Annotated in this window: 48 protein-coding genes, 1 tRNA gene and 4 pseudogenes (2 of these 53 only partly in view); 33 read left to right on the top strand and 20 right to left on the bottom strand. The window is 69.1% G+C overall.

Translation table 11 applies throughout. The annotated features are described in order from the left end of the window. From JCM7685_RS10935 to JCM7685_RS10915, 6 genes and pseudogenes are all read left to right on the top strand, one after another. A protein-coding gene (locus tag JCM7685_RS10935; protein WP_074969785.1) for an acetyl-CoA carboxylase biotin carboxylase subunit crosses the window boundary here: on the top strand, window positions 1-1,705 show its 3' portion. It extends 227 nt beyond the left edge of the window; only the last 1,705 of its 1,932 coding nucleotides appear in the window; the start codon falls outside the window, past its left edge; its stop codon occupies window positions 1,703-1,705. Next, a complete protein-coding gene (locus JCM7685_RS10930; protein ID WP_074969787.1) occupies window positions 1,698-2,363 on the top strand; it encodes a glutathione S-transferase family protein in 666 nt (221 codons plus the stop codon). Before JCM7685_RS10935 ends, JCM7685_RS10930 begins: the two co-directional genes overlap by 8 nt. Further along, window positions 2,350-3,204 (top strand): hydroxymethylglutaryl-CoA lyase, encoded by an 855-nt coding sequence (locus JCM7685_RS10925; RefSeq protein ID WP_074969789.1) that lies wholly within the window; start codon window positions 2,350-2,352, stop codon window positions 3,202-3,204. Before JCM7685_RS10930 ends, JCM7685_RS10925 begins: the two co-directional genes overlap by 14 nt. Next, window positions 3,201-3,986: a crotonase/enoyl-CoA hydratase family protein gene (locus JCM7685_RS10920; RefSeq protein ID WP_074969791.1), complete on the top strand. Its 786-nt coding sequence runs from the start codon at window positions 3,201-3,203 to the stop codon at window positions 3,984-3,986. The genes JCM7685_RS10925 and JCM7685_RS10920 overlap by 4 nt, the downstream gene beginning before the upstream one ends. 110 nt (window positions 3,987-4,096) lie before the next feature. Next, window positions 4,097-4,399: pseudogene (locus tag JCM7685_RS20275) on the top strand (IS5/IS1182 family transposase); the annotation flags it as partial. 51 nt (window positions 4,400-4,450) lie between these two features. Next, window positions 4,451-4,960: pseudogene (locus JCM7685_RS10915) on the top strand (IS3 family transposase); the annotation flags it as partial. A 95-nt stretch (window positions 4,961-5,055) separates the two neighbouring features. Here JCM7685_RS10915 and JCM7685_RS10910 read toward each other — a convergent pair. The 10 genes and pseudogenes from JCM7685_RS10910 to JCM7685_RS10865 form a co-directional block, all read right to left on the bottom strand. Next, window positions 5,056-5,980: pseudogene (locus tag JCM7685_RS10910) on the bottom strand (IS5 family transposase). Window positions 5,981-6,234: 254 nt separating this feature from the next. Continuing rightward, window positions 6,235-7,443 carry a FliM/FliN family flagellar motor switch protein gene (locus JCM7685_RS10905; RefSeq protein ID WP_083412570.1) on the bottom strand — a complete coding sequence of 403 codons (1,209 nt, stop codon included), beginning with the start codon at window positions 7,441-7,443 and terminating at the stop codon, window positions 6,235-6,237. 60 nt (window positions 7,444-7,503) lie between these two features. Next, a complete protein-coding gene (locus tag JCM7685_RS10900; RefSeq protein ID WP_074966387.1) occupies window positions 7,504-10,161 on the bottom strand; it encodes an ATP-binding protein in 2,658 nt (885 codons plus the stop codon). Next, window positions 10,151-10,405, bottom strand: coding sequence for a hypothetical protein (locus JCM7685_RS10895; protein WP_074966386.1), 255 nt, complete (start codon window positions 10,403-10,405; stop codon window positions 10,151-10,153). Before JCM7685_RS10895 ends, JCM7685_RS10900 begins: the two co-directional genes overlap by 11 nt. After that, window positions 10,402-10,761, bottom strand: coding sequence for a response regulator transcription factor (locus JCM7685_RS10890; RefSeq protein WP_074966385.1), 360 nt, complete (start codon window positions 10,759-10,761; stop codon window positions 10,402-10,404). The genes JCM7685_RS10895 and JCM7685_RS10890 overlap by 4 nt, the downstream gene beginning before the upstream one ends. 58 nt (window positions 10,762-10,819) lie before the next feature. Beyond that, complete coding sequence (locus tag JCM7685_RS10885) at window positions 10,820-12,112, bottom strand: helix-turn-helix transcriptional regulator (RefSeq protein WP_074966384.1); 1,293 nt, start codon at window positions 12,110-12,112, stop codon at window positions 10,820-10,822. A 3-nt stretch (window positions 12,113-12,115) separates the two neighbouring features. Continuing rightward, window positions 12,116-12,817 (bottom strand): response regulator transcription factor, encoded by a 702-nt coding sequence (locus tag JCM7685_RS10880; protein ID WP_074966383.1) that lies wholly within the window; start codon window positions 12,815-12,817, stop codon window positions 12,116-12,118. Then, the gene (locus JCM7685_RS10875; protein ID WP_074966382.1) at window positions 12,814-14,238 is read right to left on the bottom strand and encodes a LapD/MoxY N-terminal periplasmic domain-containing protein; all 1,425 of its coding nucleotides are present in this window, start codon (window positions 14,236-14,238) and stop codon (window positions 12,814-12,816) included. Before JCM7685_RS10875 ends, JCM7685_RS10880 begins: the two co-directional genes overlap by 4 nt. Before the next feature lie 133 nt (window positions 14,239-14,371). Then, window positions 14,372-17,497 (bottom strand): efflux RND transporter permease subunit, encoded by a 3,126-nt coding sequence (locus JCM7685_RS10870; RefSeq protein ID WP_074966381.1) that lies wholly within the window; start codon window positions 17,495-17,497, stop codon window positions 14,372-14,374. 36 nt (window positions 17,498-17,533) lie between these two features. Then, window positions 17,534-18,889: an efflux RND transporter periplasmic adaptor subunit gene (locus JCM7685_RS10865; RefSeq protein WP_074966380.1), complete on the bottom strand. Its 1,356-nt coding sequence runs from the start codon at window positions 18,887-18,889 to the stop codon at window positions 17,534-17,536. A gap of 177 nt (window positions 18,890-19,066) precedes the next feature. Here JCM7685_RS10865 and JCM7685_RS10860 point away from each other — a divergent pair, with 177 nt between their 5' ends. The 4 genes from JCM7685_RS10860 to JCM7685_RS10845 all read left to right on the top strand — a co-directional run bounded on the left by JCM7685_RS10860 (window position 19,067) and on the right by JCM7685_RS10845 (window position 24,324). Further along, a complete protein-coding gene (locus JCM7685_RS10860) occupies window positions 19,067-20,698 on the top strand; it encodes an acyl-CoA synthetase (protein WP_074966379.1) in 1,632 nt (543 codons plus the stop codon). A 150-nt stretch (window positions 20,699-20,848) separates the two neighbouring features. Continuing rightward, window positions 20,849-20,922 (top strand) — tRNA-Gly (locus tag JCM7685_RS10855). A 687-nt stretch (window positions 20,923-21,609) separates the two neighbouring features. Continuing rightward, complete coding sequence (locus JCM7685_RS20645) at window positions 21,610-21,756, top strand: HNH endonuclease (protein WP_331716667.1); 147 nt, start codon at window positions 21,610-21,612, stop codon at window positions 21,754-21,756. Window positions 21,757-22,365: 609 nt separating this feature from the next. Further along, the gene (locus JCM7685_RS10845) at window positions 22,366-24,324 is read left to right on the top strand and encodes a protein meaA (protein WP_074966378.1); all 1,959 of its coding nucleotides are present in this window, start codon (window positions 22,366-22,368) and stop codon (window positions 24,322-24,324) included. Window positions 24,325-24,441: 117 nt separating this feature from the next. On the opposite strand, the pseudogene JCM7685_RS10840 reads toward JCM7685_RS10845, so the two are convergent. Then, window positions 24,442-25,010 (bottom strand): annotated as a pseudogene (locus JCM7685_RS10840) (peroxidase-related enzyme). 225 nt (window positions 25,011-25,235) lie between these two features. Between JCM7685_RS10840 and ffh the strand changes: the two are divergent. The 8 genes from ffh to rpmE all read left to right on the top strand — a co-directional run bounded on the left by ffh (window position 25,236) and on the right by rpmE (window position 30,095). After that, entirely contained in the window at window positions 25,236-26,732 is a 1,497-nt protein-coding gene (ffh, locus tag JCM7685_RS10835) for a signal recognition particle protein (protein WP_074966377.1), read from the top strand. 4 nt (window positions 26,733-26,736) lie between these two features. Further along, window positions 26,737-27,309 (top strand): GNAT family N-acetyltransferase, encoded by a 573-nt coding sequence (locus JCM7685_RS10830; RefSeq protein ID WP_074966376.1) that lies wholly within the window; start codon window positions 26,737-26,739, stop codon window positions 27,307-27,309. 76 nt (window positions 27,310-27,385) lie between these two features. Next, window positions 27,386-27,682 (top strand): chorismate mutase, encoded by a 297-nt coding sequence (locus JCM7685_RS10825; protein WP_074966375.1) that lies wholly within the window; start codon window positions 27,386-27,388, stop codon window positions 27,680-27,682. Window positions 27,683-27,728: 46 nt separating this feature from the next. Further along, window positions 27,729-28,103: a 30S ribosomal protein S16 gene (gene rpsP / locus JCM7685_RS10820; protein WP_074966374.1), complete on the top strand. Its 375-nt coding sequence runs from the start codon at window positions 27,729-27,731 to the stop codon at window positions 28,101-28,103. A 3-nt stretch (window positions 28,104-28,106) separates the two neighbouring features. Beyond that, window positions 28,107-28,613, top strand: coding sequence for a ribosome maturation factor RimM (rimM, locus tag JCM7685_RS10815; RefSeq protein WP_074966373.1), 507 nt, complete (start codon window positions 28,107-28,109; stop codon window positions 28,611-28,613). Continuing rightward, entirely contained in the window at window positions 28,610-29,485 is an 876-nt protein-coding gene (gene trmD / locus JCM7685_RS10810; RefSeq protein ID WP_074966372.1) for a tRNA (guanosine(37)-N1)-methyltransferase TrmD, read from the top strand. The genes rimM and trmD overlap by 4 nt, the downstream gene beginning before the upstream one ends. Next, window positions 29,482-29,862 carry a 50S ribosomal protein L19 gene (rplS, locus tag JCM7685_RS10805; RefSeq protein WP_074966371.1) on the top strand — a complete coding sequence of 127 codons (381 nt, stop codon included), beginning with the start codon at window positions 29,482-29,484 and terminating at the stop codon, window positions 29,860-29,862. Before trmD ends, rplS begins: the two co-directional genes overlap by 4 nt. Before the next feature lie 11 nt (window positions 29,863-29,873). After that, window positions 29,874-30,095: a 50S ribosomal protein L31 gene (rpmE, locus tag JCM7685_RS10800; protein ID WP_074966370.1), complete on the top strand. Its 222-nt coding sequence runs from the start codon at window positions 29,874-29,876 to the stop codon at window positions 30,093-30,095. Between the two features lie 114 nt (window positions 30,096-30,209). Here the strand turns inward: rpmE and JCM7685_RS10795 are convergent, their stop codons facing one another. Next, window positions 30,210-30,416 (bottom strand): hypothetical protein, encoded by a 207-nt coding sequence (locus JCM7685_RS10795; protein WP_074966369.1) that lies wholly within the window; start codon window positions 30,414-30,416, stop codon window positions 30,210-30,212. Further along, a complete protein-coding gene (locus JCM7685_RS10790; protein WP_074966368.1) occupies window positions 30,413-30,637 on the bottom strand; it encodes a hypothetical protein in 225 nt (74 codons plus the stop codon). The genes JCM7685_RS10795 and JCM7685_RS10790 overlap by 4 nt, the downstream gene beginning before the upstream one ends. A gap of 260 nt (window positions 30,638-30,897) precedes the next feature. On the opposite strand from JCM7685_RS10790, the gene JCM7685_RS10785 reads away from it, so the two are divergent. The 3 genes from JCM7685_RS10785 (at window position 30,898) to JCM7685_RS10775 (ending at window position 35,988) form a co-directional block, all read left to right on the top strand. Continuing rightward, a complete protein-coding gene (locus tag JCM7685_RS10785) occupies window positions 30,898-31,680 on the top strand; it encodes a division plane positioning ATPase MipZ (RefSeq protein WP_074966367.1) in 783 nt (260 codons plus the stop codon). 70 nt (window positions 31,681-31,750) lie between these two features. Then, the gene (locus tag JCM7685_RS10780) at window positions 31,751-32,923 is read left to right on the top strand and encodes an efflux RND transporter periplasmic adaptor subunit (protein WP_074966366.1); all 1,173 of its coding nucleotides are present in this window, start codon (window positions 31,751-31,753) and stop codon (window positions 32,921-32,923) included. Then, window positions 32,920-35,988: an efflux RND transporter permease subunit gene (locus JCM7685_RS10775; RefSeq protein WP_074966365.1), complete on the top strand. Its 3,069-nt coding sequence runs from the start codon at window positions 32,920-32,922 to the stop codon at window positions 35,986-35,988. Before JCM7685_RS10780 ends, JCM7685_RS10775 begins: the two co-directional genes overlap by 4 nt. A gap of 165 nt (window positions 35,989-36,153) precedes the next feature. On the opposite strand, the gene JCM7685_RS10770 is transcribed toward JCM7685_RS10775, so the two are convergent. The 5 genes from JCM7685_RS10770 to JCM7685_RS10750 form a co-directional block, all read right to left on the bottom strand. Continuing rightward, window positions 36,154-37,461, bottom strand: coding sequence for a pyruvate dehydrogenase complex dihydrolipoamide acetyltransferase (locus tag JCM7685_RS10770; RefSeq protein WP_074966364.1), 1,308 nt, complete (start codon window positions 37,459-37,461; stop codon window positions 36,154-36,156). Window positions 37,462-37,473: 12 nt separating this feature from the next. Then, entirely contained in the window at window positions 37,474-38,844 is a 1,371-nt protein-coding gene (locus JCM7685_RS10765; RefSeq protein ID WP_074966363.1) for a pyruvate dehydrogenase complex E1 component subunit beta, read from the bottom strand. 12 nt (window positions 38,845-38,856) lie between these two features. After that, window positions 38,857-39,867, bottom strand: coding sequence for a pyruvate dehydrogenase (acetyl-transferring) E1 component subunit alpha (pdhA, locus tag JCM7685_RS10760; RefSeq protein ID WP_074966362.1), 1,011 nt, complete (start codon window positions 39,865-39,867; stop codon window positions 38,857-38,859). Between the two features lie 190 nt (window positions 39,868-40,057). After that, window positions 40,058-40,351, bottom strand: a complete 294-nt coding sequence (locus JCM7685_RS10755) for an FtsB family cell division protein (RefSeq protein ID WP_074966361.1) — start codon at window positions 40,349-40,351, stop codon at window positions 40,058-40,060. A 22-nt stretch (window positions 40,352-40,373) separates the two neighbouring features. Then, window positions 40,374-41,666: an acetylornithine deacetylase/succinyl-diaminopimelate desuccinylase family protein gene (locus JCM7685_RS10750; RefSeq protein ID WP_074966360.1), complete on the bottom strand. Its 1,293-nt coding sequence runs from the start codon at window positions 41,664-41,666 to the stop codon at window positions 40,374-40,376. 106 nt (window positions 41,667-41,772) lie between these two features. Here JCM7685_RS10750 and JCM7685_RS10745 point away from each other — a divergent pair, with 106 nt between their 5' ends. From JCM7685_RS10745 to JCM7685_RS10730, 4 genes are read left to right on the top strand one after another with little or no spacing between them, the layout of a single operon-like run. Beyond that, entirely contained in the window at window positions 41,773-42,054 is a 282-nt protein-coding gene (locus JCM7685_RS10745) for a hypothetical protein (protein WP_074966394.1), read from the top strand. Between the two features lie 10 nt (window positions 42,055-42,064). After that, window positions 42,065-42,724 carry a DUF1523 family protein gene (locus tag JCM7685_RS10740; RefSeq protein ID WP_074966359.1) on the top strand — a complete coding sequence of 220 codons (660 nt, stop codon included), beginning with the start codon at window positions 42,065-42,067 and terminating at the stop codon, window positions 42,722-42,724. 1 nt (window position 42,725) lies between these two features. Further along, on the top strand, window positions 42,726-43,670 hold the full coding sequence (gene deoC / locus JCM7685_RS10735; RefSeq protein ID WP_074966358.1) for a deoxyribose-phosphate aldolase: 945 nt from the start codon (window positions 42,726-42,728) through the stop codon (window positions 43,668-43,670). A 2-nt stretch (window positions 43,671-43,672) separates the two neighbouring features. Then, window positions 43,673-45,991 (top strand): aldehyde dehydrogenase family protein, encoded by a 2,319-nt coding sequence (locus tag JCM7685_RS10730; RefSeq protein ID WP_074966357.1) that lies wholly within the window; start codon window positions 43,673-43,675, stop codon window positions 45,989-45,991. Window positions 45,992-46,513: 522 nt separating this feature from the next. Here JCM7685_RS10730 and JCM7685_RS10720 read toward each other — a convergent pair. Together JCM7685_RS10720 and JCM7685_RS10715 are read right to left on the bottom strand one after the other, a co-directional pair. Further along, window positions 46,514-47,269, bottom strand: a complete 756-nt coding sequence (locus tag JCM7685_RS10720; protein WP_074966356.1) for a hydroxypyruvate isomerase family protein — start codon at window positions 47,267-47,269, stop codon at window positions 46,514-46,516. 2 nt (window positions 47,270-47,271) lie between these two features. After that, window positions 47,272-47,817, bottom strand: a complete 546-nt coding sequence (locus JCM7685_RS10715; protein ID WP_074966355.1) for a DUF1285 domain-containing protein — start codon at window positions 47,815-47,817, stop codon at window positions 47,272-47,274. Window positions 47,818-47,878: 61 nt separating this feature from the next. Between JCM7685_RS10715 and JCM7685_RS10710 the strand changes: the two genes are divergently transcribed. The 8 genes in view from JCM7685_RS10710 to JCM7685_RS10680 are tightly spaced (at most 57 nt apart) and all read left to right on the top strand, a layout consistent with a single transcriptional unit that may run on beyond the window. Further along, window positions 47,879-48,880, top strand: coding sequence for an AAA family ATPase (locus JCM7685_RS10710; RefSeq protein WP_074966354.1), 1,002 nt, complete (start codon window positions 47,879-47,881; stop codon window positions 48,878-48,880). Beyond that, window positions 48,877-49,758 (top strand): DUF58 domain-containing protein, encoded by an 882-nt coding sequence (locus JCM7685_RS10705; RefSeq protein ID WP_074966353.1) that lies wholly within the window; start codon window positions 48,877-48,879, stop codon window positions 49,756-49,758. Before JCM7685_RS10710 ends, JCM7685_RS10705 begins: the two co-directional genes overlap by 4 nt. Beyond that, window positions 49,758-51,680 carry a BatA domain-containing protein gene (locus tag JCM7685_RS10700; RefSeq protein WP_331716666.1) on the top strand — a complete coding sequence of 641 codons (1,923 nt, stop codon included), beginning with the start codon at window positions 49,758-49,760 and terminating at the stop codon, window positions 51,678-51,680. Before JCM7685_RS10705 ends, JCM7685_RS10700 begins: the two co-directional genes overlap by 1 nt. After that, window positions 51,677-52,510, top strand: coding sequence for a DUF4159 domain-containing protein (locus JCM7685_RS20640; protein WP_331716665.1), 834 nt, complete (start codon window positions 51,677-51,679; stop codon window positions 52,508-52,510). Before JCM7685_RS10700 ends, JCM7685_RS20640 begins: the two co-directional genes overlap by 4 nt. Further along, entirely contained in the window at window positions 52,507-54,624 is a 2,118-nt protein-coding gene (locus JCM7685_RS10695) for a hypothetical protein (RefSeq protein WP_074966352.1), read from the top strand. Before JCM7685_RS20640 ends, JCM7685_RS10695 begins: the two co-directional genes overlap by 4 nt. Window positions 54,625-54,681: 57 nt before the next feature. Next, window positions 54,682-55,161 (top strand): 3-hydroxyacyl-ACP dehydratase FabZ, encoded by a 480-nt coding sequence (fabZ, locus tag JCM7685_RS10690; RefSeq protein WP_074966351.1) that lies wholly within the window; start codon window positions 54,682-54,684, stop codon window positions 55,159-55,161. After that, window positions 55,154-55,939 (top strand): acyl-ACP--UDP-N-acetylglucosamine O-acyltransferase, encoded by a 786-nt coding sequence (gene lpxA, locus JCM7685_RS10685; RefSeq protein WP_074966350.1) that lies wholly within the window; start codon window positions 55,154-55,156, stop codon window positions 55,937-55,939. The genes fabZ and lpxA overlap by 8 nt, the downstream gene beginning before the upstream one ends. Before the next feature lie 10 nt (window positions 55,940-55,949). Further along, on the top strand, window positions 55,950-56,568 hold the 5' portion of the coding sequence (locus JCM7685_RS10680) for an LpxI family protein (protein WP_074966349.1). It continues 179 nt past the right edge of the window; 619 of the gene's 798 nt are visible here — the first part of the coding sequence; it begins with the start codon at window positions 55,950-55,952; the stop codon falls past the right edge of the window.

Below are 56,568 nucleotides of genomic sequence, written 5' to 3'. Positions count from 1 at the left end.
GGCCATTCATCCCGGCTACGGCTTTCTCAGCGAGAACCCCGATTTCGCCCAGGCGGTGACCGCGGCGGGCCTTGTTTTCATCGGCCCCTCGGCGCAGGCGATCCGCCGGATGGGGCTCAAGGACGCCGCCAAGGCACTGATGGCCGAAGCGGGGGTGCCGGTCGTTCCCGGCTATCACGGCACCGACCAGGATCCCGCCCATCTTGCGGCGCAGGCCGAGAGGATCGGCTATCCGGTGCTCATCAAGGCGGTGGCGGGCGGCGGCGGCAAGGGCATGCGGCTGGCGCTGGGCCCGCAGGATTTCTCTGCCGCCCTGCAATCGGCGCAGGGCGAGGCCGCCACCGCCTTCGGCAACCCGGCGGTGCTGGTCGAGAGATACATCCAGCGGCCGCGCCATATCGAGATGCAGGTCTTCGGCGACGGTCGCCGCGCCCTGCACCTGTTCGAACGCGACTGCTCGCTGCAACGCCGCCACCAAAAGGTGATCGAGGAAGCCCCGGCCCCCGGCATGACGCCCCAGATGCGCGCCGCCATGGGCGAGGCCGCCGTGCGCGCCGCCGAGGCCATCGGCTATGCCGGCGCCGGCACCGTCGAATTCATCGTCGATGCCAGCCAGGGCCTGCGCCACGACGGCTTCTGGTTCATGGAGATGAACACCCGCCTGCAGGTCGAACACCCCGTCACCGAGGCGATCACCGGCATCGACCTGGTGGAGTGGCAGCTGCGCATCGCCGCGGGCGAGCCGCTGCCGGCCCGGCAACAGGACCTGACCATCACCGGCCACGCCTTCGAGGCCCGGCTCTATGCCGAGGACGTGCCCGCGGGCTTTCTGCCCGCCACCGGCACCCTGGCGCATCTGCGCTTTCCCGACCATGCCCGGATCGAGACCGGGGTGCGGCCGGGCGACACCATCTCGCCCTGGTACGACCCGATGATCGCCAAGGTCGTCACCCATGGCGCCACCCGCGCCATCGCGTTGCGGGCGCTGGAAACGGCGCTGACCGGGACCGAGGTGGCGGGCACGCGCACCAATCTCGACTTCCTGATCGCGCTCACCCGGCACGAGGGTTTCGGCCGCGGCGACATCGACACCGGCCTGATCGAACGCGACCTGCCGGCGCTGGTCCGCGCGGCCCGGCCCGACCCGCGGGACCGGGCGCTGGCGGTGCTGGGCCTGGCCGGGCTGGACGATCCGCGGATCCGCGGCGGCATCACCCTGTGGCAGCCGCTGCGCCGCACCATCGCCTGGGCGGGGGGCGCGGCGGTGCTGGAGGTCCTGGGTCCCGGCGCCGCCCGCGTGACGCTGGACGGCAACACGCATGAGATCGGCCACGAGGGCGGACGCTGGTGGGTGGACGGCGCCCCGCGCCCGTCGCGCATCGTCAACCATGCGGCGGGAACCAGCGTCTTCGGCGATTGCGCAGTGACGCTGACCCCGCTCGACCCGCTGGCGCGCGGCGGGCAGGAGACGGGCGGCGGCCTGACGCTGTCGCCGATGCCGGGCGTGGTCAAGGCGATCTTCGTCGCGGCGGGCCAGCCGGTGGCGGCGGGCGCGCCGCTGGCGGTGCTGGAAGCGATGAAGATGGAGCACACGCTGACCGCCGCCCGCGACGGCGGCGTGGCCGAGGTCCTGGCCCGCCCCGGCGACCAGGTCGAGGCCGGCGCGCCGCTGATCCGGCTGGAGGAGGAAGAGGGCGATGGCTGACCTCACCCTCTGGCATGTGCCGCTGTCGCGGTCGATGCGCGTGCTGTGGCTGCTCGAAGAGATCGGCTGCGACTACGATCTGCGGCTGCTGGACCCGGCGGCGGACTCGGACCGTCCGCTGCCCTATGACGCGCTGCATCCCGCCGGGCGCGTGCCGGCGCTGCGCGACGGCAAGACCACCATCCACGAATCCGGCGCCATGACCGAATGGCTGTGCGAGACCCGTGCCCCAGAGCTGTGGCGCGCCCCGGGCACGCCCGGTCGGCTGGGCTGGCTGGACTGGCTGCATTTCGGCGAGACCCTGGGCCAGCATATCGCCAATCTGACGCTGCAGCATGTCCTGCTGCGCGAGGATGGCGAACGCTCGCCAGTGATCATGCGCCTGGAAGCGGCGCGGCTGTCGCGGGCGCTGGGCTTGGTCGAGCGCTGCGTCGAGGATTCCGACTGGCTGCTCAGCGAATTCTCGGGCGTGGATTGCCAGGTCGGCTATGCGGTCTGGATCGCCGCCCGCTTCCTGCGCTACGATGACCGCCCGGCCCTGGCCGCCTACAGCGACCGCTGCGCCGCCCGCCCGGCCTTCCGGCGCAGCCTGCCCGGTCCGGGGGTGCCGATGCTCTATGCCCGCGACTTTTACGAGGCGCCCGATGAGCGGGGTTGAGATCTTCGAGGTCGGCCCGCGTGACGGGCTGCAGAACGAAAGCCGCCCGATCCCGACGGCCGAAAAGATCGCGCTGGTCGACCTGCTGTCGCAGGCGGGGTTCCGGCGCATCGAGGTGACCAGCTTCGTGCCGCCGAAATGGGTGCCGCAGATGGCCGATGCCGCCGAGGTCATGGCCGGCATCGCCCGCCGCCCCGGCATCCGCTACGCGGCGCTGACCCCGAACCTGAAGGGCTACCGGGCCGCGAAAGCCGCCGGCGCCGGCGAGGTCGCGATCTTCGCGGCGGCCTCCGAGGGATTCTCGCGCGCCAATCTGAACGCGACCATCGCCGAAAGCCTCGCCCGCTTTGCCGCGGTGGCCCAGGCGGCACAGGCGGACGTCATCCCGCTGCGCGGCTACGTCTCGGTGGTGACGGATTGCCCGTTCGAGGGCAGGGTGCCGCCCGCAAGCGTCGCCCGCGTCGCCGCCGCCCTGCGCGACATGGGCTGCTACGAGATCAGTCTGGGCGACACCCTGGGCCAGGGCCGGCCCGAGACCATCGACGCCATGCTGGCGGCCGTCCTGGACGAACTGCCGCCCGGCAGGCTGGCCGGCCATTACCACGACACCGCCGGCCGGGCGCTGCAGAACATCGACGCAAGCCTGGACCGCGGGTTGCGGGTCTTTGACGCCGCCGTCGGCGGCCTAGGCGGCTGTCCCTATGCGCCGGGCGCCGCGGGCAATGTCGCGACCGAAAGGGTCGCCGCCCATCTGGCGGCGCGGGGCCATGACACCGGGCTCGACATGGCGGTGATCGAACGGGCCGCCGCCATGGCGCGGGCGATGAGACGAGGCGCATGATGGAAACGATCCGCATCGACACCGACGCCCGCGGCGTGGCGCATCTGCGGCTGGCGCGCGCCGACCGGCACAATGCGCTCTCCGGTCAGATGATCCGCGACCTCGCCGCCGCGGCGGCGCAACTGGGCAACGATCCGGCGGTGCGCGTCGTGGTGCTGGCCGCCGAGGGTCGCAGCTTCTGCGCCGGCGCCGATCTCGGCTGGATGCAAGAGCAGATGCGCGCCGATGCCGACAGCCGCCGCGCCGGGGCGGGCGAACTCGCCGCGATGCTGAACGCGCTGAACACCCTGCCGAAGCCGCTGATCGGCCGCATTCAGGGCGATGCCTTCGGCGGCGGCATCGGCCTGATCTCGGTCTGCGACCTCGCCATCGCCGTGCCGGGGGTGCGCTTCGGCCTGACCGAGACCCGGCTGGGCCTGATCCCCGCGACCATCGGCCCCTATGTGCTGGCCCGGATGGGTGAGGCACGGGCGCGCCGCGTCTTCATGTCCGGCCGCCCTTTCGGTGCCGATGAGGCGATGCGCCTGGACCTGATCGCCGCCGTCGCCCCGCCCGAGAGGCTCGATGCTGCCATCGAGGCCGAGGTGGCGCCCTATCTCGCCTGTGCTCCGGGTGCGGTGGCGGCGGCCAAGCGCCTGGCCCGGCGCCTCGGCCCCCCGATCGGCCCCGCCGAGATCGAGGCCAGCATCGCGGCCCTGGTCGAGGCCTGGGAAGGCGACGAGGCGGCCGAGGGCATCGCCGCCTTCTTCGACCGCCGCAAACCGCGCTGGCAGTCCGGCTGAAGCGCTGCCTTTGCTTAGGGGCACGACCCATTGATTGAGTTTCTTGATGTACTTCATAAGGGCAGAAGACTTTTCTGACGAGCAATCTTTTCAGACTGACGGATGCGCAGATGACGCGGCTCCAGCCCTGCTTTCCCAAGAGCCAGGGCACGCCGCGTGTCGATGACAGTGCGTACTGAGCAGCGGTCTTCATCAATCGCAATGGGTTGCGTCGGTGCGATGCACCTCGGGAATACGCACCCCCAAAACCCTCTGCAAACGCTGAAAGCGGTGGGGTGAGCGGCGGCACGCCACTGTTTCGAGTGATGCCGCGAACGGGCGTCTTCACCCGGATCACCACCATCATGATTGATGCGCCTTGCCTGAAAGCCCGTCGCACGGCCTCGATCCTGCGGGTGAAAAAGGGGGCGAGGGCAGCCTGCGCCTTGGCAGCCACCGTCATCTATTGGTTGTGAGTCCTGACTGTAGACCGCGACTTCCGTGCGGCCGGGCCGAACCAGAAATGGGCAGGTGACATTAGCTACATCTGGACCCGCGAGGGGTGGCTGTATCTGGCAGTCATCCTGGACCTGCATTCCCGCCGCGTGATCGGCTGGGCCGTCAGCAACCGCATGAAGCGCGATCTGGCGATCCGGGCCTTGAAGATGGCGATTGCCTTCAGGTCGCCACCCAAAGGCTGCATCTTCCACAGCGACAGGGGCAGCCAATACTGTTCGCATGACTATCAGAAGATCCTGCGCCAGCATGGCTTCAAAGTCTCGATGAGCGGCAAAGGTAATTGTTATGATAATGCGGCCGTCGAGACGTTCTTCAAAACCATCAAGGCCGAGTTGATCTGGCGGTGGTCATGGGTAACCCGGCGGCACGATGAGATGGCGATCTTCGAATACATCAACGGCTTTTACAATCCGCGTCGACGGCACTCAGCATTGGGCTGGAAAAGCCCGGTCGCTTTTGAACGGAAGGTGGCTTAAACGAGCAATCGGAGCGGCACAAATACGTGACAGGTCCACTTGACTCTGTTGCACCAAAGAGTTGATGGCCGGATTTCCCCTTTCCCCGGACAGATCTATCCCACGGCCTCTGTGACGGGGGTGCCAAGCGCGGTGTAACGGTTCAGAATAGCGATACGGACCTGAAGCTCGGCGACCTGTCGGTCAAAGTCCCGTGCCATGAGGCGCTGACCCAGCAGTTTCACACAGTGCATCTTCGTCTCGACGCGGCTTCGGGGGTGGTATCCACTCCATCGTCGCCAGAGGGCACGACCGAGGTATTTCGATGCCCGCAGAGCCTCGTTTCGTGCGCCCGCGCCGGCGGCGACTGTCTTCCAGGGTTTGGCGTTCTTACGGGGCGGAATGACAGCGTCGGCGCCGCGGTCAGCGATGGCATCGTGGCATTTGCGGGTGTCGTAGGCGCCGTCTGCTGTGACGCGGCCGATCTGCTCGTGCGCCGGGATCTGTTTGAGCAGGTCGGGTAACACCGGCGCATCGCCGATGTGGCTCCCTGTGATCTCCACCGCCCGAACCTCCAGCGTTTCCTCATCAATCCCCAGATGGATCTTGCGCCAGACGCGCCGTTTCGGGCCGCCATGCTTGCGGGCGTGCCACTCGCCTTCGCCCTCGACCTTGATGCCAGTGCTGTCGATCAGCAGGTGCAGCGGCCCCGCGATACGGTATGTTCACAGCCAGGGTCTTCTGGCGACGGGACAGGGTGCTGAAGTCAGGCACCGTCCAGTCGAGACCAACCAACTGCAGCAGGCTCTCGACGAAACCAGTCGTCTGCCTGAGCGCCATGCCGAAGAGCACCTTCATCGAAAGACACGTCTGAATGGCGGCATCGCTGTAGGTCTGCTGGCGGCCACGCCTGCCTGTCGGCGCGGCATCCCAGCTCATCTCGGGGTCGAACCAGATCGTCAGCGAACCCCGGCGCTTGAGCGCTTCATTGTAGGCTGGCCAGTTCCGGGTTCTGTATGTCGGGGATGCGGGTCGGCTCATGCAGACCAGCTACCGTACGGGTTTCATCAGATGAATCCATGACAGGATTTGTGCAACAGTGCCGGTCCACTTCCTCAACCATACACCTCGATGGCCACCCAGGATTACACCAGCGACGGCGCAGAAATTACACCACTTCCTCGGACGCTAACTCAGTGACCCGCTCAACACAGCTTTCACACAGCCTCGCCCCGCGGGCGGAGCGCGCGGAAGCCGGGCCCGTCTGCGACAGCTTCAGCCGGCGAGCAGGCCGGCTAACTTGCGAAGCGTAACGTGTCGTCAGGGTCCGTGGGTTTCGTGCCACGGAACGGATCGGCCTCCAGGTAGTCTTGCAAGGGCGGTTCGGCCGGGTCGCCGGGCAGGGGCGGTGCCGGACTCGCCGGCGGCGCGGATTGTTGAACCGGCGGAAAAGCTGCGCCGTCCCAGGCGGCGGTGGGCTTGGCCGCATCCGCCTCATGGGCGAGGTCGCGCAGGCGGATGGCGTGGAACCCTTCCGCCTCGCCCAGACGGCCGCGGGCCAGCAATTGGCCCTGCGGGGTCTCGATCCGGGCTTCGTCCAGCACGTTGTGCGGCAGGGGAATCAGCGCCCCCGGGGTCAGGTTGCGCAGCATCTGCAGGCTGAGCTTGCGCCGACACAGGATCCCGACCAGCGCGACCGGCGCCTGCTGCACCGCATCCGCAAGCGAGGTCGCCGGCGCGGCCGGTTGGCGGTGGGTGTCTTGGGGCACCGGCAGCGCGCGTCCGTCCGTCGCCGTGCCCGCCGGAACGGCGGCGCGATCACCGCGTTCGGCAGGCAGGGCGATCATCAGCGTGCCGTCGCGCTGACCGCCGGGACCGATGCGGAAGCGCAGGGTCAGCCGCACCATGTCGCCGTCCTCGAGCATCAGCGACAGCGGCCGCGGGTCGTCCATATAGGTGGCATAACGAAAGGCGCCGAAGTTGGGGCAGGCGTCATGCCCCAGGCATTCGCGCGCCAGTTCGCCCAGCAGGGCATTGACGAAATCGGCCGAAATCGACGCATCGGTGCGGGTGGGCTTGCGCGCGGGGGTCGGGCGCGAGGTGACGCGGCCGATCGCCTGCATCTCGATCAGCGAGGCCAGCAGGGCGGGGCAGACAGCCACCACGCCGATGGCGTCTCGCCGACCTTCGACCACCACCAGAAGCGCGCGTTCGGGCAGCAGTTCCGGCAGTTCCGGCAGGGTCATGCGCGCCAGTTCGACCTTTTCGACGAAGACCGGCAGCCGCGCCTGCTGTTCCGCAGCCCGGCCGAGCGCCGTCGCCGCGGCGCGTTCCAGGCGGAACTCTGCGGCCGGAGGTCGGGCGGCATCCGCCGGCGCACGCGCATTGCCCCGCGCCGCGATCCAGCGGTGCAGGACCGGGGCGCGGGCCGCGGCATCCTGCCCCGCGCCCGTCGCCGCCCCGATGTCCCGGCCGGCCGCCTGTTCCTGTGCTGCACTGTCCATAACCAAAGCGAATCCATAACGACTTTGGCGCACCATGGCACGGACTGGTTGCCAAAAGGTTTAACGCTCCGCATTTTCATCATTTTCCGCCCTGCGGCTGGGACGCGGCGGCAGCGAGATGCGAAAGCAGGCGCCGCCCTGGCCGGGCAGATAGGCGATCGAACCGCCCAGGAACTCCATGATTTCCCGGCAGATCGCCAGGCCCAGTCCGGCCCCCCCTGCGCGTGCGGGGTCGTTCAGCCGGGCGAATTTCTCGAAGATCAGCGCCCGGTTCTCGGGACGGATGCCGGGGCCGTTGTCGGCGATGTCGATCTCGGTGCCGCCGTCGGGGTTGCGGCGGGTGTCGATGCGGATGGTCGGGGCCTCGGCGTCGCAATACTTGCGCGCGTTCGAGATCACGTTGATCAGCACCTGCAGCAGCCGGTCCTGGTCGGTGATCACCGGCAGGTGCTCGGCCACCGGGTTGCGGCGCAGGGCGACGTCGCGGCCTGCGGCGGCCGAGCCGGCCGAGGCCAGCGCCCGCTCGATCAGGTCGTGCAGGTTGAAGACCTCGGGCTTCAACTGGGCCTTGCCGGCCTCAAGCACGGAAATGTCCAGCAATTCGTCCAGCAGCCGGGTCATGCGCGCGGCCTCGTCGTGGATGATGCCGGCGAAGCGGGCGCGGTCCTGGGCGGGCAGGTCGGGTTCCATCAGGAACTCCGAAAAGGCGCGGATAGAGGTCATGGGCGTGCGCAGCTCATGGCTGATCTGGCCCAGGAACGCGTCTTTCTGGGCCGAGAGCGCGGTGAGTTTCTCGTTGCTTTCCCGCAGCATGGCGGCCGTCCTTGCCAATTCGGCCGAGGTATGCTCCAGGCGCCGGTTGTCCTCGCGCGCGCGGCTGGCCTCGCCCGCGACCTCCATCAGGTCCGAGACCGTTACCCCGCCGCGGCCGCCGACCCGCATCATCAGCGCCGAGGCGGTGGCGGCGCCGACCGTGCCGGCCAGCTGACGCTCGAAATCGGCCAGGAAACGCGGGGTCAGGTCGGGGAGGTATCCGGTTTTCCCCTGAGTTTCCGAAGTCTTGCGGAACATTTCCAAGGCGGTTTCATTGCCCCAGATGCGCCCGGCCAGCGTCAGCAGCGCCTCGGCCTGCACCGCGGGCACGGCCTCGGCGGGCGAGGCGTCGGGCGCGACCGCATGAACGAAGGACAGCGCCTGCAGGCGCTCGGCCGGTTCGGGAAAATCCAGCAGCGAGACCAGGACCAGCAGCACCAGATTGACCGCCAGCGCCAGCAGCACCGAACCGGCGAAAGGATCGATTCCGGCCGGCATGGGCGGCAGGGGCATCAGCCCCAGCGACGGCAGGAACACCAGGCGGGTCCAGATCAGCGCCCCCGCCAGGATGCCGGCGATGGCGCCGCGCCGGGTCGCCCCGCGCCAGAGCAACCCCGCGACCATGGCCGGCAGCACCTGCGCCATGCCCGAGAATGCCACCGTACCCATGGCCGCCAGCGCCGTGGTCCCGCCCGACATGCGATGGTAAAGCCAGCCCGAGCCGATGACGGCCAGGATCGCCAGCCGCCGGGCGTTCAGCATCAGCGCGCCCAGATCCTCGGTCGCCTGCGCCGGTTCGGAGAGCGCCCTTTGCCGCAGCCACAGCCACAGCGGCACCAGCCAGTGGTTCGCCATCATGGTCGACAGCGCGATGGCGCTGACCACCACCATGGACATGGCCGAGGAAAACCCGCCCAGGAAGACCAGCGTGGCCAGCCCCTCGCGCCCCTGCGACAGCGGCAGAGCCAGCACGTAGAGGTCGGGGTTCGCGCTTCTGGGCAGCATGTCGGCGCCGACCACGGCGATGGGCAGGACCAGGAAGGACATGGCGGCCAGATAGGCCGGAAAGGCCCAGCCGGCCTGGCGCAGCCGGTCCTCGTCATGGGCCTCGACCACCAGGACGTGGAACATGCGCGGCAGCATCATCACCGCGGCGCCCGAAAGCAGGATCAGCGTGAACCAGCGCTCAGGGTTGATCGGCCAGCCCTCGCCCCCGGCCGAGACCGCCATGCGGTCGATCCGCGCCAGCACGTCGGCGGGCCCGTCGGCAAGGCCCCAGATCACGAAGACCCCGACCGCGACGAAGGCGGCGAGCTTGACCACCGCCTCCAGCGCGATGGCGATGACCACGCCGTGGTGGCGTTCGTCGGCCGCCAGGTTGCGGGTGCCGAACAGGATGGCGAAGGCGGCGAGCCCCAGCGCCACCCAGGCGGAAACGTTGTGCGGCAGGGCGTGGCCCGCGCTGGCGAAGGCGGACAGCGCCATGGACACCGATTGCAGCTGCAGCGCGATATAGGGCGTCGAGGCCATGACCCCGATCAGCGTGACCAGCGCCGCCAGCCCCGCCGACTTGCCGAAGCGGCTGGAGATCAGGTCGGCGATCGAGGTCACGCGATGCAGATGCGCCACCCGCACCAGCCGGCGCAGCCCCCACCAGGCGCCGGCGAAGACGATGCCGGGACCAAGATAGATCGTCAGGAACTCCAGCCCCGAGCGGCTGGCATAGCCGACCGCGCCGTAGAAGGTCCAGGCCGAGCAATAGACCGACAGCGACAGCGTATAGATCACCGGCCGGTCCATCCAGCGCCAGCGCCCGGCCGCCGCCGCGCGGTCGGCGGCATGGGCCAAGAGGAACATCAGCGCGACATAGACGACCGAGGCGGCGACCAGGGTTTCAGGCGTCATCCTCGTCCTCCGCCGAGGGCGGCCCCAGCGCGCGATGCAGCGCCGCGGTGGCGACGATGGCCAGCGCCCAGCTGAGCGCCAGCCAGACCGCGCCGCGCGCATGGCTGAAATATTGCGGCAGCCAGATCGGCGGCACCAGCGCCATGACGGCGAACAGCACCGGCACCACCCGCGTGGCCTCGGCCAGCCGGCGTCGGCGATAGGCGGTGCGACCCAGGAACAGGCGCGGCGGGCGCAGCCTCATGCGCCGCCGTCCAGCAGCTCGCGCACCACGGCGCGCAGATCGGCATTGGCGAAGGGCTTGGACAGCACCCGGTCGGCGCCCTGCGGCAGGTTGGCGACGCCGCGTGCCGACAGCAGCAGCACCGGCAGCGGCGCCAGCGCGGGATCGGCGCGCAGCTCGGCCAGGATCTCGGCCCCCGAGCGGCCGGGCAGCATCAGGTCCAGGATCACCAGCCGCGGCGCCAGCGCGCGGATGCGGGACAGGGCGCCGCCGCCCTCGGGCCATTGCTCGCAATGCCAGCCCTCGCGTGCCAGGATGAAGCGGACGGCCTCGGCGATGCTGGGCTCGTCCTCGATCAGCAGCACATCGACAGTCACTGGCGGCTCTCCCTGGGCTTTGCGGCGATCATGCGGGCAGGCGGGCGCATTGTCAAAATCACGCCGGCCCCAGGATCGAGGGCTCGTGGCGCGCGGCGCAGACCGGCCGCGGGCAGATGCGGCAGGCGGAGCCCACGCCCAGGGCCGCGCGGTCGTCCTGGAAGGGCGCGGGCCGGAACAGCATCTGCGCCCGGCTGAGCGCGGGACCGTCGAAACCCATCGGCAAAAGCCGCTCGGCCACCGCCCAGGCAGTGAAGCGGCTGCCGGCGGCGGTCTCGATCAGCCGCGCCACCGGCAGCTGCGGCTGCGCCAGCGCCTCGAACAGCGGCCACAGCGCGCAGCCTTCGCCCGGGCGGGGCAAGGGAAAGCCGGGCGCGGCCTGGCGAAACAGCGTGGCGCCCGAGCCGTCGCAGACGATCAGCCCGGCCTGCGCCCAGGGACCGGGGCGCAGCATGCCCAGCCGGCGCAGCACCAGGTCCAGCGGCCGGCCCAGCCGCGCCGCGATCAGCGCCGGATCGCCCCCGGCCTCGCCGAGCCCGTCCACGGCCGAGGCCAGCGCCGCATCGGGCAGGGCGGCGCGGTCGCGGGCCTGCGCCACCAGCAGGTCGCGCGCCATCACCTGCGCCGCGTCCGAGGCCAGCTCGGCGGCCTCGGCGGGGTCGGGCTGGCCGGCGACGATCCAGGCCTCGACCTCTTCCTGCGGCGACATCGGCACCGCCTCGTCCTCGAAACTGTCGAGATAGGCCACCAGCGACTGCGCGGTGCGCGACAGGCGCTGGCTGTCGCTGTCGAGATTGGCGTGGAAGCGGTCGCGCCATTCGGTCTCGATTTCCGGCGTCTCGGCCAGGATCGACGCGGTCGAGCGCAGCGCCGTCACCGCCGATTGCACCTCGTGCAGCGTGGTCAGCAGATAGGGGTCGCGGGTCATGCGGTCCGACAGCGCGATCAGCCGGCGTTCCAGCGCATCGGCGCGGCGGGAGGCGGCCGCCAGCACCGAGGCCCAGCCGGGAAAGCGCGCGGCGAATTCGGCGATCTGGTCCAGCTCGACCGTAACGCCCTGCTGCTCGGCCCCCCGCGCCGCCGCCTCGCGCAGGGCGCCGACCAGCGCCTCCTCGCGGTCCGAGGCCAGCTCGGTGGCGTCGATCTCCAGCGCCTCGGCCAGCCGGGTCAGCAGGGCCTCGCCCACCGGGCGGCGGTTGTGCTCGATCAGGTTCAGATAGGCGGCCGAGATCTCGGCGCGCCGTGCCACCTCGGTCTGGCGCGCGCCAAGCGACAGGCGGCGCTCGCGGATGCGGGTGCCGATCAGCGGCCGGGCATGGGGCAAGCGGTGCGAAGAGGGCTGGCGCGCCATGGATCAGGTTCCGCCCTGGCTTTCGTCCAGATGGCGCACCGCCTTGACCACCAGGTCGGACAGGCTTTGCGCGCCCAGCTTGTCCTTCAGCGTCTGGCTGACGTTCGAGACGGTCTTGTAGCTGATGCCCGCCCGCTCGGCGATTTCGCGATAGCTCAGGCCGGCGGCGATGGCGCGCAGGATGTCCAGCTCGCGCGGGGTCAGGCGGGGGCGGCCCGCGCCCGGCCGCTCCATCAGCGCGATCTTGCGGGCCAGGTCGGCGGGCACGTAGTCGCGGCCCGCGGCCACCTCGCGCAGCGCCTCGCAGATCTCGGCCGAGGGCGAATCCTTCATGGTGATGCCGTTGCATCCGGCCTGCAGGGCGCGGCGGGCGATGATCGGGCTGCGGTGCATGGTGAAGACCAGGATCGGCGCCGCCGCCCCCGCCGCGCGCAGCCTTGCGATCAGCCGCAGCCCGGCCAGTTTCGATTCGCCCATGGTCAGGTCCACCACGATCACGTCGGGCGCCTCGCGCCGCCAGGCCCGCCAGGCCTGCGACGGCGTGGCGGCGGCGGTGATCCGGCAGGCGATCCGGCCGCGGGTGATCCATTCCCAGCCCTCGGCCACCACCGGATGGTCGTCGACGATCAGCACATGCAGGGGCGGGGCGGCGGTCGGCGTCGGCCCGTCTGAGGCGGAAGCGGGAGCAGGGGCAGAAGCGGTCATCGGTCGAGTCCTTGGTCGGTCGGGCCGGCATCGGGCAGCCGGAATTCTGTCACGGTCACGGCGCCCTCGCGCCGGGGCGGCAGGTAGCGCCCGCCAAGCGCGCTGGCGCGGTCCCGCATCCCGGCCTGGCCCAGGCCCTTGCGGCCGGCGCCGGCGGAACCAGCCGCGGCGGGGCCCGGGCCGTCGTCCTCGACCTGGGCCAGCAGAGCGCCCCCCGCCTGCGCCAGCGTGACGCGCACCCGGGTCGGCTGGGCGTGGCGCAGCGCGTTCAGCACGCTTTCGCGCACGAAGCGGTAAAGCGCGATCCGCCCGGCCTCGTCCGGCTCGGGCAGGGCGGGGGGGGTGTCCAGCGCGATCTCGACCCCGGGGGCGATCTCGGTGAATTCGATCGCCAGTTCCTGCAGCATCTCGGCCAGGCTCGCGCCCTCGGCCGGGGCCAGGCGCAGGTCGTCGATGGCGGCGCGGGCGCTGTCGCGGATGGCGCCGGCATGGCGCGAGACCGCATCAAGCGCCGCGGCGAGCGGTGGGTCGTCCAAGGGCGCGGCGCGCTGTCCGGCCTGGGCCACGGCGGCCTGCAAGGCGAAAAGCTGCGGGCCGATGCCGTCGTGCAGGTCGCTGGCGATGCGGGCGCGCTCGGCCTCGGCCAGCGCCATCATCCGGCCCTGCAGGCTGCGGTTGCGGGCGCGCTCGTCGGCCAGGTGGCTGGCCAGCGCGTTCACGCCGTCGCTGAGATGGGCGAGTTCCGTCAGGCCGGTCTGCGGCGCGCGGACGGCGAGGTCGCCCGCGCGCATCCGCGCCAGCGCCGCGCCCAAAAGGCCCAGCCGGCGCAGCACCAGCGCGGTCACCGCCATGGTCACGCCGATCGCGGCCAGGGCGGTCGCGGCCATCAGCGGCAGGATCAGCCGGACGTCGGCCCAGGCCTCGGCGATCTCGTCCTGCGGGTCGGTGCGGATTTCCAGCACGCCCAGCACGTTCGGATATTGCGTGACCGGGATCAGGTCGCTTTGCGGCTGCGGCGCCAGCAGGGCGGCGAACCAGCGCGGCGCCGCTTCCGGCGGGGCGGCGGGCGCGGGCGGCAGGGCCACCGGCCGGCCGCGGGCGTCGCGCAACTCGGCCGCGACATGGCGCTGCGATTCGATATCGGCGGCGATGCTGCGCGCCTCGGCCATCATGTCGCGGCGCTCGAAGTCGGTGGGCAGGCGCATGGTGGCAAAGGCGCTGGCCAGGCGAAAGGCCGACAGCGTCTCTTCGCGCACCGCGCTGCGGGCGTTCAGCAGCAGCACCGAGGCGATGATGGCAAAGATCGCCAGCCAGACCAGTGCCGCGCCGCCGAGCGCCAGCAGGCGCAGGGACACGCCATGCGGGCGCGGATGCGCATCCGCCGCCTGCCGCCCCGCCGCGATTTGGCCGGTCGCGTCCATCGTCCTCCCCGCCGCGCGCTGCGGCCCCTGGCGAAAGACTAGGCCGCGGATGGGGGCGGAGCAAGCGCGCCGGAACGGGAAAGGGCCGGGGCGGCGATCCGCCCCGGCCCCCGATGTCCGGCCGCCGCCGGGGTCAGGCGTGGGCGCCCTTGGCCTCGCGCTGGTCGGGACGGCCGAGCGCGCGGCGCACCAGCACGAAGAACAGCGGCACGAACAGCACCCCCAGCACCGTGGCCGAGATGGTGCCGCCCAGCACCGTGGCGCCGATGGTGTTCCGGCCGTTGGCCCCGGCGCCCGTCGACAGCACCAGCGGCAGCACCCCCAGCGAGAAGGCGACCGAGGTCATCATGATCGGGCGGAAACGCTGGCGCGCGGCCTCGACTACCGCCTCGAACAGCGGCTTGCCGTGGTTCTCGGCCTGTTCGCGGGCGAATTCCACGATCAGGATGGCGTTCTTGCCGGTCAGGCCGATCACCGTCAGCAGCCCGACCTGGAAGAACACGCCGTTGTCGAAACCGCCCAGCCAGGCGCCGACCAGCGCGCCCAGCACGCCGATGGGCATGGCGAGCATCACCGCGAAGGGGATCGACCAGCTTTCGTAAAGCGCGGCCAGGCACAGGAACACCACCGCCAGCGACAGGCCGTAAAGCAGCATGGTCTGGTTGCCGGCCTGCTGCTCTTCCAGCGAGAGGCCGGTCCAGGCCACGTCGAAGCCGGGCGGCAGCTGCGCCGCCAGCTCCTCGATCGCGGCCATGCCCTGACCCGAGGACACGCCGGGCGCCGGGTTGCCCTGGATGTTCATCGCCGGCACGCCGTTGTAGCGCGACAGGCCCTGCGGACCGTAGCTCCAATGCCCTTCGGCGAAGTTCGAGAACGGGACCAGCCCGCCGGAACTGTTCCTGACCCGCCATCTGTCGATGTCGGTCGGGACCGAGCGGGATTCCGATTCGCCCTGGACATAGACCCGCTTGATCCGGCCCCGGTCGATGAAGTCGTTGACGTAGTTCCCCGCCCAGGCGACCGACAGCAGGCTGCCCACGTCGGTGGCCGAGACCCCCATCGCGCCGGCCTTGCGCCAGTCGATGTCCAGCTTGTATTGCGACGCGTCCTCCAGCCCGTTCGGCCGCGCCTGGGCGATGCGCCCATCCTGCGCGGCCATGCCCAGCAGCTGGTCGCGCGCGTCCAGCAACTGCTCATGCGCCTGTCCCGCGCGGGCCTGCAGATAGAAGTCGAAGCCCGAGACGTTGCCCAGTTCGATCACCGAGGGCGGCACGATGGGAAAGGCCAGCGCGTCGCGGATGCCCATGAAGGCCGGGAAGGCGCGTCCGGCGATGGCCTGCACCGACTGGTCGGCGCCCGGCCGGTCCTTCCAGTCCTTCAGCCGCAGGAAGGCGATGCCCATGTTCTGGCCGGAACCGGCGAAGCTGAAGCCCGAGACGCCGAAGAAGCTGTCCACGTTCTCGGATTCGTTCTCGGCGAAGTAATGCTGGATCTGGTCGATGACCGCGTCGGTGCGTTCCTGCGTGGCGCCGGTCGGGCCCTGGATCAGCGCGAACATGATGCCCTGATCCTCGTCCGGCAGAAAGCCGGTGGGCGTGCGCAGGAACAGAAACACCATGGCGGCGCCGATGCAAAGATAGATCAGCATCATCCGCAGCGGCCGGCGGATGATCCAGTTCACCGAAGAGCCGTAGCCGTGCATGGTGCGGTCGAAGCCGCGGTTGAACAGGCCGAAGATGCCGCGGGTCTTGTGGCCGTGCTCGTTGCGCAACAGCGTGGCGCAAAGCGCCGGCGTCAGCGACAGCGCCACCACCACCGACAGGCCCATGGCGCTGGCGATGGTGACGGCGAACTGCTTGTAGATCACCCCGGTCGAGCCGCCGAAGAAGGCCATCGGCACGAAGACCGCCGACAAGACCAGCGCGATGCCGATCAGCGCGCCGGTGATCTGGCCCATGGACTTGCGGGTGGCCTCGCGCGGCTCCAGTCCTTCGTCCTCCATGATCCGCTCGACGTTCTCGACCACGACGATGGCGTCGTCGACCAAAAGGCCGATGGCCAGCACCATGGCGAGCATGGTCAGCGTGTTGATGGTGAAGCCGAAGGCCGCGAGGATGCCGAAGGTGCCCAGCAGCACGACCGGCACCGCCAGCGTCGGGATCAGCGTCGCGCGCCAGTTCTGCAGGAACAGCAGCATGACGAAGAACACCAGCACGATGGCCTCGACCAGCGTCTTGACCACCTCCTCGATCGAGATCAGCACGAAGGGCGTGGTGTCGAAGGGGATGACGTAATCCATGCCCTCGGGGAAGAAGCGGGCGAATTCCTCCATCCGCGCCTTGACGCGGTCGGCGGTGTCCAGCGCGTTCGCGCCCGAGGCCAGGCTGATCGCCAGGCCCGAGGCCGGCTGCCCGTTGTAGCGGGCATTGGTCATGTAATCCTCGGCGCCGATCTCGACCCGGGCGACGTCCTTGAGCAGGATCAGCCCGCCGTCCTGTTCGGCGCGCAGCACGATCTGCTCGAAATCCTCGGGCGTGGACAGCAGCGATTGCGCGGTGATGGTGGCGTTCAGCATCTGGCCCTTGGCCGCCGGCCGGCTGCCGAAGGAGCCCGCGGAGATCTGCGCGTTCTCGGCCGAGACCGCCGCCACCACGTCCCCCGGGGTCAGCTCATAGGCGGCGAGCTTTGACGGGTCGAGCCAGATCCGCATGGCGTATTGCGCGCCGAAGACCTGGATCGAGCCCACGCCCTCGACCCGGCTGAGGTCGTTGACCAGGTTCGAGATCAGATAGTCCGACAGGTCCACCTGCTCGAAGCGGCCGTCGGGCGAGGTCAGGCCGATCACCATCAGGAAGCCCGAGGCCGATTTCTCGACCGTCAGACCCTGGCGCTGTACCGGCTCGGGCAGCAGCGCCGTGGCCTGGGACAGCTTGTTCTGTACCTGCACCTGGGCGATGTCGGGGTCGGTGCCGGTCTCGAAGGTCAGGTCGGTCTGCGAACTGCCCGACGAGGTCGAGCTGGACGAGAAATAGCGCAGCCCGTCCAGGCCGGTCATCTGCTGCTCGATCACCTGGGTCACGGTATTGGCCACCGTCTCGGCCGAGGCGCCGGGATAGGTGGCGCGGATCGTCACCGTGGGCGGCGCGATCTGCGGATATTGCGCGACGGGCAGGGACAGGATCGACAGAATCCCCAGCCCCATGATCAGGATCGAGATCACCCAGGCGAAGACCGGACGGTCGATGAAGAAACGGGCCATGTGCGGTTCCTGTTCTGTGTCCTCGCGGCGTCGCGGTCAGTTCGCCGGCTGTTCTGCGGCTTGGGGTTCCGTGCCGGCCTCGGGCGCGGCCCCGGCGGGCTGCTCTGCTGCCGGTGCCGGTTCGGGGGCCTGGCCGGCGGCGGGGTCCGCGGATTGCCCTGCCGGCTGGCCCGCGGGTTGATCGGCAGGCTGGTCGGAGGCCTGGCCTGCCGGCTGCTCTGCCGGCGCGGCGCCGGCTGCGGCGGCGTCGGCCGATTCGGGCGGCTGGCGCTCCTCGGGGGCGACGGTCATGCCGGGGCCGATCTTTTGCAGGCCCTCGACGACGATGCGGTCGCCGTCCGCCAGGCCCTCGCTGACGATCCAGTGGTTGCCCTGGTCCTGAAGGACGGTCAGCTGGCGCTGCTCGACCACGTCGTCGGCATTGACCACCAGCGCGATGGGCAGGCCGCGGCGGTCGCGGCTGACGCCTTCCTGCGGGGCCAGCACCACGCCCTTGGCGATTGCCTGCTGCACCACCGCCTGGACATACATGCCGGGCAGCAGGATGCGGTCGGGATTGGCGAAGGCCAGCCGCAGCGTGACCACGCCGGTGGTCTCGTTCACATAGGGTTCGGCCGCGGTCAGCCGGCCCTCGTGGTCGAATTCGGTGCCGTCGGCCAGCCGCAGCGTCACCTTCTGCCCGGGCCGGTCGCCGGTGTCCTGCTCCGCCAGCGAGCGGCGGAAGCGGATCACCTCGGCCGCGGACTGGGTCACGTCGACATGCACCGGGTCCAGCTTGCGGATCACGGCCAGCGGCGTCGCCTGGCTGGCGGTGACCAGCGCGCCCTGGCTGGTCTGCGCCAGGCCGATCTCGCCGTCCAGCTCGGCGCGGATGGTGGTGCGCTCCAGTTCGATCTTCGCGGTCTGCAGCTGCGCCTCGGCGACCTTGACCGCCGCCTCGGCGGCGTCGCGGGCGGCGATGGCGCTGTCGCTGGTGCTTTCGCTGGCGACGCGGCGGTCGCGCAGCGCGCCCGCGCGCTCGGCCTCGCGCCGGGCGTTCTCGGCCTGGGCGCGGGCCTGGGCGACGCCGGCCTCGGCCTGGGCCACGGCGGCCTGGTAGGTGGTGGCGTCGATGCGGAACAGCGGCGCCCCGACCTTGACGTGGCTGCCTTCCTCGAACAGGCGCTCGGTGACGATGCCGTTGACCTGCGGGCGCACCTCGGCCTCGGCCGAGGCGGTCACGCGGCCGGGCAGGGTGGTGGTCAGGGGCACGTCCTGCGCATGCAGCGTCACCACCGTGACCGGGGTCGGCGGCATCTGCGACGGGTCCTGCGCCGCGGCCATGCCGGGCACGAGCCCCGCCGCAAGCGGCAGCATCAGGAAAATCGCCATGCGGCGCGAAAGCGCTGACATCGTTCTTGCTCCGGGCAGTCTGGTTGCATCCCGAAACGATCAGTTTGAACGGCGATGATCAATACCCAATCCGCACCCGGACGGCCCCCGCGGCGATGCGGGCCATGGAAAACGCCGCCGCGCCCGGGCTAATCTTGCGCCGAACAGGCGCGTCGGCCGAGTCGGGGAGGAAATATCTTGGCGAACTATGACATCTACGGCCAGGGGCTGGACATCTGCCCGGCCAATTACGAACCGCTTTCCCCCCTGCGATTCATCGAGCGGACGGCGCAGATCCACCCGGATGCGCTGGCCGTGGTGCACGAGGGCCTGCGCCGCAGCTGGGCCGAGACCTATGCCCGCTGCCGCCGCATCGCCGGGGCGCTTTCGGCGCGCGGCATCGGCAAGGGCGACACGGTGGCGGTGCTGGCGGCGAACATCCCCGAGATGTTCGAGAGCCATTTCAGCGTGCCGATGACCGGCGCCGTGCTGAACACCATCAACACCCGGCTGGACGCCGAGACGGTGGCCTTCATCCTGTCCCATGGCGAGGCCCGGGTGCTGCTGGTCGATCCCGAATTCGCCGAACTGGCCGAGCGCGCGGTGAAGATCGCGCGGGGCCGCGACATCCTGGTGGTGGACATCCTCGACCCCAGTTTCGAGGGTGGCGCCCGCGCCGGCGGCCTGACCTACGACGATCTGCTGGCCGAGGGCGACCCGGATTTCGCCTGGTCCATGCCCGACGACGAATGGGACGCGATCTCGCTGAACTACACCTCGGGGACGACCGGCGATCCCAAGGGCGTGGTCTATCACCACCGCGGCGCGGCGCTGAACGCGCTGGCCAACATGACCTCCTGGGGGATGCCGCATCATGCGCGCTACCTGTGGACGCTGCCGATGTTCCATTGCAACGGCTGGTGCTTTCCCTGGACCATCGCCGCCAATGCCGGGGTCTGCGTCTGCCTGCGCGCGGTCCGGCCCGAGCCGGTCTTCCGCCTGATCCGCGACGAGCGGGTGACGCATTTCTGCGGTGCGCCCATCGTGATGAACATGCTGGCGAACGCCCCCGACGCGCTGAAGGACTTCGACCACCCGGTCAAGGCCATGGTCGCGGGCGCACCGCCCCCCGCATCCGTCATCGCCGCGGTCGAGGCGATGAGCATCGGCATCACCCACGTCTACGGCCTGACCGAGACCTACGGCCCCTCGGTCGTCTGCGCCTGGAAGACGGAATGGGACGCGCTGAGCGGCGAGGAGCGCGCCCGGATGAAGGCGCGTCAGGGCGTGCGCAACCCGGCGCTGGACGGGCTGATGGTCGCCGACCCCGAGACGCTGGCGCCGGTGCCCGCCGACGGCCGGACCATGGGCGAGGTCTTCATGCGCGGCAACAACGTGATGAAGGGCTATCTGAAGAACCCCTCGGCCACCGAAAAGGCGTTCCGGGGCGGCTGGTTCGCCTCGGGCGACCTGGGCGTGATGCATCCCGACGGCTATATCGAGCTCAAGGACCGCTCCAAGGACATCATCATCTCGGGCGGCGAGAACATCTCCTCGATCGAGGTCGAGGACGTGCTCTACAAGCATCCCGACGTGATGGAGGCCGCCGTCGTCGCCCGCCCGGACGAGACCTGGGGCGAGACGCCCTGCGCCTTCGTCGCGCTGAAGCCCGGCCGGGTCCTGGTCGAGGCCGAGCTGATCGCGTTCTGCCGGTTGAACATGGCACGCTACAAGGTGCCGAAGACGGTGGTGTTCGGGGAATTGCCCAAGACCTCGACCGGCAAGATCCAGAAGTTCCTGCTGCGGGACCGCGCGCGCGCGCTCGGCTGACGTCTGCCCGCTACAGCGGCATTGGGGGGGACGGCAAAACACGCAAGGCGCCGCGCCGTGACCGGAGTATCGCAGGAAAGCAAAGGGCCGGTTCCGGCGCCAGATTGCGCTTGCAGCCTGGCCTGCGGAGCGATAATCAGGCCGGGCCTCGCGGGTGTAGCTCAATGGTAGAGCCGCAGCTTCCCAAGCTGAAGACGAGGGTTCGATTCCCTTCACCCGCTCCATCCAATCCCCAGAAAACACAATAATTGCCTTGCATTGCTGGGGTTTGTGCCTCTTTTGGTTCTAAAGTTGGTGCCAGAATGGGGCTCTGTAGTGGCTGGTCAGGTTAGGCATTTGAAGGTCAAGGGCGGTCGATTCTACGCCCGTCTTGCGGTCCCTGCGCATCTTCGCCCGATCCTCGGGAAAACTGAACTGGTGGCCCCGCTAGGCGGTGAGCGCCGCGCCGCCATGAAGGCATTGCCCGCTGCCGTAGCCACGCTACGGCGCCAGATCGCCACCGCAGAAGCACATGCTACAGGCCACCGGCGGGCCGAGACGCGGAGCCCGATCACGACGCAGGACTTTGGGCGGGCGGTATGGTCGCGCTACACGGCGACGCTGGTCGAGGATGAAGCTATTCGTGGCCGGTATCCCACGCCCGACCAGATCAAGGCCGCGACCGACCGGGCTATCAAGCGTATTCAGAAGGAAGGCATAGACACGTCCGACCCGCTGGCGATGCTGGACGCGGCGCTAGAGGTCCATGTCCTGAAAGATGCCCGCGCGTTCGACCAGAACTCCCGCAAGGTCCGGCTGGACGCTTTGCGCCGGGAGCTGACCGCACCCGCCCGAACAGCCGCCAGAGTGGCTATACGCGCGAATGGGAGAAGGCACAGGCCGAGTTCCTGCGGCTGCACCCCTGTTGCGCGATGTGCGGTGCTGACGCGACCCTTGTTGACCACTTCAAGCCACACCGGGGCGACAAGGCGCTGTTCAGGAACTGGAACAACTGGCAGGCGCTATGCACCGGCTGTCATAGTTCGGTTAAGCAGCGGGCGGAACAGTTGACTACATGATAAGTTTGTCGAATTTCGCACGAAAGGTCGAAAATTCATATGTTTGAGGGATTCCGTCTTTTGATTCCTCTATAAGTTTCTTGAGATCCTCGTCGGTTAAAACGACTACATAGCCGTGTCTATCTTGCGCGGCAGCTTTGCAGCGCCTGTCTAGTCGATCCCAGTCTTCGACGCTTCGGCAAAGCGCCGCTTTCCCGGCAGAGAGGGGCGGAACTGGTGAGCCCGGAACGAATGGCAGGTCTTCTGCATCTGCATTGCCGCCAGCCCCGAGGGCATGCCGCGACCATCTTCGGCAGGGGCTGCTTCGTCAACGGGAGGAGTTGGAAGGTGGTCGCCAGGCAGAGCGATGAGCGATCCGAACTGTTGGTTTCGAGCCGATCAGGCAACTGATTATAATAAACAAAATAACTGATCGAGCTGAGTGGATGGGCGCTAATGACCTGGGAAGTGGGCGCCCGACCCCCCCAAATGGGCCTTAATCGCCTGCCGATTCAACATCAACCGCTGCTGCGGCTGCATTTGTCATCTCTCTGCAATGCGGCGAATTGACGGCGCAGCAATGTTACGCTATCGCTTTTCTTGTCGTAATAATCTTGCGAGGACCGACCCGTGGCCGAGAAAGACAAACCCTGGCTCTTCCGCACCTATGCGGGCCACTCGACCGCCGAGAAATCGAACGCGCTCTATCGCACGAACCTCGCCAAGGGCCAGACCGGACTGTCGGTGGCCTTCGACCTGCCGACGCAGACCGGCTATGACAGCGACCACGTGCTGGCGCGGGGCGAGGTCGGCAAGGTCGGCGTGCCGATCTGCCACCTGGGCGACATGCGCGCGCTCTTCGACCAGATCCCGCTGGAGCAGATGAACACCTCGATGACGATCAACGCGACGGCGCCCTGGCTGCTGTCGCTCTATATCGCCGTCGCCGAGGAGCAGGGGGCCGACATCCGCCTGCTGCAAGGCACGGTGCAGAACGACATCATCAAGGAATATCTCTCGCGCGGGACCTATATCTGCCCGCCGAAGCCGTCCTTGAAGATGATCACCGACGTCGCGGCCTATACGGCGAAGAACCTGCCGAAATGGAACCCGATGAACGTGTGCTCCTATCACCTGCAAGAGGCGGGCGCGACGCCGGAACAGGAGCTGGCCTATGCGCTGGCCACCGGTATTGCGGTGCTGGACGATCTGAAGGGCAAGGTCGAGCCGGCCGATTTCCCGAACATGGTCGGGCGGATCAGCTTCTTCGTGAACGCCGGCATCCGCTTCGTGACCGAACTGTGCAAGATGCGCGCCTTCACCGAGCTTTGGGACGAGATCTGCCAGCAGCGCTATGGCATCGAGGACGAGAAATACCGCCGTTTCCGCTATGGCGTGCAGGTGAACTCGTTGGGCCTGACCGAGCAGCAGCCCGAAAACAACGTCTATCGTATCCTGCTGGAGATGCTGGCGGTGGTGCTGTCGAAGAACGCCCGGGCCCGCGCCGTGCAGCTGCCGGCCTGGAACGAGGCACTGGGCCTGCCGCGGCCCTGGGACCAGCAATGGTCGCTGCGCATGCAGCAGATCGTGGCCTATGAGACTGATCTGCTGGAATATGGCGACCTTTTCGACGGCAACCCGGCCATCGCCACCAAGGTCGAGGAGTTGAAGGACGGGGCGCGGTCCGAGCTCGCGACGCTTGACGAGATGGGCGGCGCCATCGCCGCGATCGAATACATGAAGTCGCGGCTGGTCGAATCGAACGCTGCGCGTCTGAACCGGATCGAGGCGAACGAGACCGTGGTGGTCGGCGTGAACCGCTGGCAGCAGGGCGAGCCCTCGCCGCTGACGGCGGGCGACGGCGGCATCATGGTCGTCGATCCGGCGGTCGAGCAGGACCAGATTGCCAGGCTGGACGGCTGGCGGCAGGCTCGCGACGAAGCGGCCGTCGAGGCCGCTCTCGTCGCGCTGCGCGATGCCGCGCAGAGGGGCCAGAACGTGATGCCGTTCAGCGTCGCCGCTGCCAAGGCGGGGGCCACGACCGGGGAATGGGCGCAGGTCATGCGCGAGGTGCATGGCGAATACCGCGGCCCCACGGGCGTGTCGCAATCGCCCTCGAACCGCACCGAGGGGCTGGAGCCGATCCGCGAGGCGGTGGATGCAGTCAGCCAGCGCCTGGGCCGGCGGCTGAAGTTCCTGGTCGGCAAGCCCGGCCTCGACGGCCATTCCAACGGCGCCGAGCAGATCGCCTTCCGCGCCCGCGACTGCGGCATGGATATCACCTATGAAGGCATCCGCCTGACGCCCGAGCAGATCGTCGCCCGCGCAGCCGAGGAGGATGCTCATATCGTCGGCCTCTCGATCCTTTCCGGCAGCCATCTGCCGCTGATCGAGGATCTGATGGCACGGATGCACACGGCGGGCCTTGTGCATGTGCCGGTGGTCGTCGGCGGCATCATCCCCGACGACGACGCGGCGCGGCTGCTGCAGATGGGCGTGGCCCGCGTCTATACGCCCAAGGACTTCGAGCTCAATCGCATCATGATGGACATCGTGGCGCTGGTCGAGCCCGAGGAAGCCGCCGCCTGAGCGGGTTGCACGCTCGCATGAGTATTTGGGGAACGAAGAAGACGGGGCGCAGCGCTCATGTCTTCTCTGTTCCATAAATACTCATGCGGCCGCGCCGCTGGCCCGGTGGCCGCAGACTTATCCCCGGCCCAGCATGTAGAACGCGTCGTTCGGGCGGATGTCTGCGGCGTTTACCAGCCGGTTCGACATACCGAAGAAGCCGGCGATGGCGCCGATGTCCCAGATCTCGTCCTCAGTGAAGCCCGCCTCGGTCAGCGCCTGGCGGTCCGGCTCGCCGATCCGCTGTGCGTTCAGCGCCACCTTTTCGGCATAGGTCAGCATGGCGCGTTCGCGCGGCGTCAGGTCCGCCTTGCGCCAGTTCACCGCCACCTGGTCGGCGATCAGCGCGTTCTTGGCCCGGATGCGCAGGATCGCGCCATGCGCCACCACGCAATACTGGCACTGGTTCAGCCCCGAGGTCGCGACCACGATCATTTCGCGCTCGGCCTTGGTCAGGCCGCCCTCGCGTTCCATCAGCGCGTCGTGATAGGCGAAGAAGGCGCGGAATTCGTCCGGCCGATGCGCGAGCGCCTGGAAGACGTTCGGTACGAAGCCGGATTTCTCGGCCACCTTGCGGATGCGGGCGGCGATGTCCTGAGCATTTCATCCAGGGAGGGCACCGGGAAGCGGCTGATCGGGTGGGGCATGGCTGTCTCCTTTCGGGGAAGGTTTCGCCAAAGCGGGGCTTGGGTCAACCGGGGCGCGGTTGACTTGGCCTCGGTTTCGGCCTATCCAGCCCGCAATTCCCGGAAGGTCTGGCCTTCCGGTCCCCGCTTGCCGGGGATCGCCCCCCGTCAGCGCGTCGCGCCCACGGGGGCGTCACTGTTTATTCGCGCCCCTTGCGGGCAACGGCAACCATTGGAGGGCCGCCGATGTTTGAAAACCTGTCCGACCGCCTTGGCGGCGTCTTCGACCGGCTGACCAAGCAGGGCGCCCTGACCGAGGATGACGTCACCGCCGCCATGCGCGAGGTGCGCGTCGCGCTGCTGGAAGCCGACGTCTCGCTGCCGGTCGCGCGCAGCTTCGTGAAAACCGTCACCGTCAAGGCCACCGGCAGCGCCGTCACCAAGTCGATCACCCCCGGCCAGCAGGTCGTGAAGATCGTCCATGACGAGCTCATCAAGGTCCTGCAGGGCGAGGGAGCGCCCGACGCGCTGAGGATCGACAACCCGCCGGCGCCGATCCTGATGGTCGGGCTTCAGGGCTCGGGCAAGACCACCACCACCGCGAAATTGGCCAAGCGCCTCAAGGATCGCGAGAAGAAGCGCGTGCTGCTGGCCTCGCTCGACACCAACCGTCCGGCGGCCATGGAGCAGCTGGCGATCCTGGGCCAGCAGATCGGCGTCGATACGCTGCCGATCGTGCCGGGCGAGAATGCGGTGCAGATCGCGAAACGCGCCAAGCAGCAGGCGACGTTGGGCGGCTATGACGTCTATATGCTCGACACCGCCGGCCGGCTGCATATCGACGAAGTGCTGATGGATGAGGTCCAGGCGGTCCGCGACGTGGCCAACCCGCGCGAGACCCTGCTGGTCGTCGACGGCTTGACCGGGCAGGACGCGGTGAACGTCGCCAGCGAATTCGACGGCAAGGTCGGCATCTCGGGCGTCGTGCTGACCCGGATGGACGGCGACGGCCGCGGTGGTGCTGCGCTGTCGATGCGCGCCGTGACCGGCAAGCCGATCCGCTTCGTCGGTCTGGGCGAAAAGATGGACGCGCTGGAGGCCTTCGACGCCAGCCGCGTCGCCGGCCGCATCCTCGGCATGGGCGATATCGTCGCCCTGGTCGAGAAAGCGCAGGAGGTGCTGGAGGTCGAGCAGGCCGAGCGCATGATGAAGCGCTTCCAGAAGGGTCTGTTCAACATGAACGACCTGAAGAGCCAGCTGGAACAGATGATGAAGATGGGCGGGATGCAGTCCATCATGGGCATGATGCCCGGCATGGGCAAGATGGCCAAGCAGGCCGAGGCCGCCGGCTTCGACGACAAGGCGATCAAGCGCCAGATCGCGCTGATCGAGTCGATGACCAAGAAGGAACGCGCCAATCCCGACCTGCTGCAGGCGAGCCGCAAGAAGCGCATCGCCGCCGGCGCCGGCATGGAGGTGTCGGAGCTCAACAAGCTGCTGAAGATGCAAAAGCAGATGGCCGACACGATGAAGAAGCTCGGCAAGATGGGCAAGGGCGGCATGCTGAAGCAGGCCATGCGCGCCATGACCGGCAGGGGCGGCGGGCTGCCCGACATGGCCGACGTCGATCCGGCCAAGATGGCCGAGGCCACCAAGATGCTGCAGGATCCCAAGGGCCTGGGCGGCGATCTGGGCAAGCTGAACCTGCCCGGCGGGCTTTCGGGACTGTTCGGAAAGAAATAAGCCGATGGCCCTGACCGCAACCCGCCCTGCTGCTGCCCATGTGCAGGCCGCGACGGTTCCCATCCTGCGGACCGGGCGGCTGGTGCTGCGCGAGCCCCGCTTTCAGGATCTGGACGCGGTGGCCGGCTTCATGGCCTCGCCCCGCGCCGCGTTCGTCGGCGGGACCATGACGCGGCATGAGGCGTGGCGGCAGATGCTGAACGTCTTCGGCCACTGGCAGGTGCGCGGCTATGGTTACTGGACCATCGAGGAAGCCGCGACCGGCCGCATCGTGGGGCGCAGCGGCGTCCACTATCACGAAGAGGAATGGCCGGCGCCCGAACTGGGCTGGCAGGTCTTCGAGGGCTTCGAGGGGCTGGGCTATGCGCAGGAGGCCGCCGTCGCCGCGCGCCTGCAGGCGGCGCGGATGGGGCTGGACGCGCTGATCTCTCTCGTCGCGCCGGACAATCTGCGCTCGCGCCGGCTCGCGGACCGCATGGGCGCGCGTGTCGAAGGCGAAACCGTGGTGATGGGCAAGCCGGTGCTGATCTATCGCCACCCGGTGGTGACGGATACCGCCCCGGAGGGTTCCGCATGAGCGCCGCCCGCCGCTCCGCCCGTGTGCCCGCGGCGCAGGGCATCCTTTCGTGCAATCGAACGCCTGGAGGTCTCGCGTGACGACTGACGCCACCCGCGCCGCCGCTCTCTTGAAAGAGCATCGCGCCAGCATCGACCGTCTGGACGCGATCCTGGTCTATACGCTGGCCGAGCGCTTCAAGCACACTCAGAACGTCGGCCGCCTCAAGGCCGAACACGACCTTCCTCCGTCCGATCCCGCCCGCGAGGCGAACCAGATCGAGCGGCTGGAACGCCTCGCGCGCGAGGCCGACCTCGACCCGGAATTCGCGCGCAAATTCCTTAATTTCGTGATCGCCGAAGTGATAAGGCATCACGAGACCTTCCAATCCTGACGCGGGGTTTCCCACGTCAACCCCGCCATTTCAAAGGAGAAAACCAATGGCAATGAAAATCCGTCTGGCCCGTGGCGGCTCGAAGAAACGCCCGCATTACGCCATCGTCGCGTCGGATTCGCGCATGCCGCGCGATGGCCGCTTCCTGGAGAAACTGGGCACCTACAACCCGCTGCTGCCGAAGGATTCGGAAGACCGCATCAAGATGGACGTCGAACGCGTGCAATACTGGCTGGGCCAGGGTGCGCAGCCCACCGACCGCGTCGCCCGCTTCCTGGAAGCCGCCGGCGCCAAGCCGAAGACCGAGCGCAAGAACCTGAAGAAGGGCGAGCCGGGCAAGGCCGCGAAAGAGCGTGCCGAGAAGCGCGCCGCCCGCGAAGCCGCCGCCAACGCCCCCGCCGAAGAAGCCGCTTCGGAATAATCCATGGTCGAGCGGATCTGTGTCGGCGCGATCGCGGGCGCCTTTGGCGTCCGGGGCGAGGTGAGGCTGAAGAGCTTCACCTCGGAACCCTCCGACGTCGCCGCATATGGTCCGCTCTGGTCCGAGGATGGCAAGCGCAGCTTCACCGTCCGGCTGACCCGGCCGGTGACTGGCGGCCTGGGTGCCCGGCTTTCGGGCGTCGAAACACGCGAGGATGCCGAGGCGCTGAAGGGCGCGACGCTGTGGGTCGACCGCGAGCGTCTGCCCTCATTGCCCGACGACGAATTCTATCATACCGATCTGATCGGACTTTCCGTCTATGACGCCGGCGGCGTGCTGATCGGCAAGGTCCGCGCCATCTACGACCATGGCGCGGGCGACATCCTGGAAATCTTCGGCCCCGGCCGCAAGCAGGCGTTGCTGCTGCCCTTCACCCGCGCCTTCGTGCCGACAGTGGACCTGGCCGCCGGCCGCATCATCGCCGACCCGCCCGAGGAAACCGAGGAATGAGCGGCGAGGACGTTTCTGCGGGGATGAAGTCCCACGGCCGGCTGTCGATCCGCGAAAGCCGACAGCCCCGCGACCTGTTGGCCGAACCGCAGGTCAGGGGCGCCTGGACCGCACAGGTCATCACGCTTTTCCCCGAGGCTTTTCCAGGGGTTCTGGGGCTTTCCTTGACGGGTCGGGCGCTGGCCGAGGGGCTGTGGAACCTGCGCACCACCGACTTGCGCCCCTTCGGCATCGGCAAGCACCGCAACGTGGACGACACGCCCGCCGGCGGCGGCGCCGGCATGGTGATCCGCCCCGACGTGATGGACGCCGCCCTGCGCGAGGCCGGCCCCGGCCTGCCGGTGATCTATCTCTCGCCGCGCGGCAAGCCCTTCACGCAGGACCGCGCCCGCCAGCTGGCGAACGGCCCCGGCATGACCCTGATCTGCGGCCGGTTCGAGGGCGTGGACCAGCGCGTGCTGGACGCCCACGATGTCGAGGAAATCAGCATCGGCGATTACGTCCTGACCGGCGGCGAGCTGGCGGCTCAGGTCTTGATCGACGCGACGGTTCGGCTTATACCGCGCGTGCTGGGGAATCAGGAATCGCTGGCCGAGGAATCCTTTTCCGATGGCCTGCTTGAACATCCGCAGTACACGAAGCCCGCCCTGTGGGAAGGCCGCGCGATACCCGAGGTTCTGCTTTCGGGAAATCACGCGGCTATTGCCATATGGCGGCGCGACATGGCCGAAAGGCTGACCAAGGAACGCCGCCCCGACCTGTGGCGGGCATACGGGGAAACCCGCATGGACCCGGCAAAGGACCGACAGCTCTCGGGCGCATCAGACCAATCGCGGAACTACCGCGAGCATCAAGAGGAACCAAAGCGATGAACCTGATCGCCCAGCTCGAAGCCGAGCAGATTGCCGAACTCGGCAAGGACATTCCCGATTTCAAGGCCGGCGACACCGTCCGCGTCGGCTATAAAGTGACCGAAGGCACCCGCTCGCGCGTGCAGATGTACGAAGGCGTGGTGATCTCGCGCAAGGGCGGCGGCATCGGCGCCTCGTTCACCGTGCGCAAGATCTCGTTCGGCGAAGGCGTCGAGCGCGTCTTCCCGCTGTATTCGACCAATGTCGATTCGATCACCGTCGTCCGCCGCGGCCGCGTCCGCCGCGCCAAGCTGTATTACCTGCGCGACCGTCGCGGCAAATCCGCCCGCATCGCCGAAGTCAGCAACTACAAGCCCAAAGCCGACGCCAAGGCCTGAGGAGACGCGCCATGAAAGCAGAGATCCATCCCGACTATCACTTCATCACCGTCAAGATGACCGACGGGACCACCTATCAGCTGCGCTCGACCTGGGGCAAGGAAGGCGACACCATGTCGCTGGACATCGACCCGACCGTGCACCCCGCCTGGACCGGCGGCTCGGCCAAGCTGATGGACACCGGCGGCCGCGTGTCGAAGTTCAAGAACAAATACGCCGGCCTGGGCTTCTGAGCCCGGCCCTGGCGCCAATGCGAACGCCGCCCCGAGGGGCGGCGTTTTTCGTTGCCGGGGACGGTGGGCGGGTCCCGGCGATGCCCGGCCCGGATCGCGGGCCGAGCGGGGGGATCAGTAGCCAAGGCCCAGGATCGGCATCCAGCCCGGCGCGCGCGGCGGCCGGTTCAGCGGCCGGCCGGTCATCGGGCCAAGGCCGGTGTCGATCATCACGCGGCCGTCGCGATATTCCCGCAGCACCGGGCCCTGGACGCTGCGATAGGCGGACAGCGCGATGGTGGCATAGCTGCGGACGGGGGTCGGGAAAACGGCTCGGATCATAGCAGGGCTCCCTTGTGGTCTAGGCGGTGGATCGCGACCCCCCAAAGGGCGGCGGGCATCATGTCGCGCGTGGGCGCGAGCGGTGCGCAGGCGATCAGGCGCAACGGAATGGCCGAGATCCGGCGCGGCTTGCCGGTGCGACGGTCGATCAGGCCGACCGCATGGCGGGGCAGGGCGAAAGCGGGATCGGCAGAGGCCGACAGATGGTTCAGCGCAGGCATCCTGGGCTCCTTCCCTTGGCTGATCCGCCGGGTTGGTCCGGCCCTTATATAACGACATGAGTAGTCGCGTTTTTCAACAGAAATCTTGACTGACTCTATCGTTATTAAAGAATGAAGACGGAACAAAAGGTTGCGTGCCCGTTCATGCGGGGCGCCGACGCTCGCAAACCCCGGCGGGCCGGGACGATTCGGCGCGGCGGGGCGCTTTTCATCGGCCAAGGCGCGGCCTATGGTCCGGGGCGGCAGACCCGGGGGGATTCGTGGCGCATATCATCGTCGTCGGCAATGAGAAGGGCGGTTCGGGCAAGTCCACGACCTCGATGCATGTCGCGACCGCGCTGGCGCGGATGGGCCACCGGGTTGGCGCGCTGGACTTGGACGTGCGCCAGCGCAGCTTCGGCCGCTATCTGGAAAACCGCGCCCATTTCGCGCAGCGCGAGGGGCTGGACCTGCCGACCCCGATCCTGGGCCAACTGGCCGCCGAAACCGAAACCGGCACCGATCCGCTGTCCGAGGCGGTGGCGGCGCTGGACCGCGAATGCGACTTCATCCTGCTGGACTGCCCCGGCTCGCATACCCGGCTGAGCCAGATGGCCCATACCCTGGCCGATACGCTGATCACGCCGATGAACGACAGTTTCGTCGATTTCGACCTGCTGGCGCGGCTGTCGCCCGAGGGCAAGATCCTGGGCCCGTCGATCTATGCCGAGATGGTCTGGTCGGCGCGGCAGCTGCGCGGACAGGCCGGGGCGGGGCCCATCGACTGGCTGGTGCTGCGCAACCGCCTGGGAACCCAGGCCATGCACAACAAGCGCAAGGTCGGCGGCGCGCTGGCCATGCTGTCGAAACGCATCGGCTTCCGGGTGTCCCCCGGTTTCTCCGAGCGGGTGATCTTTCGCGAGCTGTTCCCGCGTGGGTTGACGCTGCTGGATCTCAAGGACATCGGCACCGAACAGCTGAGCATGTCCAACATCGCCGCCCGCCAGGAGTTGCGCGAGCTGATCGGCGAATTGAAGCTACCCGGCGTCACGATCTCGTTCTGATTCCAGGCCGCCATTGTTGCCATCCCGGGGCGCCGCTATGCTGCGCGACGGATTTCCTCAGGAGGAAGTGATGACGGCTGTCCGCCGGATCAGCTTTGCGGCCTTGCTGGGCCTTGCCATGGCGCTGCCCGTCCCGGCCATGGCCCAGACGGCGGGCGAGGCCGCGCAGGCCGCGCCGCCCGTCGAGGCGCCGCTGGTGACACTGGCCAAGGCCGAGCGGCGGCGGATCGAGGCGCGGGTGCCGGTCTCGGGCTCGCTGGTGGCGCGACAGGCGGTGCAGGTCCATGCCAATGTCGCCGGCTACGAAATCATCAGCGTCGCGGCCGAGGTCGGCGACCGGGTCGAGGCGGGCGACCTGCTGGCGGAACTGTCGCAGGATACGCTGTCGGCGCAGCTGGCCCAGGCCGAGGCCGAATATCAGCGCGCCGAGGCCGGCGTGCGCCAGGCCGAAAGCCAGATCGCCAGCGCCGAAGCGACGCTGACCGAGGCGGCCTCGGCGCTGGAGCGCACCCGCAGCCTGCGGCGCAGCGGCAATGCCAGCCAGGCGGTTCTGGACCAGGCGGTGGCCTCCGAGGCTTCGGCGCGGGCGGCGGCGGCTTCGGCCTCGGACGGGCTGGGGGTGGCGCGGGCGGCGCTGGCCCAGGCCGACGCCTCGCGCCGGATCGCGCAGCTGAACCTCGGCTATGCCCGCATCGCGGCGCCGGTCGACGGCGTGGTCGTCGCGCGCACCGCGGAACGCGGCGCCATATCGGGCACCGGGGGCGATCCGCTGTTCACCATCATCGCGGCGGGCGAGATCGAGCTGGCCGCCGACGTCATCGAGACCGCACTGGCGCAGCTGAAGCCGGGCGATCCGGCCGAGCTGCAGGTGGCCGGGGTGGGCGCGGTCGCAGGCCGGCTGCGGCTGGCACCGGCCGCGGTCGATCCGGTGACGCGGCTGGGCACCGCCCGGGTGGCGCTGGACCCCGACCCGCGGCTGCGCCTGGGGCTTTTTGCCAGCGGCTGGATCGTGACCGAGACCCGCGAGGCGCTGACGGTGCCGCTGTCTGCGATCCTGGCCGACGACAAGGGCGAGCGGGTGCAGGTGGTCAAGGACAGCCGGATCGAGACCCGTCCGGTGCGCGCCGGGCTGATCTGGCAGGACCGGCGCGAGATCGTCGAGGGCCTGAGCGCGGGCGAGCAGGTGGTCGCCAAGGCCGGCGCCTTCTTCCGCAGCGGCGATCCGGTCAGGACGGCGCCATGAACTTCTCGGCCTGGTCCATACGCCAACCGGTGCCGGCGATCGCCTTGTTCCTGGTGCTGGTCATGGTGGGGCTTTACAGCTTCAGCCGGCTGGCGGTCACGGCGATGCCGAACATCGACCTGCCGCTGGTCAGCGTGGTGGTCGGCCAGCCCGGCGCCGCGCCCAGCGAGCTGACGCGGCAGGTGATCCAGCCCATCGAGGATTCCATCGCCTCGATCACCGGGGTGCGGCACATCACCTCGGCCGCGATGGACAGCTCGGCCCGCATCTATGTCGAGTTCGAGCTGGAAACCGATACCGACCGCGCGGTGAACGACGTCAAGGACGCGGTGGCCAATGTCCGCGCCGACCTGCCCGAATCCGTCATCGAACCGCTGATCCATCGCATCGACGTCTCGGGCATGGCGATCCTGACCTATGCGGTCAGCGACCCGGGCAAGAGCATCGAGCAGCTGTCGGATTTCGTCGACGACGTGGTGGCGCGCGACCTGTCCACCGTCAAGGGCGTGGCCTCGATCACCCGCATCGGCGGCGCCGACCGCCAGATCAACGTCGAGCTGGACCCGGCCCGGATCCAGGCCTTCGGACTGACCGCGGCCGAGATCTCGGAGCAGCTGCGGGCCAAGAACATCGACCTGGGCGGCGGGCGCGGCGACTTGGCGGGCACGGAATACTCGATCCGTGCGCTCGGCTCGGCCGGGGACGTGGCGCGGCTGGCCGAGACGCCGATCCTGATCGGCGGCGGCGCGGCGGGCGGGCGCACGGTGCGGCTGGACCAGCTGGGCAGCGTCCGCGACGGCGCCAGCGAGGAACGCAAGTTCGCGCTGCTGGACGGTCAGCCGGTGGTGGCCTTCGGCGTGTTCCGCGCCAGCGGCGAATCCGACCTCGAGGCCGGCGACGGCGCCAAGGCCCGCATCGCCGAGATCGAAAAGCGCAATCCCGGCACCCGCATCCAGCTGATCGACGATGCGACCAGCTATACCTCGAACAGCTATCATTCGACCATGGACACGCTGTACGAGGGCGCGGCCCTGGCCGTGGTGGTGGTGTTCCTGTTCCTGAGGAACTGGCGCGCGACGCTGATCGCCGCCGTGGCGCTGCCCTTGTCGATCATCCCGACCTTCTTCGTCATGCAGATGCTGGGCTTCACGCTGAACGGCATCAGCCTGCTGGCCATCACGCTGGTCACCGGCATCCTGGTCGACGACGCCATCGTCGAGATCGAGAACATCGTGCGGCATATCAACATGGGCGTGCCCGCCTATGACGCCAGCATGGAGGCGGCGAACGAGATCGGCCTGACGGTGATTGCGATCAGCTTTTCCATCGTCGCGGTCTTTGCCCCGGTCAGCTTCATGGGCGGGATTCCGGGGCAGTATTTCAAGCAGTTCGGGCTGACGGTCGCGGTCTCGGTGCTGTTCTCGCTCTTGGTGGCGCGGCTGATCACGCCGATGCTGGGCGCCTATCTGCTGCGCGACAACACCCGCCTGCGCGAGGAAAGGGACGGGCCGGTGTTGCGCGGGCTGATGGCGGTGCTGGGCTGGACCCTGCGCCACCGCGGGCTGACGCTGCTGGCGGGTCTGGGCATCTTCGCGCTGTCGATCTTTTCCGCGACCCTGCTGCCGACCGAGTTCATCCCGGCGCAGGACGTGGGCCGCAGCCAGGTTTCCATCGAGCTGCCGCCCGGCGCCACCCCGCGCGAGACCGAGGCCGCCTCCCGGATGGTGTCGGAACGCATCCGGGCGGTGCCCGAGGTGCGCTCGGTCTTTGTCAACGGCGGCGAGGACGACGTGGCCAAGGCCAAGCTGATGGTGAACTATGGCCCCAAGCATGAACGCGAGCGTTCGAGTTTCGTCATCGAGGACGAGCTGAAGCGCGACCTGGCGCAGATACCCGACCTGCGGATCGATTTCCAGAACGAGGAAGGCAACGCGGACCTGTCGATCTCGGTCCTGGGCGACAGCGAGGACGGCGCGGCCGAGGCGGCCGAGCGGCTGATGGCGGCGATGAAGACCCTGCCGGAACTGGAGGGGGTCAGCTCTTCGGCCAGCCTGCAGCGGCCCGAGATCCAGATCCATCCCCGCCCCGAGGTCGCGGCGCAGCTGGGCGTCACCGCCAGCGCGCTGGCGACCACCTTGCGGGTGGCGACTCTGGGCGACACCGAATCGAACCTTGCGAAGTTCAACACCGGCGACAAGCAGGTGCCGATCATGGTGCGGCTGGACCAGGACGCGCGGCGCGACCTGATGACGGTGCGCAACCTGCGGGTGCCGAGTTCGGCCGGGCAGCTGCCGCTGGAGGCGGTGGCGGATGTCTCGATCTCGGCCGGGGCGACCGAGATCGGCCGCTACGACCGGCGCTACCAGACCACGGTCTCGGGTAACCTGGCCGGTGGCGCCCTGCTGGGCCCGGTGAACGCCAAGGTCGCGGGGCTGCAGCAGGGGATCGAGCTGCCGGCGGGGACCGAGATCAAGCCCTCGGGCGACGCCGAGATCATGGCCGAGGTGTTCCAGGCCTTCACCGTCGCGATGATTTCGGGCGTGGTGCTGACCTATGTGGTGCTGGTGCTGCTGTTCCACAATTTCGTCACCCCGGTCTCGATCCTGATGTCGCTGCCGCTGGCCATCGGCGGCGCGATCCTGGCGCTGTTCCTGACCGGCAATTCGATCAGCATGTCGGTGGTGATCGGTTTCCTGATGCTGATGGGGATTGTGACCAAGAACGCGATCATGCTAGTCGAATTCGCGGTCACCGCCATCGACCGCGGCATCGAGAAGCGCGCGGCGATCCTGGATGCGGTGCACAAGCGGGCGCGGCCCATCGTGATGACCACCATCGCCATGACGGCGGGGATGGTGCCCTCGGCCATCGGCACCGGCGAAGGGGCCGAGTTCAGCGCCCCCATGGCCATCGCGGTGATCGGCGGGCTGCTGCTGTCGACGCTGTTGTCGCTGCTTTTCGTGCCCTCGCTGTTTTCGGTGGTGCACGGCGGGCAGGTGCGGATCGGGCGCTGGCTGGTGCGGCGGATCGGCCTGAATTCGGCGCCGAAGCCGGCCGGCGAGTGAGGCCGCTGCCGGGGGCTTTGCGCCCCCGAACCCCCGCAGGATATTTCTGCACAAAAGAAGCGGGGCCTCTCCGCACTGGGCGCGCGGGTCTGAAATGACGAGAGCCGGCAGGTTGCCGGCTCTCATGCGTTTTGGTGGCCGGGTCGGCCGGCGGTGGCGGCTGGATCAGGCCAGCATGCCCATCGGGTTTTCCAGGTGCTTGACGATGGCGTCGAGCAGCTGGGCGCCGAGGGCGCCGTCGATGACCCGGTGATCGACCGAGAGCGTCATCGACATGACGTTGCGGATCACGATCTCGCCGTTTTCGACCACGGGGGTCTGGATGCCGGCGCCGACGGCGAGGATCGCGCCATGCGGCGGGTTGATGACGGCGTCGAAGTTCTCGATGCCGAACATGCCCAGGTTCGAGATCGCGAAGCTGCCGCCCTGGTATTCATGCGGGGCCAGCTTCTTGGTCTTGGCGCGGTTGGCGAGGTCCTTCATCTCGGTCGAGAGGGACGACAGCGTCTTTTGCTGCGCGTCCTTCAGCACCGGGGTGAACAGGCCGCCTTCGATGGCGACGGCGACGGCCACGTCCGAGGGCTTGAGCTTCAGGATGCGGTCGCCGGCCCAGACCGCGTTCGCATCCGGCACCTCTTGCAGCGCCAGCGCGCAGGCCTTGATGATGAAGTCGTTGACCGACAGCTTCACACCGCGCGATTCCAGCTGCTTGTTCAGCATGGCGCGGAACTTCATCAGCTCATCCAGCTTGGCCGATTTGCGCAGGTAGAAATGCGGGATGGTCTGCTTGGCCTCGGTCAGGCGGGCGGCGATGGTGCGGCGCATGCCGTCCAGGGCCACCTCGGTCGTCTCGCGGTCGGCATAGATCTTGAGCACGGTTTCCGTCGAGGGACCAGCGGGTGCGGCCGCTGCCGGGGCAGCGGCGGCTTTCGGGGCCTCGGCGGTGGCGGGCCTGGCTGCGCCCGGTTTCGCGGCCTCGACATCCGCCTTGACGATGCGGCCATGCGGACCCGAGCCGGTCACGGCGGCGAGGTCGATGCCCTTTTCGGCCGCGATGCGGCGCGCCAGCGGCGAGGCGAAGACCCGCCCGCCGTCGGCCGCCTTCGGCGCCGCCGGGGCAGGGACTGCCGGTGCTGGAGCCGCCATGGCCGCCTCGGCTTTCGCCGGTGCGGCTGCGGCTGCGGCTTCGGCCTTGGGCGCCGGGGCCGAGCCGATGTCGGAGGCGCTCTCGCCCTCTTCCAGCAGGACGGCGATGGGCGTGTTCACCTTCACGCCCGCCGTGCCCTCGGCGATCAGGATCTTGCCCACCGTGCCTTCGTCCACGGCCTCGAATTCCATCGTCGCCTTGTCGGTCTCGATCTCGGCCAGGATGTCGCCGGATTTGACCGTGTCGCCTTCCTTCACCAGCCATTTGGCCAGCGTGCCCTCCTCCATGGTCGGAGAAAGCGCGGGCATCAGGATTTCTGTCGGCATCTCGCTTGCTCCTTAACGGTAGGTGACTTTCTTGACCGCCGCCACCACCTCGTCGGAGGTGATCAGCGCGTGCTTTTCCAGGTTGGCGGCATAGGGCATGGGCACGTCCTTGCCGGTGCAGTTGATCACCGGCGCGTCGAGGTAATCGAAGGCGTTTTCCATGATATAGGCCGAGAGGTGGTTGCCGATCGAGCAGACCGGGAAGCCCTCTTCCACCGTCACGCAGCGGTTGGTCTTCTGCACCGAGGCGATCACGGTCGCATAGTCGATCGGGCGCAGGGTGCGCAGGTCGATGACCTCGGCCTCGATGCCCTCGCCGGCCAGTTTCTCGGCCGCGTCGAGCGCGTGGGTCATGCCGATGCCGAAGCTGATCAGCGTGACGTCCTTGCCGGAGCGCACGATCTTGGCCTTGCCGAAGGGGATGGTGAAATCTTCCAGATCCGGCACTTCGAAGCTGCGGCCGTAGAGGATCTCGTTTTCCAGGAAGACGACCGGGTTGTTGTCGCGGATCGCCTGTTTCAGCAGGCCCTTCGCGTCGGCGGCCGAATAGGGCATGACGACTTTCAGGCCGGGGACCTGGGCGAACCAGGCGGCATAATCCTGGCTGTGCTGGGCGGCGACGCGGGCGGCGGCGCCGTTCGGACCGCGAAACACCATCGGCGCGCCCATCTGGCCGCCGGACATGTAGAGCGTCTTGGCGGCCGAGTTGATGATGTGGTCCATCGCCTGCATGGCGAAGTTGAAGGTCATGAACTCGACGATGGGACGCAGCCCGGCCAGGGCCGCCCCGGTGCCGATGCCGGCGAAGCCGATTTCCGAGATCGGAGTGTCGACGATGCGGCGCGGACCGAACTTGTCGAGCAGGCCCTGGCTGATCTTGTAGGCGCCCTGATACTCGCCGACTTCCTCGCCCATCAGGAAGACGGTGTCGTCGCGGGTCATTTCCTCTTCCATGGCCTCGCGCAGGGCTTCCCGCACGGTCATGGTCTTCATCGGCGTGCCTTCGGGCCAGTCGGGCGACTGGTCCACGGCCGGGGCCGGGGCAGGGGCCGCAGCCTGAGCGGGTGCGGCGGCCGGCGCCGGGGCTTCGGCCGCAGGGGCCGGCGCGGCCGTGGCGGCGGGCGCGGCATCGGCGGATTCGCCTTCCTCGACCAGCACGGCGATGGGGGTGTTTACCTTGACCCCCTGGGTGCCTTCGGCGATCAGCAGTTTGCCGACGATGCCTTCATCGACCGCCTCGAATTCCATCGTGGCCTTGTCGGTTTCGATCTCGGCCAGGATGTCGCCGGATTTGACGGTATCGCCTTCCTTGACCAGCCATTTGGCCAGCGTGCCTTCCTCCATGGTCGGCGACAGGGCGGGCATCAGGATTTCGGTTGCCATGGTTGCCCTCCCTCAGGCGCTTTGCTCTTCGGCGTAGATATCGGTCCAGAGTTCGTCCAGCGCGGGCTCCGGGCTTTCCTTGGCGAATTCGGCCGAGTCGTTCACGATATCCTTGATTTCCTTGTCGATGGCCTTGAGGTCGTCCTCGCTCGCATGCTTGCCGGTCAGGAGCAGTTCGCGGACGTGTTCGATGGCGTCGCGTTCGTCGCGCATCTTCTGCACTTCCTCGCGCGTGCGGTATTTCGCCGGGTCGGACATCGAGTGGCCGCGATAGCGGTAGGTCATCACCTCCAGGATGTAGGGGCCCTTGCCGGCGCGGCAATGCGCCACGGCCTTTTCGCCCGCCGCCTTGACCGCCAGCACGTCCATGCCGTCGACCTGCTCGCCCGCGATGCCGAAGGATTCGCCGCGCCCGAAGAGCGTCGTCGATTTGGTCGAGCGCTTCATCGAGGTGCCCATGGCGTATTGGTTGTTCTCGATCACGAAGATGACCGGAAGCTCCCAGAGTTCGGCCATGTTGTAGGTCTCGTAGACCTGGCCCTGGTTCGAGGCGCCGTCGCCGAAATAGGCGAAGGTCACGTTGTCGTTGCCGAGATATTTGTCGGCGAAGGCGAGGCCCGCGCCCAGCGGCACCTGCGCCGCGACGATGCCGTGGCCGCCGTAGAAATGCTTCTCGCGGCTGAACATGTGCATCGAGCCGCCCTTGCCCTTGGAATAGCCGCCGCTGCGGCCGGTCAGTTCGGCCATCACGCCGCGGGCTTCCATGCCGCAGGCCAGCATGTGGCCGTGGTCGCGGTAGGAGGTGATGCGCTTGTCGCCTTCCTTGGCGGCGGCTTCCAGGCCGACCACCACGGCCTCTTGCCCGATGTAGAGGTGGCAGAAGCCACCGATCAGGCCCATGCCGTAGAGCTGGCCGGCCTTTTCCTCGAATCGGCGGATCAGCAACATGTCGCGGTAATATTTGAGCAGCTCGTCTCGGGACACGTTGGACGTGCTTTCCTTGGCTGCGGGCTTTCTGACCATGCGGGCCTCCTCCTCGGGGCAGGAATAGTTCAGCGTTAAACTAATTTAGGCGAAGCTTTCGGGGGAAGTAAACCGGCCTCGTGCATCCGTCCAGAGGGCAGATGCGAAAAGCTGCTTGTGCCGAAGTCGGCGCGGCGCCCGGCGGCACGGTCGCAGGGGTATTTGGAAAACGGAAAAAAAGCCGGCGGGATCAGCGGATGATGACCTCGTCCGCGCGCACCAGTCCCAGCACGTCGCGGGCGCGTTCGTCCAGCAGGTCGAGGTCCAGGAAGTCGTCCGACAGCCGGCGCGTCAGGTTGCGCATGCGGTCGACCTCGGCCTGCAGCCGGTCGCGCTGGGCGATCAGGTCCTGGGTTTCGGCCTGCAACTGCACGCGGCGCAGGATGCCCGAGGGGCCCTGGACCGCCGCGAAGGCGAAATAGACCCCGAGGAGGATCATCACGACGAAGAAGATGATGGCGCTGATCGACAGGCGTTGGGTCATGGGTGCTCGCGTTTTTGGGCGATCATGCCACAGGCGCGGGGCCGGGGGAATCCCCCAACAGGATGTCGGCGAGGACCAGCGCCATCACCCGCGCCGAATCCAGCATGTCCTGGACGCCGATCCATTCGTCGGGCTGATGCGCCAGGTCCAGCACCCCGGGCCCGTAGGCGATGCAGTTCCCGAGCTTGCCGATGCGGTCGATGTGTTTCTGGTCGTAGGTGCCGGGGCTGACGACATAGCCCGCCTCGCGGCCCAGCACCCGCCGGATGGCGGCGGCGGTCGAGCGCACGACGGGCGCCTCGCGGTCGGTCATGCTGGGGACGACCTCGAACAGGTCGCGGATCTCGTAGGAAAATCCAGGCCGTTGCGCCTTGATGCCGTCGAGCAGCGCCGCGACCTCGCGCTTGACCTCGGCCAGGTCCTCTTCGATCAGGAAGCGGCGGTCGATGGTGATGCGGCAGCGGTCGGCGACGCAGGCTGCCGGCAGGCCCGTAAAATCCGGGCCGAGGTCGGGCTCGCCGCCATGGATCGCGTTGATGTTCAGCGTCGGGCTGCGGGCGCCCTGCGGGATCACCGGCATCGCGCTGTGCCGGGTCAGCAGCAGCGGGAACAGGCTGCGCTCCATTTCCTCGAGCACGGCGCCCATGTGGCGGATGGCGCTGTCGCCCAGGAAGGGCATCGAGCCATGGGCGATGCGGCCATGCGTCTCGATCTCGGCCCACCAGACGCCGCGATGGCCCAGGCAGATGCGGTCCTTGTGCAGCGGCTCGGGGATGATGACGTGGTCGACATGGGCAAAGGCGCCGTGCTCGGCCAGGTAGGCGACGCCGCCATAGCCGCCGGTTTCCTCGTCGGCGGTGGCGCTGATCTCGATCTGGCCGGGGTGGTCGGGATAGAGCGCGACGAAGGCCTCGGCCGCGATGATGCTGGAGGCCAAGCCGCCCTTCATGTCGCAGGCGCCGCGGCCATGGATGCGGTCGCCGTCGATTTCGGCGCCGAACGGGTCGCGGGTCCAGCCGTGGCCGACCTCGACCACGTCGTGGTGGCTGTTGAAATGCACGCAGGCGCCGGGGGTGGCGCCGTGGTGGCGGGCGACCAGGTTCCAGCGCGGAAAGGGCTCGCTGTCGCCGGGGCTGCCCTTGGCGCGGACCAGCGCGCAGTCCCAGCCCTGCGGCGCCAGCCGCGCGCGCAGGTATTCGCAGATGTCGAGATAGTGCCGGCCCGGAGGGTTCAGCGTCGGGATGCGGATCAGATCCTGGGTCAGGCGGATCAGATCGTCGCGGCGGCTCTCGATTTCCAAGCGAAGCGGGTCCATGGCCCGCAGGCTAGGCCGCGCCCGGCCGCGTCGCAATGGGGTCATTGACATGCGCGCCGTGCCGGCCTTCCATGCGGGCCATGAGCCGCAGCGAAAGCCTTGCCCGATGATCGCCTTTCTTCGCCTGATCGGCATGGTGCTGGTTGTCGAGCTGATCTTTTACGCCCTGATCTCGATCTATATCCGCAGCCTGCGCCGCGAGGCGCTTGAAAAGGAGTGGGATCGCCGGCATCCCGAGCGGGCGGGCGCCAGCCCGGAACGGCGCGAGTTCGTGCGGCGTTCCATGATCGGCTTCAGCCGGACGCTGCGGGCGCGGCTGGCGCTTCTGGTGCTGGTCCTGCCGCTGGTCGCCTTCGTCGCGATCGTGGTCATCGTGAATTACAACTGAGGGGGCGCCGATGCGCTGGTTCCTGACCGTTCTTGGGGTGATCTTCGGGATCGTGGTCTTTCTGTTCCTGGATTACGCGCTGCCCTCGAAGCAGACGGTGCGCATCACCAATACCTACAACCGGCTGACCGACATCGGCGCGAACCGCATCTTCTATGCCTCGCCCGATACCGGCACGGTGCAGAACGCGGCAGGCCAGCGCGACGTGCGTTTCATCGACACGGTGCGGCCGAACGGCAAGCCCTATGTCTATCGCAACGAGGATACCGGCTGGATCTGGCCGCCCTATTTCAAATACGACAGCTCGAACCTGCATGCCCAGGCGACCGACCTGCGCTCGACCTCGGCCAATCCGGAATGGGTCAGCGTGACCTCATACGGCTGGCGGGTGGCCTGGCTGTCGGTCTATCCCAACGCGATCTCGATCAAGCCGGTGGCGGGGCCGGGCGTGAAGCCCTTCAACTGGCCGGCGCAGATCATCCTGCTGCTGCTGGGCGGGCTGCTGTTCCTAATCTGGCGCATGTGGAACCAGTTCCGCGAGCGCACCATCGACCCGGCCGTGCGGTCCGCCGACCAGGCCTGGGACCGGCTCGACGCCCGCGCCGATGCCGCCCGCGACCGTGCGCAGGGGCGGATGCGGCGCTGGTGGAACGGGCTCAAGGGTCGCTGAGATGCCGACCAGGAACCCAGGCACCGACTTCCGCCTCGACTGGTTCGAGGGCGTCACCGTCAACACCCCCGCGGCCGAGCGGCGCGCCGCCAGCCTGCCGGGGCGCCGCAGCCTCAAGAAGGAATGGCAGGCCGCCTGGCTTCTGAATGCGGTGCGCTGCATCGACCTGACCACGCTCGCGGGCGACGACACCCCCGACCGCGTGGCCCGGCTTTGCGCCAAGGCGCGCCAGCCGGTCGATGCCGGCGACCTGGCGCTGATGGGGGTCGAGCAGCTGACCACCGGCGCGGTCTGCGTCTATCCCACCATGGTGGCGGCCGCCAAGCGGGCGCTGGAGGGCACGGGCGTGCCGGTGGCCTCGGTCGCGACCGGCTTTCCGGCCGGGCTGATGCCCTTGGACCTGCGGCTGGCCGAGATCCGCTATGCGCTGGACCAGGGCGCCGATGAGATCGACATCGTGATTTCCCGCGCCCATGCGCTGCGCGGCGAATGGGCGGCGCTTTACGACGAGATTTGCGCCATGCGCGAGGCTTGCGGCCCGGCGCTGATGAAGGCGATCCTGGCGACGGGAGAGCTGAAGACCCTGACCAATGTCGCGCGCGCAAGCCATGTCGCCATGCAGGCGGGGGCGGATTTCATCAAAACCTCGACCGGGAAAGAGCCGGTGAACGCCACGCTGCCGATGTCTCTGGTCATGCTGCGCGCGATCCGCGACTATCGCGACCGCACCGGCTTTGCCGTGGGGTTCAAGCCGGCGGGGGGACTGAAGACCGCCAAGGACGCGCTGAACTGGCAGGTGCTGATGGCCGAGGAACTGGGTCGCGACTGGCTGCGCCCAGACCTGTTCCGCATCGGCGCCAGCTCGCTTCTGGGCGATATCGAGCGGCAGATCTCGCATTTCGTGACCGGGCGCTATGCCAGCGCCCACCGGCTGGCTGCGGGGTGAACATGCCGAAGGTGACAGAGATCATGGAAAGCATGGAATACGGCCCCGCGCCCGAGGATTCGGCCGCCGTCCGTGACTGGCTGCGCGACCGCGGCGCCTTCGGCCATTTCATCGCCGGCCGCTTCACCAGGCCGGGCCAGACCTTTGCCAGCCGCGACCCCTCGACCGGCGAGGAACTGGCGCAGGTCACGCAGGGCACCGCGCGGGACGTGGCGAAGGCCGTGCGCGCCGCGCGCCGGGCGCAGCGCGGTTGGGGCGCCATGCCCGGCCACGACCGGGCGCGCTTCCTTTACGCCATCGCCCGCACGATCCAGAAGCGCGAGCGATTCCTGGCGGTGCTGGAAACGCTCGACAACGGCAAGCCGATCCGCGAAGGCCGCGACATCGACCTGCCGCTGGTGGTGCGGCATTTCTACCACCACGCCGGCTGGGCCGAACTGGCCGAGAGCGAGTTTCCCGGCCACCGCGCCCTGGGCGTCTGCGGCCAGATCATCCCGTGGAATTTCCCGCTGCTGATGCTGGCCTGGAAGGTGGCGCCGGCGCTGGCGGCCGGCAATACGGTGGTGCTGAAGCCTGCCGAATACACGCCGCTGACCGCGCTGGCCTTTGCCGATATCTGCGCCCATGTCGGCCTGCCGGCGGGCGTGGTCAATATCGTCACCGGCGACGGCGACACCGGCGAGGCGCTGGTGGCGGCCCCGGTCGACAAGCTGGCCTTCACCGGCTCGACCGAGGTCGGGCGCCAGATCGCCCGCGCCTGCGCCGGCTCGGGCAAGGCGCTGACGCTGGAACTGGGCGGCAAGTCGCCCTTCGTGGTCATGGCGGATGCCGATCTGGACGCCGCGGTCGAGGGCGTGGTCGATGGGGTCTGGTTCAACCAGGGCCAGGTCTGCTGCGCCGGTTCGCGCATCCTGGTCGCGGAATCGGTCGCCGAGCGTTTCGAGACCTTGCTGCGCGCCCGGATGGCGCGGCTGCGCGTCGGCCCGCCGCTGGACAAGTCCACCGACATCGGCGCCCTCGTCGATCCGGTGCAGAAGGAACGCATCCTCAGCATTCTCGGCGCGGCGGTCAGCGCCGGGGCGGAACTGGTCGGCGGCCTGCCCGGCAGGGGCTGTTTCATCGCGCCGGGCTATCTGCGCAACATCGCGCCGGCCAATCCGGGCATGATCGAGGAGATCTTCGGCCCCATCGCCACGCTTTCCACCTTCCGCACCCCGGACGAGGCGGCGGATCTGGCCAACAACACCCGCTACGGTCTGGCGGCCTCGGTCTGGTCCGAGAATGCGGCGGTGGCGACCGACCTCGCGGCGCGGATCAAGGCCGGCGTGGTCTGGGTGAATTGCGCCAACCTCTTCGACGCGGCGGTGCCGTTCGGCGGCATGCGCGATTCGGGCTATGGCCGCGAGGGCGGGCGCGAGGGCATGCTGGACTATCTTGCCGCGCCCGTCGCGGCACAGCGCGACCCGCTGCCAGCCGAGATCGTGCCGGCCGAGGCTTCGGGGATAGATCGCACCGTCAAGCTCTATATCGGCGGCGCGCAGAAGCGGCCCGACGGCGGTGCAAGCTATGCCGCCGAAGGGGAGCTGATTCCGTTGGGCAACCGCAAGGACATCCGCAATGCCGTCGAGGCGGCGCAGGGCAGCTTGGCGAAATGGCAGGGTCTGGGCGGGCATGGCCGGGCGCAGGTGCTGTATTTCCTGGCCGAGAACCTGGCGCAGCGCCGGGCCGAATTCGCCGGCTTCGCCAGCCCGGCCGAGGTCGATGCCGCCATCCGCCGCTGCTTCTTCTACGCCGGCTTCGCCGATAAATACGACGGCGCCACGGTCGCGGCCAAGCCCGGCCACCTGTGCCATGTCCAGCCCGAGCCGCATGGCGTGATGGGGCTGGTCGCCCCGGTCGCGGCGCCGCTGGCGGGGTTCCTGTCGCTGGTGCTGCCGGCCATCGCCATGGGCAATTCCGTGGTGGCGGTGCCCTCGCAGGACCTGCCGATGGCGGCCCTGACCCTGGCGCAGGTGCTGGCCTGTTCGGACGTGCCGGGCGGCGTGGTCAATATCGTCACCGGCCCGCGCGATGCGCTGTCGGCGGCGCTTGCCGGGCATGACGGCGTCTCGGCGATCTGGCATGCCGGGCAGGGCGAGGGGCTGGCCGCGACCCGGGCCGCGGCGGCCGCGACGCTGATCCCGGTCTGGGTGCCGCCGCCGCGCGACTGGAGCGATCCGGCCGCGCAGGGCCGCGAATTCCTGCGCGCGGCGAGCAGGATCAAGACGATCTGGCTGCCTTATGGCGCGCTTCCCGCAGGGACCGGCAGCGCCGCTTATTGAGGGCGGTGTGGGATTGCTTTGCACCATCGTCCCTCTGAGGTTCGGACCCTCCTGGGGCGGTCACGGCTGCGTTGGGATCCCGTCGCTGGAAGATGGGGGCTTTGCGCCCCCAAGCCCGTCGGCCCTGCGGTCCGACGGGCTTCCCCCGCAGGATATTTCTGCACAAAAGAGAATGGCACTTGGGAAGGCGCGCGCCCTCGCCCGCATGGCCGATGCGGGGTTCGCGTCGCCGGGATTCCGACCTCGGCTTGGTCGATCACATGGGCGCTGTCTGTATAGGCATTGAAGCGATGAACGGCGCTTTCATCCTGCGCATGCGCAAGGCGCGGAAGGCGAGGTCCTGGCGGCCAGGCTGGATCGATACCGTCGACACGGTGTTATCGAAGCCGGACCAGAAGCCGACCGGGCAGGCCGCAGGCCATCTCTGGCACACTGGTGTGAGACGGCGTGTCCGACAGGCATAGAGCCGGATCCCGCCGGTGTCCTGCGGGCGGCGCGTGGCCGCCGAGGCAGCCAACGCGGTCAGGCCGAACGCAGCCAGCGCAGTCCGGCCTCGGTCGAGGTCAGCGGCGTATATTCCGCCCCGACCCAGCCTTGATAGCCCGATGCCGCGACCGCGCGGAGAAAGGCGGCGTAGTCGATGTCGCCCTGGCGCGGCTCGTGTCGGCCGGGACAGCCGGCGATCTGGATGTGGCGCACCAGCGGGGCATGGCGCGCCCAGACCTCCAGCGCATCGCCATGGATCATCTGCGCCTGATAGGCGTCGAATTGCAGCCCCAGGTTCGGTGCGCCGACCGTCGCGATGATCTCGGCCGCCTGGTCGAAGCTGGCGAGGAAATAGCCCGGCATGTCGGCCTTGTTCATCGGCTCGATGGTCAGGCTGGCCTGGGGCGCGCGGGCGCAGGCCCATTTCAGGTTCTCGATCAGGGTGCGGCGCGCCTGATCGCCCTGGGCCTTGCCGGCCATGACATGCAGATGCCGGGCCCGCAGCGCCTGGGCATAGCGCAGGGCGCGGTCGAAATCGCTGCGAAAGCGCGCCTCGTTGCCCGGCTCGGCGGCAAAGCCGCGCGGACCGCCGGCCCAGTTCGGCGGCGGCGTGTTCATCAGCACGAATTCGACCCCGGCGCCATGCGCGGCCTGGCTCAGTTCCTTGACCGCCAGGTCATAGGGGAAGAGGATTTCGACCCCGTCGAAACCCGCCTTGCGCGCGGCGGCGAAACGTTGCTGCATCGGCAGTTCGGTGAAGAGATAGGTCAGGTTGGCTGCGAATTGCGCCATGGTCAGGGCTCCAGCGGAAAGACCGTCCCCCCCGATTGCACTTCCATACGCCCGCTTTTCCCGGGCATAGCCGCATCGGCCAGTCGGTAGAATGTCTTGCGGTCGATCAGCGCCCACAACCCGCGGCGGACATGCACATAGGGCCGGGGTTTCTCGGCCGAGCCGCGCAGTTCGATCGCATGTTCGGGACCGGCCGTCACCCGGTCCCCGACATTGGTGGTGAAGCCGATGGTTTCCCCGATATCGGCATCGACGGCGACGAAGGGGGCGTCGACCACGCGGATGCCGACCTTTTCGACCGGGGTGACCAGGAAATAATCGTTACCCTCTCGCTTCAGGATCGAGGCGAAGAGGCGCACCATCTCGGGCCGGCCGATGGGGGTTCCGTTGTAGAACCAACTGCCGTCGGCGCGGATTTCCATGTCCAGGTTGCCGCAGAACGGCGGATTCCACTTGTCGACGGGCGGGGGGCCCTTCTTTGCCGCATGGCTGGCCGCGGCGGCGATTCCGGCCGCATCGCTCACAGCATTGTCAGTCTTTTCCACCATTCCCTGTGGACCCCGTCACGCCTGCCTTTATGCTGTCCTAAAGCAGAAACGGGGCGTTGTCATGGCCGAGGATGAAAAACTGGTTTCCGAAATCCTGACGCTGACCGAAAGGCTGGGCCGGGCGCGGGCCAGCGTTGAGCGCCGTTTCGTGGGCCAGCACGCCGTGGTCGAACAGGTGCTGGCCGCGATCCTGTCGGGCGGGCATGCGCTGCTGGTGGGCCAGCCGGGGCTGGGCAAGACCATGCTGGTCGATACGCTGGCCACCGTGCTGGGCCTCGATACCGCGCGCATCCAGTTCACGCCCGACCTGATGCCGGCCGACATCCTGGGCTCGGAAGTGCTGGACATCCTGCCCGATGGCAGCCGCGCCTTTCGCTTCATCGAGGGGCCGGTCTTCACCCGCCTGCTGATGGCGGACGAGATCAACCGCGCCAGCCCGCGTACGCAATCCGCGCTGCTGCAGGCCATGCAGGAGGGCGAGGTCACCATCGGCGGCGAGCATCGCCCGCTGGGCCGGCCCTTCCACGTCCTCGCCACCCAGAACCCGATCGAGCAGGAGGGCACCTATCCGCTGCCCGAGGCGCAGCTCGACCGCTTCCTGTTGCAGATCGACGTGGATTACCCCGACCGCGACACCGAACGCGCCATCCTGCTGGCCACCACCGGAACCGAGCAGGGGCAATCGCATGCCGTCTTCGACGCCGAAGGGCTGATCGCGGCCCAGGCGCTGATCCGGCGAATGCCGGTGGGCGAATCGGTGCTGAACGCCATCCTGGACCTGGTGCGCGCGGCCCGTCCCGGCGCGCCCGAGGCGCCGGGCTGGATGGCCGAAACGCTGGTCTGGGGCCCGGGGCCGCGCGCGGCGCAGGCGCTGACGCTGGTGACGCGGGCGCGGGCGGCGCTGAACGGCCGCTTTGCGCCGACGCTGGACGATGTCGAGGCCATGGCCGCGCCGGTCCTGCGCCATCGCATGGCGCTGAGCTTTGCCGCCCGCGCGCGCGGCGAGACGGTCGAGGGCGTGATCGCCCGGCTGCTGGGCGACCGGATGCGGGCGGTGGCGTGAACGCGACCCCCGACCAGCTTCGCACCCGGCTGCAGGCTGGCGCCGAGGCGGCCTCGGCCGGCCTGCCGGCGCTGATGCTCTCGGCCGAGCGGCTGGCGGCGGCGCTGGTTCCCGGCGCCCACGGCCAGCGCCGCGCCGGCACGGGCGAGGATTTCTGGCAATACCGCCCCGCCACCGCCGGCGACACCGCGCGCAGCATCGATTGGCGCCGCTCGGCGCGCTCGGACGGGCAGTTCGTCCGCGACCGCGAGGCGCAGGTGGCGCAATCGGCCTCGCTTTGGGTTTCCGCGGCCGCGGGCATGGATTACGCGGGCGCGCCGTCGCGGCCCGGCAAGCGTGCCCGCGCCGACCTGCTGGCGCTGGCGCTGGCCATGGCGCTGCTCTCGGGGGGCGAGCGCGTGGCGCTGGCGGGCCAGCCGCCGCGCCCCGGCCGGCTGCAATCCGAACGCATCGCCGAGGCGCTGATCGCCCGCCCGGCACTGGAGGGCGACGAGGATGCGCCGCCGGCCGAGGCGCTGCGGCCGGGGCAGCGCGTAGTGCTGTTCGACGATTTCCTGGGCGATCCGCAGCCGGTGCTGGATTACCTCGGCCGCGCCGCAGCGCTGGGCGTGCAGGGCGCGCTGATGCAGGTCCTGGACCCGGACGAGGAGGGGTTTCCCTGGCAGGGGGCGGTGCTGTTCCGCTCGGGCTCGGGGCGGCTTTCGCACGACACCCGCGACGCCGGTGGGCTGCGCGCGGCCTATCTGGCCCGGCTGGCCGAGCGGCGCGAGACGCTTTCCCGCGCGGCGCTGACGGCGGGCTGGCATTTCGGCACGCATGACACCGCGGCACCGCCGTCGCAGGCGCTGCTCTGGCTGTGGTCGGTGCTGGAGGGCTGATGCTGGTCCTGGGCCCTCTCGGCTTTCTGGCGCCCTGGGTGCTGTCGGCGTTGGCCGCGTTGCCGGTGCTGTGGCTGATCCTGCGCGCCATGCCGCCCTCGCCGCGGCTGGTGCGCTTTCCGGGCACCCGGCTGCTGTTGGGGCTGAAGGATCCGCATCCGGTGGCGCGGCATACGCCCTGGTGGCTGCTGTTGTTGCGGGTGCTGGCCATCGCGGCGCTGATCCTGGGCTTTGCCGGCCCGGTGTGGAAGCCGGCGCCGGACCAGGGCGGGCAGGGGCCGCTGCTGATCGTCATGGATGCCGGCTGGGCCGCCGCCCCGGATTGGGCGCAGCGCCAGGACCGTGCGCTGCGGGCGCTGGAGGCGGCGGGCTCGGCCGGCCAGCCGGCGGCGCTGCTGATCGCCGACGGCCGCGCGCAGGGCGCGCTGCCGTTCCAGCCGGCGCCGGAGCTGGCCGCGCAATTGCGCGCCCTGCGTCCCGCCGCCTGGGAAACCCGCTATCCCGCCGATCCGCGGGCCGCGCTGGCCGATGCGCCGGCGGGGCTTTCGACCCTGTGGCTCAGCGACGGGCTGGACCACGACGGCCGCGCGGGCTGGCTTGCCGCGCTGTCCGGGCGCGGCGCGGTCACGGTGGTGCCGCCGCAAGGGCCGCGCATGTCGCTGCAAACCGTCGCGGGCGACCGGCCGTCCCTGCTGCTGCGCATCACCGGGGGCACGGCACCGGCGGTGCTGGCCATCGGGCTGGACCCGCAGGGCACGCCGCGCGAACTGGCGCGGCTGACACCGGCAGAGGCCCGGCAGCAGGCCGGGGTCGCGACCTATCCGGTGCCGATCGACCTGCCCTCGGAACTGCGCAACCGCATCACCCGCTACGAGATCGAGGGTCAGGCTTCTGCCGGTGCCGTGGTGCTGGCCGACGACGGCCTGCGCCGGCGCAAGGTGGCCCTGGTCGGCGACGACCGCGCCAGCGAGGGCCAGCGCCTGCTTTCGCCCCTGCATTACCTGCGCCGGGCGCTGGCGCCGACCACCGACCTGATCGAGGGCGGACTTGGCGATGTGCTGCAGGCCGCGCCCGACGTGATCGTCCTTGCCGACCAGATCGGCCTGCCCGAGGCGCCGGCGCTGCGCGACTGGGTCGAAAAGGGCGGGCTGCTGATCCGCTTTTCCGGCCCGCGCATGGCGGCGTCCGATCATCTGTCCGAAGAGCCGCTGCTGCCCGTGCGCCTGCGCGCCGGCGGTCGCGACATCGGCGGCGCGCTGAGCTGGGGCGACCCGCGCGGCATCGCCGATTTCGCGCCGGACGGGGTTTTCGCGGGCCTCGCCGTGCCCAAGGACGCCACCGTCCGCGCCCAGCTTCTGGCCGAGCCGGCGCCCGACCTCGCGCAGCGCAGCATCGCCCGGCTGACGGACGGCACCCCGCTGGTCACGCGCGCGAGCCTGGGGCAGGGGCAGCTGGTGCTGTTCCATACCACGGCCAATGCGGAATGGTCCTCGCTGGCGATCTCGGGCCTGTTCGTCGAGATGCTGGACCGGCTGGTGCGCAGCGCCCGCAGCAGCCTGGCCGCGCCCGAGGCCGACCGCGCCGAGCAACCCTTCTGGCTGCCGGAGCTGGTTCTGGACGGCTTCGGCCGCGGTGCCCCGCCGGCGGACCCGGTGCCGGTTTCGGCTTCCGATTTCGGGCGCGGGCCGGGGCCGGGGGCGCCGGCGGGGCTTTATCGCGGCGGCGAGCGGATGCTGGCGCTGAACGCGGGCGGCCCCCTGGCCTTGGCGGAGTGGCCGGGCGCCCGCATCGAAGCCGCCGCGCAGGCGCCGGGCGTCGACCTGCGCGGCTGGCTGGTTGCGCTGGCGGCGGCGCTTTTCGCGCTGGACGCGCTGGGCAGCGCCTGGTTGGCACGGGGCACCACCCGCAGGGGGTTGGCATGAGGTGGCTTTTGCTGATCGCCGCGCTGGTCTGGAGCACGGCCGCGCTGGCGCAGGACGACCCCGATCCGCGGCTGATGCGGGCGGCGGACGAGGTGACGCTGGCCTATGTGATCACAGGCGACGACGATGTGGACGCCACCTCGCAGGCCGGGCTGCGCGGGCTGTCGCAGGTGTTGACCCAGCGCACCACCGTCGAGCCGGGCGAGCCTGTCGGTATCGACCCCGACCGCGACGACCTGGCGCTGCTGACTTTTCTGTACTGGCCGGTGACGGACAGCCAGCCGTCGCCCTCGCCGCAGGCCTATGTGCGGCTGAACCATTTCCTGCGCTCGGGCGGGATGATCCTGTTCGACACCCGCGACGGGGATATCGCCGGGATGGGCGGGCCGGACGGCTCGGCGGCCCTGCAGCGGCTGGCGGCGCCTCTGGACATTCCGCCGCTGGCGCCGGTGCCGGGCGATCATGTGCTGACGCGGACCTTCTATCTGCTCAAGGATTTCCCCGGTCGCTATCAGGGCCGCGAGATCTGGGCCGAGGCGCCCCCCGCCGGGGCCGAGGCGGCGGCGGGCGTGCCCTTCCGCAATCTCAACGACGGCGTGTCGCCGGTGCTGATCGGCGGCAATGCCTGGGCCGAGGCCTGGGCGCTGGACGACAACGGGCTGCCCATGTTCAGCGTCGGCTCGGGCTTCGACGGCGAGCGCCAGCGCGAGATGGCGAACCGTTTCGGCGTCAATCTGGTGATGTATGTGCTGACCGGGAATTACAAGTCGGATCAGGTGCATGTGCCCGCATTGCTCGAAAGGCTGCGCGATGAGGAGGTCTCGCAATGAGCGGGCTGGCCTTCGATCCGCTGCTGCCTTGGCCGCTGGTCGGCGCCCTGGCGGTGCTGGCGGCCCTGGTCGCGCTGTGGTCGCTGTGGCGGGGATTGCGCGGCTGGCTGTGGCGCGGGCTCGCCGGGCTGGCGGCGGCGGCGGCGCTGGCCGGGCCGGCACTGGAAACGGGCATCCGCAACAAGCTTTCGGATATCGTGATCCTGCTCGACGACCGCAGCGCCAGCCAAGCGCTGCCGGGGCGCGGCGCCCAGACCGATGCGGCGGTGCAGGACCTGACGCGCGCGCTTTCCACCCTGCCGGATACCGAAATCCGCCGCGTGACCGTCGGCGACGACCCCGACGGCACGCTGCTGGGCACCGCCCTGACCCATGCGCTGGCGGCCGAGCCTCAGGCGCGGGTCGCCGGGGTGATCGCCGTCACCGACGGGCTGGCCCATGACGCGGCGATGATTCCCGCCACCGCGCCGGCGCCGGTGCATGTCCTGCTGACCGGCCGGGCCGCCGACTGGGACCGCCGGCTGGTGATCGAAGAGGCCCCGGCCTATGGGCTGATCGGCAAGCCCGTCACCATCCGCCTGCGGGTCGAGGACCAGGGCGCCGTCCCGCCCGAGGTGGCGCAGACCCCCGCGCGCCTGCACATCCTGCTGGACGGAAAGGAAACGCGGGTGCTGGACCTGCCGCCCGGGGTGACGCTGGACCTGCCGGTGGTGCCGGAACATGCCGGGCAGAACGTGGTCTCGATCGGTTTCGACGCACCCGAAGGCGTCCCGCCGGAACTGACCGACCGCAACAATGCCGCTGCGGTGCAGATCCAGGGCGTGCGCGACCGGCTGCGGGTGCTGCTGGTCTCGGGCGCGCCGCACGCGGGCGAAAGAACCTGGCGCAACCTGTTGAAATCCGATGCGAACGTGGACCTGATTCACTTCACCATCCTGCGGCCGCCGGACAAGATGGACGCGGTGCCGGTGGACGAGATGTCGCTGATCGCCTTTCCGACCCAGGAACTGTTCATGGAGCGGATCAAGGATTTCGACCTGATCATCTTCGACCGCGACCGGGTGCGGGGCATCCTGATGCCGCTCTATTACGAAAACATCCGCCGCTACGTCGAAGAGGGCGGCGCGGTGCTGGTCTCGGCCGGCCCGGAAATGTCCACGGTGGAAAGCCTGAACCTGTCGCCCATGGGGCCGATCATCCCGGCGCGTCCGACCGGCCGGGTCTATGACGAGCCCTTCCTGCCGCGCCTGACCGAGGAAGGCCGGCGCCATCCGGTGACCGCCGGCCTGACCGGGGCGCCGGCCGATGACGCGCAGGCGGATGGTTCGGGCAGCCATTGGGGCCGCTGGCTGCGCATGTCGCAAGTGATCCCCGATCCGCGCGCGCAGGTGGTGATGACCGGCGCGCAGGACGAGCCGCTGCTGATCCTGAACCGGGTCGGCAAGGGGCGGGTGGCGCTTTTGACCTCGGATCAGGTCTGGCTCTGGGGCCGGGGCTTCGAGGGCGGCGGCCCGCAGCTGGAACTGCTGCGCCGCATCGCGCATTGGTCGATGCAGGAGCCGGAGCTGGAGGAAGAGGCGCTGCTGGCCGATGTGACCGGCGGTCTGGACGTGACCGTCACCCGCCGCAGCATGGACGCCACCGCCGGCCCGGTCAGGATCACGCATCCTGACGGCCGCACCGAGGAACTGCCGCTGTCCGAGGCCGGGCCGGGCCGCTTCACCGCGCGCTGGACGGCGCCGGGGCCGGGGCTGTATCGGCTGGCGGATGGCGACATCAGCCGCGTGCTGGCGCTTGGCCCCGCCGCGCCGCGCGAGTTCGAGGAAACCGTGGCCTCGGGCGCGGCGCTGGGTCCCATGGCCGAGGCGACGCGGGGCGCGGTGCTGCCGCTGTCGGAAGGCATCCCGTCTCTGCGCACGGTGCGCGAAGGCCGGCCCGCGCATGGCCAGGGCGTGACCGGCCCCTGGATCGGAATCACCCCCCGCGACGCCGCCTCGGTCAGCGGCATGACGCACCGGCCGCTGCTGCCGGGCTGGGCCTGGCTGGCACTGATTGCCGGGCTGGCGCTGGCCGGCTGGCTGAGAGAGGGCCGCGGCCGGCTGCGCCGCGCCTGAAACTTGCCAATTCGCCGCCCCGTTGCTAGGCAAATGAAAACATTCCAAGAGGACCGCATGGCTTCCGACGAGACTGCCTATATCCCGCCGACCGAAGTCGATCTGGCGATGATCAAGCGCATCCTGCCGCATCGCTATCCCTTTCTGCTGGTGGATCGGGTCCGCGACATCGTGCCGATGAAAAGCTGCGTCGGCGTCAAGAACGTGACCTCGAACGAGCCGCATTTCGAGGGGCATTTCCCGCAGGAGCCGGTGATGCCGGGCGTGCTGATCATCGAGGCCATGGCCCAGGCGGCGGCGGTGCTGGTCGGCGTGTCCCTGGACCTGGCCGGCAAGGGCATGGGCACCTATTTCATGTCCATCGACAAATGCCGCTTTCGCCAGAAGGTGGTGCCGGGCGATGTGCTGGAATTGCACATGACCACCCTGCGCGGCGGCGGCAAGATCTGGAAGTTCGAGGGCCGCGCCATGGTCAACGGCCAGCTTGCGGCCGAGGCCGAGGTCATGGCCATGCTGAACCGTGGCGACAATGGCTGACGCCCGGGTCCATCCCTCGGCCGTCGTCGATCCCGGCGCCGTGATCGGCGAGGGCTGCGAGATCGGCCCGTTCTGCGTCGTCGGCCCCGAGGTAACGCTGGGTCGCGGCGTGGTGCTGAAATCCCATGTCGTGATCGCCGGCGACACCTCGCTCGGCGACGAGACCGTGGTGTTCCCCTTCGCCTCGGTGGGCGAGGTGCCGCAGGACCTGAAATTCCGCGGCGAAAAGGTGCGGCTGCAGATCGGCGCCCGCAACCGCATCCGCGAATACGTGACCATGAACCCCGGCACCGAGGGCGGCGGCGGCGTCACCCGCGTCGGCGACGACGGGCTGTTCATGGCCGGCAGCCACGTCGCCCATGACTGCCAGATCGGCGACCGCGTGATCCTGGTCAACAATGCCTCGGTCGCGGGGCATTGCGTGCTGGAGGACGACGTGATCGTCGGCGGCCTGTCGGGCGTCCACCAATGGGTGCGGATCGGCCGCGGTGCCATGATCGGCGCGGTGACCATGGTGACGGCGGATGTGATTCCCTTCGGCCTGGTGCAGGGGCCGCGCGGCCATCTGGACGGGCTGAACCTGGTCGGGCTGAAGCGCCGCGGCGCCTCGCGCGAGGAAATCCACGCCCTGCGCGACATGCTGGGCAAGCTGGGCCACGGCAGTTTCCGAGACACCGCCCGCCACATGGCGGACGAGGCGCATGGGCCGATGGTGCGCGAGGTGCTGGACTTCATCCTGGGCCCCTCGGACCGCAGCTTCCTGGCGCCGCATCCGTGAGATCGCATCCATGACCCGCATCGCGCTCATCGCCGGCGAGGGCCGCCTTGCCCCCGCCATCGCCGCCGCGCTGGACCAGCCGCTGGTCTATGCGCTGGACAATCTCAGGCCCCAGGTCGAGGCCCGGCCCTTTCGCCTGGAACGGCTGGTGCCCTTTCTCGACGAGCTGGCGGAGCAGGGCGTGACCCAGGCGGTCTTCGCCGGCGCCATCCGCCGCCCGAAGATCGAGCCCGAACTGTTCGACGCCCGCACGCTGACCATCGTGCCGCGCATCCTGATGGGCATGCAGTCTGGCGACGACGCCGCCTTGCGCGCGGTGCTCGACGTCTTCGAGGAAGCCGGCATAACAATCTGTTCTGTTGATCAGATCCTGCCGGAGCTGGTGCCGGCGGCCGGTGTGCTGGCGGGTGAACCCAGCCCGCGCGATCAGAAGGATGCCGCCCGCGCGGCCGAGATCGTCGCCGGCCTCGGCGGGCTCGACATCGGCCAGGGCGCGGTCGTGGCGCAGGGGCTCTGCCTTGCGGTCGAAGCGCTGCCCGGGACCCAGGCGATGCTGGAATTCGCGCGTCTGCATGCCGGGCTGAAGCCCGATCCGAAAGGGGCGGGGGGCGTGCTCTACAAGGCGCCGA

It is taken from the genome of Paracoccus aminovorans (assembly GCF_900005615.1).
Lineage (GTDB): Bacteria > Pseudomonadota > Alphaproteobacteria > Rhodobacterales > Rhodobacteraceae > Paracoccus > Paracoccus aminovorans.
The sequence above is the reverse complement of the archived record's forward strand: the minus strand, read 5'-3'. Positions and strand labels throughout refer to the sequence as shown.

Bases quoted from the DNA above. Each gene is read 5' to 3' on its own strand.
- rimM (WP_074966373.1), top strand. From the start codon at position 28,107: ATGGTCGAGCGGATCTGTGTCGGCGCGATCGCGGGCGCCTTTGGCGTC.
- JCM7685_RS10700 (WP_331716666.1), top strand. From the start codon at position 49,758: ATGCTGGTCCTGGGCCCTCTCGGCTTTCTGGCGCCCTGGGTGCTGTCG.
- JCM7685_RS10780 (WP_074966366.1), top strand. From the start codon at position 31,751: ATGACGGCTGTCCGCCGGATCAGCTTTGCGGCCTTGCTGGGCCTTGCC.
- JCM7685_RS10765 (WP_074966363.1), bottom strand. From the start codon at position 38,844: ATGGCAACCGAAATCCTGATGCCCGCCCTGTCGCCGACCATGGAGGAA.
- JCM7685_RS10740 (WP_074966359.1), top strand. From the start codon at position 42,065: ATGCGCTGGTTCCTGACCGTTCTTGGGGTGATCTTCGGGATCGTGGTC.
- JCM7685_RS10925 (WP_074969789.1), top strand. From the start codon at position 2,350: ATGAGCGGGGTTGAGATCTTCGAGGTCGGCCCGCGTGACGGGCTGCAG.
- lpxA (WP_074966350.1), top strand. From the start codon at position 55,154: ATGGCTGACGCCCGGGTCCATCCCTCGGCCGTCGTCGATCCCGGCGCC.
- JCM7685_RS10710 (WP_074966354.1), top strand. From the start codon at position 47,879: ATGGCCGAGGATGAAAAACTGGTTTCCGAAATCCTGACGCTGACCGAA.
- JCM7685_RS10880 (WP_074966383.1), bottom strand. From the start codon at position 12,817: ATGACCGCTTCTGCCCCTGCTCCCGCTTCCGCCTCAGACGGGCCGACG.
- JCM7685_RS10895 (WP_074966386.1), bottom strand. From the start codon at position 10,405: ATGAGGCTGCGCCCGCCGCGCCTGTTCCTGGGTCGCACCGCCTATCGC.
- JCM7685_RS10750 (WP_074966360.1), bottom strand. From the start codon at position 41,666: ATGGACCCGCTTCGCTTGGAAATCGAGAGCCGCCGCGACGATCTGATC.
- JCM7685_RS10930 (WP_074969787.1), top strand. From the start codon at position 1,698: ATGGCTGACCTCACCCTCTGGCATGTGCCGCTGTCGCGGTCGATGCGC.
- fabZ (WP_074966351.1), top strand. From the start codon at position 54,682: ATGGCTTCCGACGAGACTGCCTATATCCCGCCGACCGAAGTCGATCTG.
- ffh (WP_074966377.1), top strand. From the start codon at position 25,236: ATGTTTGAAAACCTGTCCGACCGCCTTGGCGGCGTCTTCGACCGGCTG.
- JCM7685_RS10795 (WP_074966369.1), bottom strand. From the start codon at position 30,416: ATGATCCGAGCCGTTTTCCCGACCCCCGTCCGCAGCTATGCCACCATC.
- JCM7685_RS10695 (WP_074966352.1), top strand. From the start codon at position 52,507: ATGAGCGGGCTGGCCTTCGATCCGCTGCTGCCTTGGCCGCTGGTCGGC.
- JCM7685_RS20645 (WP_331716667.1), top strand. From the start codon at position 21,610: ATGTGCGGTGCTGACGCGACCCTTGTTGACCACTTCAAGCCACACCGG.
- JCM7685_RS10920 (WP_074969791.1), top strand. From the start codon at position 3,201: ATGATGGAAACGATCCGCATCGACACCGACGCCCGCGGCGTGGCGCAT.
- JCM7685_RS10870 (WP_074966381.1), bottom strand. From the start codon at position 17,497: ATGGCCCGTTTCTTCATCGACCGTCCGGTCTTCGCCTGGGTGATCTCG.
- rplS (WP_074966371.1), top strand. From the start codon at position 29,482: ATGAACCTGATCGCCCAGCTCGAAGCCGAGCAGATTGCCGAACTCGGC.
- pdhA (WP_074966362.1), bottom strand. From the start codon at position 39,867: ATGGTCAGAAAGCCCGCAGCCAAGGAAAGCACGTCCAACGTGTCCCGA.
- JCM7685_RS10905 (WP_083412570.1), bottom strand. From the start codon at position 7,443: ATGGACAGTGCAGCACAGGAACAGGCGGCCGGCCGGGACATCGGGGCG.
- rpsP (WP_074966374.1), top strand. From the start codon at position 27,729: ATGGCAATGAAAATCCGTCTGGCCCGTGGCGGCTCGAAGAAACGCCCG.
- rpmE (WP_074966370.1), top strand. From the start codon at position 29,874: ATGAAAGCAGAGATCCATCCCGACTATCACTTCATCACCGTCAAGATG.
- JCM7685_RS10755 (WP_074966361.1), bottom strand. From the start codon at position 40,351: ATGACCCAACGCCTGTCGATCAGCGCCATCATCTTCTTCGTCGTGATG.
- JCM7685_RS10865 (WP_074966380.1), bottom strand. From the start codon at position 18,889: ATGTCAGCGCTTTCGCGCCGCATGGCGATTTTCCTGATGCTGCCGCTT.
- JCM7685_RS10885 (WP_074966384.1), bottom strand. From the start codon at position 12,112: ATGGCGCGCCAGCCCTCTTCGCACCGCTTGCCCCATGCCCGGCCGCTG.
- JCM7685_RS20640 (WP_331716665.1), top strand. From the start codon at position 51,677: ATGAGGTGGCTTTTGCTGATCGCCGCGCTGGTCTGGAGCACGGCCGCG.
- JCM7685_RS10720 (WP_074966356.1), bottom strand. From the start codon at position 47,269: ATGGCGCAATTCGCAGCCAACCTGACCTATCTCTTCACCGAACTGCCG.
- JCM7685_RS10715 (WP_074966355.1), bottom strand. From the start codon at position 47,817: ATGGTGGAAAAGACTGACAATGCTGTGAGCGATGCGGCCGGAATCGCC.
- JCM7685_RS10875 (WP_074966382.1), bottom strand. From the start codon at position 14,238: ATGGACGCGACCGGCCAAATCGCGGCGGGGCGGCAGGCGGCGGATGCG.
- JCM7685_RS10775 (WP_074966365.1), top strand. From the start codon at position 32,920: ATGAACTTCTCGGCCTGGTCCATACGCCAACCGGTGCCGGCGATCGCC.
- JCM7685_RS10900 (WP_074966387.1), bottom strand. From the start codon at position 10,161: ATGACGCCTGAAACCCTGGTCGCCGCCTCGGTCGTCTATGTCGCGCTG.
- deoC (WP_074966358.1), top strand. From the start codon at position 42,726: ATGCCGACCAGGAACCCAGGCACCGACTTCCGCCTCGACTGGTTCGAG.
- JCM7685_RS10790 (WP_074966368.1), bottom strand. From the start codon at position 30,637: ATGCCTGCGCTGAACCATCTGTCGGCCTCTGCCGATCCCGCTTTCGCC.
- JCM7685_RS10745 (WP_074966394.1), top strand. From the start codon at position 41,773: ATGATCGCCTTTCTTCGCCTGATCGGCATGGTGCTGGTTGTCGAGCTG.
- JCM7685_RS10730 (WP_074966357.1), top strand. From the start codon at position 43,673: ATGCCGAAGGTGACAGAGATCATGGAAAGCATGGAATACGGCCCCGCG.
- trmD (WP_074966372.1), top strand. From the start codon at position 28,610: ATGAGCGGCGAGGACGTTTCTGCGGGGATGAAGTCCCACGGCCGGCTG.
- JCM7685_RS10770 (WP_074966364.1), bottom strand. From the start codon at position 37,461: ATGCCGACAGAAATCCTGATGCCCGCGCTTTCTCCGACCATGGAGGAG.
- JCM7685_RS10830 (WP_074966376.1), top strand. From the start codon at position 26,737: ATGGCCCTGACCGCAACCCGCCCTGCTGCTGCCCATGTGCAGGCCGCG.